General features: G+C 45.1%; 49 protein-coding genes and 1 other RNA gene (2 of these 50 cut by a window edge). 30 read left to right on the top strand and 20 right to left on the bottom strand.

Translation table 11 applies throughout. The features are described 5' to 3' along the window. Together AC0L6N_RS01505 and AC0L6N_RS01500 are read right to left on the bottom strand one after the other, a co-directional pair. Window positions 1–1,129, bottom strand: the 5' portion of a protein-coding gene (locus tag AC0L6N_RS01505; protein WP_473478210.1) for a DHA2 family efflux MFS transporter permease subunit. The gene continues 425 nt to the left of window position 1, outside the view; only the first 1,129 of its 1,554 coding nucleotides appear in the window; its start codon is at window positions 1,127–1,129; the stop codon falls past the left edge of the window. Between the two features lie 104 nt (window positions 1,130–1,233). Beyond that, a complete protein-coding gene (locus AC0L6N_RS01500; RefSeq protein ID WP_473478208.1) occupies window positions 1,234–2,325 on the bottom strand; it encodes an HlyD family secretion protein in 1,092 nt (363 codons plus the stop codon). Between the two features lie 133 nt (window positions 2,326–2,458). On the opposite strand from AC0L6N_RS01500, the gene AC0L6N_RS01495 reads away from it, so the two are divergent. Next, window positions 2,459–3,109 carry a TetR/AcrR family transcriptional regulator gene (locus AC0L6N_RS01495; protein ID WP_473478205.1) on the top strand — a complete coding sequence of 217 codons (651 nt, stop codon included), beginning with the start codon at window positions 2,459–2,461 and terminating at the stop codon, window positions 3,107–3,109. An 8-nt stretch (window positions 3,110–3,117) separates the two neighbouring features. Here the strand turns inward: AC0L6N_RS01495 and AC0L6N_RS01490 are convergent, their stop codons facing one another. Beyond that, on the bottom strand, window positions 3,118–3,249 hold the full coding sequence (locus AC0L6N_RS01490) for a hypothetical protein (protein WP_473478202.1): 132 nt from the start codon (window positions 3,247–3,249) through the stop codon (window positions 3,118–3,120). A 255-nt stretch (window positions 3,250–3,504) separates the two neighbouring features. On the opposite strand from AC0L6N_RS01490, the gene AC0L6N_RS01485 reads away from it, so the two are divergent. Continuing rightward, complete coding sequence (locus tag AC0L6N_RS01485; protein ID WP_011573631.1) at window positions 3,505–3,936, top strand: OsmC family protein; 432 nt, start codon at window positions 3,505–3,507, stop codon at window positions 3,934–3,936. Between the two features lie 319 nt (window positions 3,937–4,255). Here the strand turns inward: AC0L6N_RS01485 and AC0L6N_RS01480 are convergent, their stop codons facing one another. Beyond that, the gene (locus AC0L6N_RS01480) at window positions 4,256–4,744 is read right to left on the bottom strand and encodes a thioredoxin family protein (RefSeq protein ID WP_473478198.1); all 489 of its coding nucleotides are present in this window, start codon (window positions 4,742–4,744) and stop codon (window positions 4,256–4,258) included. 212 nt (window positions 4,745–4,956) lie between these two features. Here AC0L6N_RS01480 and AC0L6N_RS01475 point away from each other — a divergent pair, with 212 nt between their 5' ends. The 3 genes from AC0L6N_RS01475 to AC0L6N_RS01465 all read left to right on the top strand — a co-directional run bounded on the left by AC0L6N_RS01475 (window position 4,957) and on the right by AC0L6N_RS01465 (window position 11,083). Then, window positions 4,957–6,441 (top strand): hypothetical protein, encoded by a 1,485-nt coding sequence (locus AC0L6N_RS01475; RefSeq protein WP_473478195.1) that lies wholly within the window; start codon window positions 4,957–4,959, stop codon window positions 6,439–6,441. Between the two features lie 346 nt (window positions 6,442–6,787). Continuing rightward, entirely contained in the window at window positions 6,788–7,903 is a 1,116-nt protein-coding gene (locus AC0L6N_RS01470; protein ID WP_473478192.1) for an efflux RND transporter periplasmic adaptor subunit, read from the top strand. A 12-nt stretch (window positions 7,904–7,915) separates the two neighbouring features. Further along, window positions 7,916–11,083 (top strand): efflux RND transporter permease subunit, encoded by a 3,168-nt coding sequence (locus tag AC0L6N_RS01465; protein ID WP_473478189.1) that lies wholly within the window; start codon window positions 7,916–7,918, stop codon window positions 11,081–11,083. A gap of 147 nt (window positions 11,084–11,230) precedes the next feature. Here the strand turns inward: AC0L6N_RS01465 and AC0L6N_RS01460 are convergent, their stop codons facing one another. Next, complete coding sequence (locus AC0L6N_RS01460; RefSeq protein ID WP_473478186.1) at window positions 11,231–12,262, bottom strand: MBL fold metallo-hydrolase; 1,032 nt, start codon at window positions 12,260–12,262, stop codon at window positions 11,231–11,233. Between the two features lie 206 nt (window positions 12,263–12,468). Here AC0L6N_RS01460 and AC0L6N_RS01455 point away from each other — a divergent pair, with 206 nt between their 5' ends. Continuing rightward, window positions 12,469–13,065, top strand: a complete 597-nt coding sequence (locus AC0L6N_RS01455) for a TetR/AcrR family transcriptional regulator (RefSeq protein WP_473478183.1) — start codon at window positions 12,469–12,471, stop codon at window positions 13,063–13,065. On the opposite strand, the gene AC0L6N_RS01450 is transcribed toward AC0L6N_RS01455, so the two are convergent. From AC0L6N_RS01450 to AC0L6N_RS01435, 4 genes are all read right to left on the bottom strand, one after another. Then, window positions 13,016–14,167 (bottom strand): sensor histidine kinase, encoded by a 1,152-nt coding sequence (locus AC0L6N_RS01450; protein ID WP_473478180.1) that lies wholly within the window; start codon window positions 14,165–14,167, stop codon window positions 13,016–13,018. The genes AC0L6N_RS01455 and AC0L6N_RS01450 overlap by 50 nt on opposite strands. Window positions 14,168–14,448: 281 nt before the next feature. Then, an RNA gene (rnpB, locus tag AC0L6N_RS01445) (RNase P RNA component class A) lies at window positions 14,449–14,834 on the bottom strand. Window positions 14,835–14,994: 160 nt separating this feature from the next. Further along, window positions 14,995–16,689 (bottom strand): NAD-dependent malic enzyme, encoded by a 1,695-nt coding sequence (locus tag AC0L6N_RS01440; RefSeq protein ID WP_473478178.1) that lies wholly within the window; start codon window positions 16,687–16,689, stop codon window positions 14,995–14,997. A 189-nt stretch (window positions 16,690–16,878) separates the two neighbouring features. Next, a complete protein-coding gene (locus tag AC0L6N_RS01435) occupies window positions 16,879–19,563 on the bottom strand; it encodes a penicillin-binding protein 1A (RefSeq protein WP_473478175.1) in 2,685 nt (894 codons plus the stop codon). Between the two features lie 137 nt (window positions 19,564–19,700). On the opposite strand from AC0L6N_RS01435, the gene pilM reads away from it, so the two are divergent. From pilM to AC0L6N_RS01390, 9 genes are all read left to right on the top strand, one after another. Next, entirely contained in the window at window positions 19,701–20,831 is a 1,131-nt protein-coding gene (gene pilM / locus AC0L6N_RS01430) for a type IV pilus biogenesis protein PilM (protein WP_473478173.1), read from the top strand. Next, complete coding sequence (locus AC0L6N_RS01425) at window positions 20,819–21,400, top strand: PilN domain-containing protein (RefSeq protein WP_473478171.1); 582 nt, start codon at window positions 20,819–20,821, stop codon at window positions 21,398–21,400. Before pilM ends, AC0L6N_RS01425 begins: the two co-directional genes overlap by 13 nt. Further along, window positions 21,401–22,012: a type IV pilus inner membrane component PilO gene (locus AC0L6N_RS01420; protein ID WP_473478169.1), complete on the top strand. Its 612-nt coding sequence runs from the start codon at window positions 21,401–21,403 to the stop codon at window positions 22,010–22,012. Further along, complete coding sequence (locus tag AC0L6N_RS01415; protein WP_473478166.1) at window positions 22,009–22,542, top strand: pilus assembly protein PilP; 534 nt, start codon at window positions 22,009–22,011, stop codon at window positions 22,540–22,542. The genes AC0L6N_RS01420 and AC0L6N_RS01415 overlap by 4 nt, the downstream gene beginning before the upstream one ends. Further along, a complete protein-coding gene (locus tag AC0L6N_RS01410) occupies window positions 22,535–24,277 on the top strand; it encodes a type IV pilus secretin PilQ (RefSeq protein WP_473478163.1) in 1,743 nt (580 codons plus the stop codon). Before AC0L6N_RS01415 ends, AC0L6N_RS01410 begins: the two co-directional genes overlap by 8 nt. Before the next feature lie 234 nt (window positions 24,278–24,511). After that, complete coding sequence (aroK, locus tag AC0L6N_RS01405) at window positions 24,512–25,027, top strand: shikimate kinase AroK (RefSeq protein ID WP_006990745.1); 516 nt, start codon at window positions 24,512–24,514, stop codon at window positions 25,025–25,027. A 32-nt stretch (window positions 25,028–25,059) separates the two neighbouring features. Further along, on the top strand, window positions 25,060–26,127 hold the full coding sequence (aroB, locus tag AC0L6N_RS01400) for a 3-dehydroquinate synthase (RefSeq protein ID WP_011573556.1): 1,068 nt from the start codon (window positions 25,060–25,062) through the stop codon (window positions 26,125–26,127). Between the two features lie 123 nt (window positions 26,128–26,250). Beyond that, window positions 26,251–27,789, top strand: coding sequence for an SPOR domain-containing protein (locus tag AC0L6N_RS01395; protein ID WP_473478161.1), 1,539 nt, complete (start codon window positions 26,251–26,253; stop codon window positions 27,787–27,789). Between the two features lie 92 nt (window positions 27,790–27,881). Beyond that, window positions 27,882–28,715 carry a Dam family site-specific DNA-(adenine-N6)-methyltransferase gene (locus tag AC0L6N_RS01390; RefSeq protein ID WP_011573554.1) on the top strand — a complete coding sequence of 278 codons (834 nt, stop codon included), beginning with the start codon at window positions 27,882–27,884 and terminating at the stop codon, window positions 28,713–28,715. Between the two features lie 45 nt (window positions 28,716–28,760). Here the strand turns inward: AC0L6N_RS01390 and AC0L6N_RS01385 are convergent, their stop codons facing one another. From AC0L6N_RS01385 to AC0L6N_RS01375, 3 genes are all read right to left on the bottom strand, one after another. Further along, window positions 28,761–28,958 carry a DUF2970 domain-containing protein gene (locus AC0L6N_RS01385; RefSeq protein ID WP_011573553.1) on the bottom strand — a complete coding sequence of 66 codons (198 nt, stop codon included), beginning with the start codon at window positions 28,956–28,958 and terminating at the stop codon, window positions 28,761–28,763. 5 nt (window positions 28,959–28,963) lie between these two features. Continuing rightward, complete coding sequence (locus AC0L6N_RS01380; protein ID WP_006990750.1) at window positions 28,964–29,269, bottom strand: hypothetical protein; 306 nt, start codon at window positions 29,267–29,269, stop codon at window positions 28,964–28,966. 237 nt (window positions 29,270–29,506) lie between these two features. Further along, entirely contained in the window at window positions 29,507–30,232 is a 726-nt protein-coding gene (locus tag AC0L6N_RS01375; RefSeq protein ID WP_011573552.1) for a TorF family putative porin, read from the bottom strand. A gap of 315 nt (window positions 30,233–30,547) precedes the next feature. Here AC0L6N_RS01375 and rpe point away from each other — a divergent pair, with 315 nt between their 5' ends. Beyond that, complete coding sequence (gene rpe / locus AC0L6N_RS01370; RefSeq protein ID WP_006990752.1) at window positions 30,548–31,225, top strand: ribulose-phosphate 3-epimerase; 678 nt, start codon at window positions 30,548–30,550, stop codon at window positions 31,223–31,225. Window positions 31,226–31,258: 33 nt separating this feature from the next. Then, window positions 31,259–32,272, top strand: coding sequence for a tryptophan--tRNA ligase (trpS, locus tag AC0L6N_RS01365; protein ID WP_011573550.1), 1,014 nt, complete (start codon window positions 31,259–31,261; stop codon window positions 32,270–32,272). A 355-nt stretch (window positions 32,273–32,627) separates the two neighbouring features. Here trpS and AC0L6N_RS01360 read toward each other — a convergent pair whose 3' ends face one another. The 4 genes from AC0L6N_RS01360 to AC0L6N_RS01345 form a co-directional block, all read right to left on the bottom strand. After that, entirely contained in the window at window positions 32,628–33,641 is a 1,014-nt protein-coding gene (locus AC0L6N_RS01360) for an AraC family transcriptional regulator (protein ID WP_473478157.1), read from the bottom strand. 174 nt (window positions 33,642–33,815) lie between these two features. After that, a complete protein-coding gene (locus tag AC0L6N_RS01355) occupies window positions 33,816–35,576 on the bottom strand; it encodes an acyl-CoA dehydrogenase (RefSeq protein ID WP_473478154.1) in 1,761 nt (586 codons plus the stop codon). A 20-nt stretch (window positions 35,577–35,596) separates the two neighbouring features. Next, the gene (locus AC0L6N_RS01350; RefSeq protein WP_473478151.1) at window positions 35,597–36,526 is read right to left on the bottom strand and encodes an electron transfer flavoprotein subunit alpha/FixB family protein; all 930 of its coding nucleotides are present in this window, start codon (window positions 36,524–36,526) and stop codon (window positions 35,597–35,599) included. Between the two features lie 25 nt (window positions 36,527–36,551). Then, window positions 36,552–37,301 (bottom strand): electron transfer flavoprotein subunit beta/FixA family protein, encoded by a 750-nt coding sequence (locus AC0L6N_RS01345; protein WP_473478148.1) that lies wholly within the window; start codon window positions 37,299–37,301, stop codon window positions 36,552–36,554. A gap of 447 nt (window positions 37,302–37,748) precedes the next feature. Here AC0L6N_RS01345 and AC0L6N_RS01340 point away from each other — a divergent pair, with 447 nt between their 5' ends. The 7 genes from AC0L6N_RS01340 to galK all read left to right on the top strand — a co-directional run bounded on the left by AC0L6N_RS01340 (window position 37,749) and on the right by galK (window position 46,084). Then, window positions 37,749–38,423, top strand: coding sequence for an anthranilate synthase component II (locus tag AC0L6N_RS01340; RefSeq protein ID WP_473478146.1), 675 nt, complete (start codon window positions 37,749–37,751; stop codon window positions 38,421–38,423). 79 nt (window positions 38,424–38,502) lie between these two features. Continuing rightward, entirely contained in the window at window positions 38,503–39,657 is a 1,155-nt protein-coding gene (locus tag AC0L6N_RS01335) for an HDOD domain-containing protein (protein WP_473478143.1), read from the top strand. 268 nt (window positions 39,658–39,925) lie between these two features. Next, window positions 39,926–41,131 (top strand): aspartate aminotransferase family protein, encoded by a 1,206-nt coding sequence (locus AC0L6N_RS01330; RefSeq protein ID WP_473478140.1) that lies wholly within the window; start codon window positions 39,926–39,928, stop codon window positions 41,129–41,131. 21 nt (window positions 41,132–41,152) lie between these two features. Next, window positions 41,153–42,187 carry an arginine N-succinyltransferase gene (gene astA, locus AC0L6N_RS01325; protein WP_473478137.1) on the top strand — a complete coding sequence of 345 codons (1,035 nt, stop codon included), beginning with the start codon at window positions 41,153–41,155 and terminating at the stop codon, window positions 42,185–42,187. A 3-nt stretch (window positions 42,188–42,190) separates the two neighbouring features. Continuing rightward, window positions 42,191–43,663: a succinylglutamate-semialdehyde dehydrogenase gene (astD, locus tag AC0L6N_RS01320; RefSeq protein WP_473478134.1), complete on the top strand. Its 1,473-nt coding sequence runs from the start codon at window positions 42,191–42,193 to the stop codon at window positions 43,661–43,663. 197 nt (window positions 43,664–43,860) lie between these two features. Further along, window positions 43,861–44,910: a UDP-glucose--hexose-1-phosphate uridylyltransferase gene (locus AC0L6N_RS01315; RefSeq protein WP_473478131.1), complete on the top strand. Its 1,050-nt coding sequence runs from the start codon at window positions 43,861–43,863 to the stop codon at window positions 44,908–44,910. Window positions 44,911–44,914: 4 nt separating this feature from the next. Further along, window positions 44,915–46,084, top strand: a complete 1,170-nt coding sequence (galK, locus tag AC0L6N_RS01310) for a galactokinase (protein WP_473478128.1) — start codon at window positions 44,915–44,917, stop codon at window positions 46,082–46,084. Between the two features lie 134 nt (window positions 46,085–46,218). On the opposite strand, the gene AC0L6N_RS01305 is transcribed toward galK, so the two are convergent. Both AC0L6N_RS01305 and mgtE read right to left on the bottom strand, forming a co-directional pair. Further along, window positions 46,219–47,085 carry a DMT family transporter gene (locus AC0L6N_RS01305; RefSeq protein ID WP_473478125.1) on the bottom strand — a complete coding sequence of 289 codons (867 nt, stop codon included), beginning with the start codon at window positions 47,083–47,085 and terminating at the stop codon, window positions 46,219–46,221. Between the two features lie 3 nt (window positions 47,086–47,088). Continuing rightward, window positions 47,089–48,447, bottom strand: coding sequence for a magnesium transporter (gene mgtE / locus AC0L6N_RS01300; protein WP_473478122.1), 1,359 nt, complete (start codon window positions 48,445–48,447; stop codon window positions 47,089–47,091). A gap of 198 nt (window positions 48,448–48,645) precedes the next feature. On the opposite strand from mgtE, the gene AC0L6N_RS01295 reads away from it, so the two are divergent. The 5 genes from AC0L6N_RS01295 (at window position 48,646) to AC0L6N_RS01275 (ending at window position 52,455) form a co-directional block, all read left to right on the top strand. Beyond that, window positions 48,646–49,314, top strand: coding sequence for a response regulator (locus AC0L6N_RS01295; RefSeq protein WP_011573536.1), 669 nt, complete (start codon window positions 48,646–48,648; stop codon window positions 49,312–49,314). A gap of 98 nt (window positions 49,315–49,412) precedes the next feature. Further along, the gene (locus AC0L6N_RS01290) at window positions 49,413–50,654 is read left to right on the top strand and encodes an ATP-binding protein (protein ID WP_473478119.1); all 1,242 of its coding nucleotides are present in this window, start codon (window positions 49,413–49,415) and stop codon (window positions 50,652–50,654) included. Continuing rightward, window positions 50,641–50,994 (top strand): cupredoxin domain-containing protein, encoded by a 354-nt coding sequence (locus AC0L6N_RS01285; RefSeq protein ID WP_473478118.1) that lies wholly within the window; start codon window positions 50,641–50,643, stop codon window positions 50,992–50,994. Before AC0L6N_RS01290 ends, AC0L6N_RS01285 begins: the two co-directional genes overlap by 14 nt. Further along, window positions 50,984–51,742 (top strand): high-affinity iron transporter, encoded by a 759-nt coding sequence (locus AC0L6N_RS01280; RefSeq protein WP_473478115.1) that lies wholly within the window; start codon window positions 50,984–50,986, stop codon window positions 51,740–51,742. The genes AC0L6N_RS01285 and AC0L6N_RS01280 overlap by 11 nt, the downstream gene beginning before the upstream one ends. After that, a complete protein-coding gene (locus AC0L6N_RS01275; protein ID WP_011573532.1) occupies window positions 51,739–52,455 on the top strand; it encodes a hypothetical protein in 717 nt (238 codons plus the stop codon). The genes AC0L6N_RS01280 and AC0L6N_RS01275 overlap by 4 nt, the downstream gene beginning before the upstream one ends. 48 nt (window positions 52,456–52,503) lie before the next feature. On the opposite strand, the gene AC0L6N_RS01270 is transcribed toward AC0L6N_RS01275, so the two are convergent. Both AC0L6N_RS01270 and AC0L6N_RS01265 read right to left on the bottom strand, forming a co-directional pair. Further along, entirely contained in the window at window positions 52,504–53,163 is a 660-nt protein-coding gene (locus tag AC0L6N_RS01270; protein ID WP_473478112.1) for a hypothetical protein, read from the bottom strand. 476 nt (window positions 53,164–53,639) lie between these two features. Further along, window positions 53,640–56,276 (bottom strand): S8 family serine peptidase, encoded by a 2,637-nt coding sequence (locus AC0L6N_RS01265; RefSeq protein ID WP_473478110.1) that lies wholly within the window; start codon window positions 56,274–56,276, stop codon window positions 53,640–53,642. A 399-nt stretch (window positions 56,277–56,675) separates the two neighbouring features. Here AC0L6N_RS01265 and AC0L6N_RS01260 point away from each other — a divergent pair, with 399 nt between their 5' ends. Next, window positions 56,676–57,671 carry the 5' portion of an ammonium transporter gene (locus AC0L6N_RS01260; protein WP_473478109.1) on the top strand. Its footprint extends 213 nt past the window's final position, so only the first 996 of its 1,209 coding nucleotides appear in the window; the start codon lies at window positions 56,676–56,678; the stop codon falls past the right edge of the window.

Genomic DNA, 57,671 nt, shown 5'->3' with positions numbered 1-57,671 from the left:
AGCCCACCCCGCGCACCATTTGCGGCCACATAAACTGGTTAAAATCTGCTTGATCCGTAAGGTTGGCATTCATCACAGAGCCCGTTCCCACCATTACTAAGCCAACCGCTAACATATAACGCGCATCAACTTTGTCAGATAGCCGACCAATTATGGGGGCACTAAAGAACATTGATGCCCCTGTCACAAACATCAACTGGCCAATTTGAAAACTATTAAACCCCCGTACCGTGCCTAAAAACAACGGCATTAGATACACCATGCCGTACAGAGCAATTCCGATAATAAAGCCTAATGAAGCACCTAATGCGAAGTTACGGTCGCCAAACACGCGCAAATCAACGATGGGCAGCGTCACGCGAAAAGCCCGCCAGAAAAACCCTACCGCGCCCATTGCGCATACCGCACTGAGCATTAAGATCAGCGTGCTATCGAACCACTCATCCCCAGGGCCTTCTTCGAGTATGTATTCAAGCGGGCCTAAGAATAACGCCAAATAAAGAAGGCCTAAAAAATCGATTTTTTTGAATAATGAAAAATCTGGTTTATCGATACGTAAGTAAAACCACACACCCGCGCTGGCCAATATTCCCGGCACAACATTCATTAAAAATAACCAATGCCAGCTTGCGTGCTGAGTGATGTAACCGCCTAAAGTAGGGCCAATTGAAGGAGCGGTTGTCGCTATCATGCCGATCACCGCTTGCACTGCTCCCATGACCCTAAGCGGGAATAACTTGAAGCTAATGGCATAGGCTATGGGGATCATCGCCCCGCCCACAAAGCCTTGAATGGCGCGCATAATAATTAATTGGTCAATAGTTTGTGCAAGGGCGCAGCCGACACTGGCGATAGTAAATGCCACACAGGAAATCACGAAGGTAAGATGCGTTGATAACCAACGGGTTAACATGCCTGACAGCGGGATCATAATTATTTCGGCGATGAGATAGGCCGTTTGCACCCAAGAAATCTCATCAGGTGTAGCAGACACCCCTGCTTGAATTTCATTCAAAGAGCTGGCGACAATCTGAATATCTAAAATCGCCATAAACATACCGAGCATAACAGCAACAAAGCCAATCTTCTGACGCAGCGATGGCATCTCGGTTACTTTTTCATCACTCATTTACGCCACTCGACTTGTCATATTTCGTACCGATTTGATGTACGCGGCAAGCGAGTATTTTTGGCAGTACCGGTAAAAGATGATTCATATGCTTGCCAGTTTAGTTAATGCCTATCGCGTTGCGTGGTCAGCACTTCTTCGTTGGGCAAATAGGCACTTTGTTGATTGAAACCTTGTGTATCAACATGCGGTATCACAGATAAACCAGGACGCAATAAATGCAAATACTCGCTTGGACCTGTGACGTGAATTCGAACAGGCACACGTTGTACGATTTTATTGAAATTTCCGGTGGCATTATCTTTAGGCAGTAAACTAAATTCAGAGCCGGTGGCTGGTGAAATAGACGCTACCACCCCGGTAAACTCCACATCATCTTGAGCATCTACTGTGAGCTTTACAGGCTGGCCGATTGTCATGTGGCCTATCTGCGTTTCTTTGTAATTGGCCACAACATACACTTGAGGAAGCGGTACCAAATACAACAGTGTCATGGTCGGTTGAACCAAGCCCCCAGTGCGAGCTCCTAAATTACCGACTATGCCATCGCTTGGTGCCAGAATATCTGTTTTAGCCAGCTGGCTTTGCGCATAAGCAATCTGTGATTCAGCGGAACTGATGTTGGCTGCAGCACTTTGCTTCTGTGCATCGAGCACAGCAAACATCTGTTGTGCAGCAGCGTAAGCCGCTTCAGCTTGGGCTTGCTTAGCTTTGGCAACCGCCACGTCAGCTTCGGTATTTTGCAGTTGCTGCTTGGAGTCGAAAGACTGTTTATCTAAAACTTGGAAGCGAGCTAAATTGAGCTCGCCGCGCTTTACTTCTGCTTTGGCCGCATCAATATTGGCTTTTGCTTCATCTATTTTTTTATCTTGCAGACTAATTTGCTGCTGAGCATTAACAAGGGCGGCTTCGGCAACGCTAAGCTCAGCGTTAGCCTGTGCTAATTTTGCTTGGTAATCACTGGCGTTAATTTTGACCAGAAGTTGCCCTTGGCGCACATGTTGATTTTCTTGCACGGCTAAGGTTTCGATACGCCCGGATATTTCAGCTCGAATGGAGATATTGTCTGATTTGATATACGCGTTATCGGTTTCTTCAATAAATCGCCCATGTTCGTACCACTCGTAGCCTTTAGTTGCTATCCACCCCACGACCAACACTAAAACGACGAGGAAAAAACCTTTTCTTAACCACATTGGGAGTCCAAATTTGTGTACGTTACATTAAGTGTAATGTATATTACACTACACTTCTAATCGTTCAATTGATAACAGGCAAATAACATAAATTTTTGTTATGGTTATTTCGTCTCATTAATGCAGTTAAGCCATGCCCCCAAAGACACCACTAGCTAGCAACACCACTGAGTATGCACCGCGAGAACGTGGCCTTATTCGCCGTGATAAAATTATTCAAGCCGCGACGCGTGTTTTCGTTCAATCTGGTTTTGAATCAGCGAATCTGCAAGATATCGTTGCTTTAGCTGGCGGCTCACTAGCCACCCTTTACCGATTATTTGGCAACAAAGAGGGGTTATTTTATGCCGTTATCGAGCGTAAGAGTGACCAGCTACTGGGCGAAATTGACTATGGTGATTTACAACACAAAACCCCAAAAGATGCATTGCAGGTGATAGGCATGCGTTTTTTCAGTATGGTGATTTCGCCGGAGGTGGGCGCGATACACCGCCTGCTGATAGGCGAAGCGGTACGCAATCCCAAACTGCGTGAAATATTCTTAACGCTTGCTACTGAGCGCGCAATACGTAACTTAGCGGATTACCTGCAAACCCAAGTTGATAAACAAACATTGGATATTCCAGATTGCTTTATTGCTGCCAGTCACTTTATGGGCGCATTAAAAGGCAACTATCACATTCGATGCATGTTGGGGGAAGTGGTCAACTTACCCCTTGAGGAGCAAGAAAAATTTGTAACCGCAGCAGTTGATATGTTCCTCGGTGGTTATGCTCGTCGCTAAAGAGTGCGTTAAACGTCAAGGGCAATTTCAGGCGTTGAAAGTCTTTCTAATAACCGCCCAGATAAGCCATCGTTAATATTGCGTGCTTTTTGCACGACTATAACGCTGCGGTTAATACGCAGTTTCGAAAGCCAATTCATGCAAGCTCGATTCAGTAAATCTTGCATACCCCCTTGTAAACCTCACCCCGTAGCGCCCCCATAGATTTGTTTTTCACTCAATACATTGCTCTATAACCCGCGCTGCGCGTGCAGTTAATGTTTTCTGAGAACTCGGCAGAGCATTTGCATCGTTGATAGCAAATCCGTTAGCGGCTTGAAGATCGCATTTAGGCTACTTGAGACCGTTAAGTTACCACCACATCTTAGTAATAAAATCAGTGCAGGAGACATTATATGAGTATTGTTAAATCTGGCAGCGCAACCTATAAGCCATTAGGTAAGAAAGGCAAAGGCAGTATTTCTACAGAAACTGGCGCATTATCAAATCACCCATATGGCTTCAATACACGTTTTGAAGACGGCAAAGGCAGTAACCCGGAAGAACTCATCGGTGCTGCACATGCAAGCTGCTTCACTATGGCTCTTTCGTTGGCCCTAGCAGATGCAGGTTACGAAGACGGTGAATTAAAAACCACAGCGAAAATCAGTTTAGATAAGACAGATAATGGGTACAAAATCAGCCAGTCAGCATTGAGCTTAAGCGCAACAGTAGCAGGGATATCCGAAGACGAGTTCTCAGAAATAGCACAAGAAGCAAAAGCCAATTGCCCCGTATCAAAATTGCTAGATACCAAGATAACCTTAGCAATCGATCTCTCCACCTAGCCGTTTTATATAACGCCAGTGGTAAATAAAACCTTAACGGCATGAGCCGCTAATACCGATGGCTCATCAAGTGTAAGGCCGCGGGGGATAACAACCCTGCGGCTTCCGTTTTCTCCCACCCTATTCTATTAACCATATACGATTAGCTATATTCGATTAACCGTATTTGATTAAGAATGGGTTTGACGAAACCGGGCAAACAGATGAGCTAAGAGCTGAGTTGAAAATCAGCAACTTCGCATCGCCATTTTCACACAGCATCGCAGCACAATTGATAACGCTTAGTGCCCTCTTTGATAGACCAATTAATCATGTTTTCCTACTGCGTTGCAGCTGCCAGCGCTTTAAGATCTTGAGTTAAGCCGGTTTTGGGTCTTTCGATGACCCGCCCTAACTCTTTTCCATTGTTCAGTAGAATAAATGTGGGCGTGTATCTAAGCCCGTACCGCTCTGCCAAGCCCTCAGGGTCTGATTTTCTCCGGTCAACGGCGACTAACGTAAGCTTAGGCACCTCCAACCCGCTTAGGTCAAAGGTCTTTAACAAACGCGGCACTTCACGTTGACTGTCGTGACACCAGGTACCAAATAAAACCACTAGGGTATCTTTTTGCAGTTCTGCTACCGCAGCCAGTTCCTCTTTGCTTGGTTGATACGCTTTGTATTCGGTTTGAAAGGCCGGATATTGGGCCAATAATTGTTCTGCGCTGATTTCCCCCACTAAGTCAGGCTCACTGCCCACTGAATGACTACAGCCGGTTAACACAAAACCCAATAATATAAATAAAGTCACTTTTTTAATACGATTCAAACTGGCTGGCTCCTTCGGTTAATTCACTGGTATTCAATATCACATGTCATCAAATTTCAAGTTAACACATTACTGAGATTATGATTTGGTGTAATATTACTACCGAACCGTCTTGAGTAGTTAAATCAAAATAAAAACAGTAACTTGCTACCCTTTTTTTCGACTAAACTGATAACAGCTATGCGGCACATTTAATACATAGGACAAGGATTATGGCGACACCAAGCGATAGCGCTCTTACTCAATCGGTAAATGCGTTGGTGGCAAAAATTAATGATGCAACCCAAGCAAAAGAATCTTTGTTCGAACAGGCTGAAATCTATTTCCAATCGGCCCAGAGTCAAGCGCGAACAATCATGCAGCTCACTCAAGATATCGAAGAGAAGCAAAAAACAATTGACTCAGCTCAAAATGAAATACAGAAGAACCAATTTCGTGAGCTTCACACTCAAGCCCAAAAAGCACTCAAGGATGAAAGAAGCAAACAGTCCCGTTTGAGATATGCTCGTCTTCAGACTCTCAATCAAATATGTACTGAAATAATTCAACTATGTGAAGGCACGAGTTGGCAAGAAACTCAGCAAAAAAGTGCCAAAGTCCTAGCTACCTTACTCCTGATATGCCCGCCAGAAGGTAACGCTGTGGCGCAAACGCATCAGCGTTGCAAACCTTTTTATAAGGCCGTGCTGAGCTTACGCTTATTGGATCAAATGCTTAAGAATGAACAGGTTGAAAACGCGTATGTTGTCAGTCGCTTCAATGAATCATCGCGATTCTCCACACCAGCAAAAGCACCTCAAAATTTAAATTTGTTCCAAAAAGATGTCGCCATTCCGTTAATTAGCGCGTCCATATTGCAAGACATTGGTATGCAGCATCCTGAAATTCAGCGTTTATTAAAAGGCTCAGACGGTTCGCAAGACCCGTATCGCGTATTAGAAAAAGAAGTACGTGTGCCTCTTTTAATCATGAACCATGAACAAACCATTGATTATGCAAATAATGGATTGGGCGAGGGACAATTTAGCGAAGAAAATGATGACTCTGTAGAGTTCAAAGAACGCCAAGAGCGGTTTGAGAAAAGTGAAGCTAATCGAGCTCGATTACTACTAAGCATGCTAAATGGAGCGATTAAACCTAAAGAAGCCCTCGGCAGCGCGCTCAAAGCCGCGCAGATTTATACGTCCATTGTACTCTCCACCAAGCCCAACTTTAATTTTGCTGACTTACCTAAAGCCACTAAGGTCGTTTTACATTCCGCTCAAAAAGGCGCATTGACCTTAACGGGAGCGCAAAGCTTGCAACAGGTTGTGGGTCATTTCCCCATGGGGTTTGGCGTCGTTTTTTGTCACGAGAAGATAGATGATACGGCTGAGAAACACTATGCTTACGCTTTGGTCAATATGCTTAACCCGCCAAGAGCGAATGCCCCTCATTGTCGTATAATTAATTCATTAAACGCTGAGTACCCAGCTGGCAAACAAACTGTTATTCCCCAGCAGCAAAATTTGTATTTTGAGTACGCTTATCACCAATTCAACGCGTTACCGGAAGAACACCTGAATGGCCTTGCTCAAAATATTGCTGAAAAACTCGATCAACCTAAATGTAAAGACACACTTCCTAATCATTGGTCTGCGTACGCTTATTTTCACTTTAAAAAGCAGCAGAACTTTTGGCTACAACATAAGAAATAGTGTTTACTTTATTGATATAACTAAAAAGATGAGTTTATAGCACTCAATTCTACCCTGTTGCTCTTGATTGCTTACTGAATGTCCCCATTTCGGCACCTGCTTTACAGGATGCTAAGTCAATTAGCCTTTAGGCAAAAGTATTGAGATTTTATTAGTCTTTATCCTGTCCTTATTCGTACAAGCTAAGTGAAAACATTGGATTTAGGCGTTTCACCGATAAATTGCATCGAAATACGTATTTTGCGTGGAATCTAACAATAACCTATCTCAATTCAACCATACTATGAAAACCGAAACCGCTATACATCAGGCGTGTGTTGCTCACGCTAAACGAGGATTTAACTTAATGCGCTTACTCAAGCCCTTTCTACTGACCACTATTCTTTTGACTATAGTGACCGCGTGCTCAAAGCAATCTGAGCAAAAACCATCCGCAGCGCAAGCTCTGCCGGTTGAAACGAGTGCACCGATTAAAGCAGTCATCACACAGTGGGATGAATACACGGGTCGCTTCGAAGCGACTCAGCAAGTGGATATTCGCGCACGGGTTAGCGGCTATTTGGACAAAGTAAACTTTAAAGATGGTCAAATGGTCAAGAAAGGGGACGTGCTTTTCGTTATCGACCAACGCCCATTTAAAATCGCCTTACAAAGTGCAGAATCGCAGTTTGCGTTAGCAAAAAAAGAATTGGCTAGAGGCAAAGATTTGCGTAAGAAGAACTCGTTGTCTCAAGAAGAAGTAGACCGTCGTCAAAACGAATACGATATCGCGCTAGCCAATGTTGAAACGGCTAAGCTCGATTTGGAGTTCACAGAAGTTAAATCACCGATTGATGGTGTGGTCTCACGTGATTTAATTAACGAAGGCAACCTCGTTAATGGCAGCGCAACGAGTGCATCTTTACTGACAAATGTTGTATCTATTGACCCTATCCATTTTTATTTCGATGCGGGCGAGCGTGACCTACTAAAATACATTCGCCTTAGCCAATCCAACAAACGTGAAAGCTCACGTAGTGCGTCCAATCCTGTCAAAGTCCGCTTACAAGATGAAGAAGATTTTGTTCACTCTGGTGTTATGGACTTTGTCGATAACCAAATCGACCAAAACACCGGCACTATCGTTGGCCGCGCTATATTAGATAACCCGGGTGGATTTATCGTGCCGGGCTTGTTTGGTCGTATTCGTTTATTGTCTGAATTGAATGTTGAAAAAATCCTTATCCCTGATGCTGTTATCGGTACAGACCAATCCCGTAAATTCGTTTTTGTGGTGAACGATGAAGGTAAAGTCGATCGTAAATTCGTTACTTTGGGTAAATTACACACTAAGGAATTACGCGTCATTGAATCTGGTTTAACCCAAGATGACCATATTATTTTGAATAACTTGATGCGCGCCCGTCCCGGTACGCCAGTTCAGGCAGAAAATGTTGACCTTTCTAGCCAATACTCGCTGTAAAGGACGCATAAAATGAACATATCTCATTTCTTCATTGACCGACCGAAGTTTGCTTCGGTCTTGGCAATTATTGTTTTAATCATAGGCAGTCTTGCGTACTTCAGTTTGCCTGTTGAGCAGTACCCACAAATAGCCCCGCCAACTGTTCAGGTGGTGGCGTCCTACCCGGGCGCAAGCGCTGAAATAGCGGCTAAAACCGTCGCAACGCCATTGGAGCAAGAAATAAACGGCGTGGAAAATATGCTGTATATGTCGTCTCAGTCAACGGCTGATGGGCGAGTCACCATCACGGTTACTTTCAAACTGGGAACGGATTTAGATAACGCACAAGTGCAGGTTCAAAACCGCGTGGCCATCGCTGAACCTAGATTACCTGAAACAGTTAGCCGTTTAGGTATTACCACCAAAAAGAACTCACCGGATTTAATGTTAGTGGTCAACATGTACTCGCCCAATGGTACATACGATCAAACCTACATTGCTAACTATGCTGCGCTACAAATTCGTGACCAGCTATCTCGTATCGATGGAGTCGGCGATATCTTAACCTTTGGCGCCAGCCAATACTCTATGCGCGTTTGGCTTGACCCAGACATCATTGCGTCTCTTGATATGACGGCCGCAGAAGTGGTAACCGCATTACGAGGACAAAATATTCAGGTTGCAAGCGGCACCTTAAATCAGTCGCCTGTGGATGCAGGACAAACTGCATTTGAGCTAAACGTTCAAACCCAAGGGCAACTAATTGAGCCTGAAGAATTTGAAAATGTCATTATTAAAAACCAAGACGGAAAGATCGTGCGCTTGCGCGATGTGGGCCGTGTGGAGCTTGGTGCAGAAAGTTATACCACCCGCGGTTATTTAGGAGACAAAAAAGCCGTCGCGATGCCGGTATTCCAACGTCCAGGCTCGAATGCCATTGAGACGGCGGACGCTATTAAGGCTGCCATGGTTGAGGTTGGAAAAAATTTCCCACCAGATTTAACCTATGAAATAGCCTACAACCCGACTAACTTCATCAGCGAGTCAATTACCGCCGTTGAACACACCATATACGAAGCAATAGCCCTGGTTGTTTTAGTCATTATGGTGTTCCTACAGAATTGGCGTGCAGCGCTCATTCCAATCATCGCTATTCCTATATCATTAGTCGGTACGTTCGCAGTGCTAAGTGCATTTGGCTTCTCTTTAAATAACTTGACCTTGTTTGGCCTGGTGTTAGCCATCGGAATTGTTGTTGATGATGCCATCGTAGTGGTTGAGAACATGGAACGTTTAATGGCCGATGGTATGCGTCCTTTAAAAGCTGCTCGTCAGACCATGACAGAAGTCGGCGGAGCGGTACTGGCGATTGGGCTAGTACTGGTCGCGGTATTCTTGCCCACAGCCTTTGTGGACGGTATTTCAGGACAATTTTATAGTCAGTTCGGTATCACCATCGCTGTAGCCACTATCATCTCTGTGTCTGTGTCATTGATCCTCAGTCCTGCTATCTCTGCAGTGCTGTTTAAGCCTCATAAAGACGAATCAGAAAAAAGCGGTGTATTTCATTACCTGTCGGGCAAATTTAACCGTGGTATGGACAGAACCTCAGATAAATACGCACGCATGGTAGCCAAGCTTGTCCGCCATGGTTCAATTATGTCGTTTGTATATGTGTTGCTTATGGGCTTTACGGTTTACATGTTTAGCATCGTGCCCAAAGGCTTTATTCCTGCTCAAGACCAAGGTTATTTGATTGTTGGCGTCCAGTTACCCTCTGGTGCTTCGCTTTCTCGCACGGATGCCGTTGTGCAAGAAGCGGTAGATAAATTACTTAGCATTGAAGGCGTTGAGAATGCCGTTGCTTTTGCTGGGTTCTCCGGTGCGACGTTTACCAATGCCACCAACTCAGCGGCAATTTTTGCCATCATGAAATCCTTTGATGAGCGCGCTGAAATTGGCGCTACATTTGACAGCGTCCTTGGCAACGCAAGGGCACAAATGAGCTCTATCGACTCAGCCAATGTGGTCGTTATTCCGCCACCACCTGTGCGCGGTATTGGTAATGGCGGTGGCTTTAAAATGATGCTTGAGGACAGAAGTGGCCGAGGCCTGCCAGCACTCGAACAAGCGATGTGGCAGCTCGCTGGTGCAGCAAATCAAGAACCTGCTACCACTGCGGTGTTCAGCTTCTTTGAAACCAGCACACCGCAACTGTACGCAGATATTGATCGTGAACGAGTTGAACGATTGGGTGTATCCGTATCAGACGTATTTAGCGCCCTAGAAATCTACTTAGGCAGTGCCTTCGTCAATGATTTTAGCTACCTAGGCAGAACGTTCCGGGTAACGGCTCAAGCTGACGCGCCTTACAGAATGGAAGCCGATGACATAGGGCGAATTCGTGTACGTAATTCATCAGGTGAAATGGTTCCCCTGAGCTCAGTGGCAACGTTTGAATATCGCTCAGGCCCTTCACGAGTGCCAAGATATAATTTATACCCAGCGGCAGATTTAATCGGCAGTACTGCGCCAGGCTTTAGTTCAGGGGAAGCGATCGCCACTATGGAGCGACTCGCGGCAGAGATTTTGCCCGACGGAATAACCTACGAATGGACTGAATTGGCCTATCAAGAACAACAGTCAGGCAGTACCGGTATATTGGCTTTTGGCTTCGCGGTGGTCTTCGTGTTCTTGCTACTGGTTGCGCTTTATGAGAGCTGGACGCTACCTTTATCTGTTATTCTCATCGTACCCATGTGTTTACTTAGCGCCATTATCGGTGTGCACCTTATGGGGCTAGATAACAATATCTTGACGCAAGTTGGCTTAATCGTGCTCGTTGGTCTTGCCAGTAAGAATGCCATTCTTATCGTAGAATTTGCCCGTCACCGTGAGCATGAAGGAGCTGGCTTATATGAGGCCGCTAGCGATGCCGCCAAACTACGATTACGTCCTATTTTAATGACCTCGTTCGCTTTTATTCTTGGCGTATTACCCCTTGCAGCAGCCACTGGAGCAGGAGCAGAGATGCGTCAAGCATTAGGCGTGGCGGTATTTAGTGGCATGTTAGGTGTGACATTCTTTGGCTTGATATTCACACCCGTGTTTTACGTATTAATGCGTAAACTATCAATGCTAGTGAAAGGTCAGAAATTGGATGAAATGGGCCGAGTGCCGGTGATTGAAAGAGAGTAATTAGCGCTAGATAGCATCAGCCCGCCAGAATACTTAAACTTGTTCTGGCGGGCTTTTTTTATGTCCCACGGATAGGCTTGTTATTCCCCTAAAGGCTGATTCCAAGGCCCAGAGCGATTTCGTCGACTCAAGGCAACCATCACCAATTTAAGGTGCCTCCTTCCACCACAGGGTTTGAATAGGCGCTTGGTCAAGCGTAAAGACTTGGCCAAACTCAGGGGTACTCAGTGCGACTTTATTCAACGCAGCAGCTTGCTTAACCCTGTTTAGCGGCTCATACCAAGGATGAAACGCCAAATCAAAAGTGCCGTTATGGATAGGCACCATTACCCTACCAGCTAAGTCCATATGTGCCTGTACAGACTCTTCCGGTGTCATATGAATATCCGCCCAATCCTTGTCATATGCGCCGGTTTCAATCATGGTTACATCGAACGGTCCGTATTTATCACCTATGTCTTTAAAGCCCGAAAAATAGCCTGAGTCCCCACTGAAGTAAAAGCTTCTTCCATCGCTTTTAACCACCCAAGAACCCCACAGTGTTTTATTTCCATCACCAATCCCGCGACCGGAAAAATGTTGTGTAGGAGTAAATGCGATTAAGACATGCTCTGTCTGCCACTCTTGCCACCAATCAAACTGTTTTATTTTGTCATTGCTTACGCCCCACTTTTGCAAGTCTCCTTGAACGCCTAACGGCACCAAAAACAAGGTCGTTTTGATATTGAGTAACTTGATCGAAGCCTGGTCTAAATGATCATAATGATTGTGTGATATGAATACTTTATCGATTGGTGGTAATTCCTCGATACTGATGGGCGTCGGCTCAAAGCGTTTTGGCCCGATAAATGAAAAAGGCGATGCTCGTTCAGAAAATACTGGGTCAATAAGCCAATACTGTCCAAACACTTTCAACAAAATAGACGAGTGACCCAACTTAACTAAGTAAACATTATCATCACTTAGTGCATCTAATTGCTGACGCGTAACAGCTTGTACCGGCACATGTTCATTGGGCACTGCATCGACCTTTTTCTCGGTAAAGTAGCGAGCAAAGATCCCTAGTGTTTTACCCAAGCTTGGCGGCTCACTGTGCACAGCATTTTTAAATTTTCCACCATCGTAATGAGGGCTACTTGGCTCTTCATCACCAATCGTGGCAACTAATTCTTTGTTCAACGCGCATGCTCCTATGAAGCTACATATCAGTATCGAGATTGTGCTGAAAATAAAGGTTTTCATTCACCTTCCAAAAAGTAAACTGCGAAGTGTAATTTATCATAAGAAGCAAAAAAGTAAACTATCAAGTCTACTTTAGTTGCGATACCATGCCCTCGAAACGGATTTTAAACCTTTAGCAAAGAAACATAAAAAGAGGAGTTCGGGTGAAATTATCAGACAAGAAACGTTTAAACATTTTAGATGCAGCTGAACAATTGTTCTTTGAAAATGGTGTAGAACACACCACTATGGACCAAATCGCCAAAGCTGCTCAGGCTTCTAAGCGTACCGTATACAACCACTTTGTGACCAAAGATGCGCTATTTGAGGCGATTATTAGCCGAATGGTTGAGCACCTTAATCAAGATGAGGAGTTGAGCTTTAGCAACAAAGTAGCGATTGATATTCAACTGACCAAAATCGCACAACAAGAAGTGTCACTGCTTAACTCCGAACACTTTTTACGTATAGCCAAAATAGCCTTTATGCAAATGTTACAACAGCCGACGTTAGCCGAGCATATCGCCAGTAATCAATTTGGTTGTATGCGTTACCTTGAGTCTTTCTTGCGCCAAGGGGTAGCTAACAATAAACTGCAAATAGAAGATATAGAATTTGCGGCTAAACAATTCGTTTATCAGCTAAAGTCATTTGTGTTTTATCCGGTTTTGTTTGGCTTTGAAACACCTAATTCCCTGCCGCTAAAAAAGATTATTGAACAAACTGTTGCGACGTTTTTATCTCGCTATCAGGTAAAGTAAGAGCAGGTATGTTATCCAGTGGTAGCGTCACACGAAAAATGGACCCCTCACCATTATCAGGAACCGCATAAACCAGTTTAGCGCCAATTAAATCTGCACTTTTTTTAACCATGTATAGACCAAGCCCTGTACCCACTGAAGCCGCAGGATGGAAGCGTTCAAACATTTGAAATAGTTTTTTTCGATACACCTCATCAATACCCAAACCGTTATCTTGTACCTCCAATACGAACTCTTGGTTCAGCTTGTAGGTTAAGACGCGAATAAAAGAATTGGCCTTACCCGTGTCTTGGTACTTAATCGCATTGGAAATGAAGTTGTCAATTATTTGGGTAAATTTATAGGGCTGAGTGTTGATTGTTCCTATGTACTCAAAACGTGTCTCAATGTCTAAGCGTTCGAAGTTCTCCATATTACTCAGAGCGGCCAGTGTTTCACACACGATCACTGACACATCAATAGGTTGGGAGCTCTCCTCTTGCAGCTTAACTTTGCTCACATCCAAAACACCGCTGACCAAATCACTTAATTTAGAGAGCCCGTCGTGAGAGGTTTGAACTGTCTTCAAGGCACTCTGTAAATCACCGTTACTAATCTGTTGTATGATCATCTTCATAAGATAGCCCATAGAGCTCAATGGCGACCGTAAATCATGAGTAAGTCGATAGGCAAACTCCTCCATTTCTTGCTTGTCTTGCAACAAATCTACAGAGGCTTTTTTCTGCAACGTAATGTCTTGAATTTGTGAAATGAAGTACAGAGGTTGTTGTGCTTTGTCTCTTACTAAAGAAACCGTCAACTTAGCCCAAATCAATCGACCACTTTTATGGAAGTAACGTTTTTCCATGTTGTACGTTTGTATGTCACCGGCAAGTATTTGCTTAAGAAAAGTAAGGTCAGTTTGTAGATCCTCAGGATGAGTAATAGATTGGAAATCTATTTTAAGCAGTTCTTTCTCGCTGTAACCAAGGATATCGCATATGGCTTTGTTGACTTTTAGCCAGGTACCGTCTGGTGATATTAACGCCATACCTATGGCTGAATGCTCCATTGCAAGACGAAACATATCCTTATGCTCCAAATTAACTAATGGAGCGGCCAATCTTCTTCCTTTGAACATATCGATTATTTTTTTTACCATAAAAACCTACAATAAATGACGTCTATGCAGTGGGCTCTTAATAAGAAAAGTAAACTTTTGTATCGCGATTAGCTAGCGCAATGCGCTACGATGCGGAAAACCTAGACTAAAGTCTACAACCTGACAGCACTTTGAATATAAGAGACAGAAATAGCGAAATAAAAAGTTATATTATTCAACGCAGGCTATTAAAAAATGAAAGTAGACACCGCCTGATGATCAGGCGGAGTAATATTGAAATTAGGTGGAGTTGGTCGATAAGCCGGGTTCTGTCGTGGGCAACCATTCATCTAGGCCAGCAATCACTCGCTGGCTCAAGCAACACACCCGATCTCAACGTGGGCCACGCCATAAGAGATCCTATTTGGTCTTGCTCCGGGTGGAGTTTACCTTGCCACACACTGTTACCAGTGGTGCGGTGCGCTCTTACCGCACCCTTTCACCCTTACCGGCGCTTGCGCGCTTAGGCGGTTTCCTCTCTGCTGCACTTGTCGTCGGCTTGCGCCGCCCAGGCGTTACCTGGCACCCTGCCCTGTGGAGCCCGGACTTTCCTCCCCTTATTAACACATTACTCTAGGGACTAGCCCTAATGAAATATCTAACAAGCGGCGATTGCCTGACCAACTCCGGAGGCGGATTCTACGCAGGTTACGCCTGACTTACAATCTAGTTTGCTACGGATTATTCAATGGCGTTCATGGCTCGATTGAGCACAAACAAAAACGCCGCACCTTATACGACCAATGCGGCGCAATATGTGCGGCGTTTCACCCAATACATAAATCGCGTTAGATACTGACGCGTTTATACGGGCGGTATTCTGCCTGCCAAAAATTCCCTTCAATGCGCTCACTGAGTATTTCATCACTCACTTCTAGGGCTAACCCTTGTTTCTGAGCGACTTTGCCTACATCAAAGGCTATCTTCTTGCTTAGCTGCGCAATGCCTGTCAGTGGTGGCAACAATTCTTGCCCTGTACCATTCGCCAGAGGTGACGCATTGGCGAGCGCAGCACTGGTGGCCATTAGCATCTCGTCACTGATTAAACTAGCCTTGGCTGCCAGTACGCCTAATCCGATTCCTGGGAATATATAACTGTTGTTACATTGTGCGATAGGGTAGGTTTTCCCCTTATATTCCACAGGCTTAAATGGGCTACCGGTAGCGATAATCACTTCGCCGTCAGTCCACTCAATAACGTTTTCAGGACGGGCTTCTACCTGACGAGAAGGGTTACTTAACGGAAAGATGATCGGCAAATCGCAGTTGCGTTTCATTTCCCGAATAACTTGCTCGGTAAATAAACCCGCTTGCCCCGATACCCCTATTAAAATACTGGGTTTGACTTGGCTCACGGTTTCAAACAATGACGGATATTGCGCCGCTTTTTGCCATGTTGCTTGACTAGCCAACGGCTGCGCAAGTCGGAATTGGAAGTCCCGTAAGCCTTCCATATCGTCTGTGACCAAACCAAACCGGTCAATCATGAAGACTTGGCGACGGGCCTGCGCATCAGTGATACCCTCACTCGTCATTTGCTTGATGATTTGCTCAGCGATACCGCAACCCGCAGATCCTGCACCAACGAACACCACGCGTTGGTCGCTAAGCTTTTCATTTTTGGTTTTACATGCCGCTAAAATAGTCCCCACCGTGACAGCTGCGGTGCCCTGAATATCGTCATTGAAACAACAGACTTTATCGCGGTAGCGCTCAAGTAATGGCATCGCATTAGGCTGGGCGAAATCTTCGAACTGAAGCATCACTTCAGGCCAGCGCTTTAAGACCGCCTTGATAAACATATCAACAAATTCATCGTACTCCGCTTGGCCAATACGCTTATGACGCGCGCCCATATACATAGGGTCGTTTAATAATTTTTCGTTATTAGTTCCCACATCCAGCATAACAGGAAGCGTATAAGCGGGACTGATACCACCACAGGCGGTATACAAAGACAGTTTTCCAATAGGAATGCCCATTCCACCGATACCTTGATCGCCCAGACCAAGAATACGCTCACCGTCCGTCACGACTATGACTTTTACCTTACGCTTGGTGGCGTTGCGAATAATGTCATCCATTTGATGACGCTCTGAATAGGAAATAAACAATCCTCGAGAGCTACGATAGATATCTGAAAACTGCTCGCACGCGTCCCCTACCGTCGGGGTGTAAATGATCGGCATCATTTCATCAATATGCTGCTGGATAAGACGATAATACAAGGTCTCGTTATTATCTTGGATCGCACGCAAATAAATATGCTTATTGATGGGTTCGTTGAAACTTGAATACTGCATATACGCACGTTCGACTTGCTCCTCGATACTTTCATAACGTGGGGGGATCAAGCCTGTAAGGTTAAACGCTACGCGTTCTTGGGCAGTAAACGCACTGCCTTTATTGAGCAAGGGGGTTTCAAGCAAAGAAGGTCCTGAATGAGGAATGTATAACGCACTTTTAGGCGCTGAGCTACTCATAAAAAGTGTCCTGTTTGGCGCGAAGACAAAGCCTTCGCAGAAAATTTAAACGCGAAATATTAAAAAAATGCTGATAAGTGCAAGCGGTAATATCAATACACACCGACTCACTTAGCAGCATTTCTGACGAAAACACTTAGCAACCACTTTGCGAAGCTAGCTGCGTTTTCTGATGGAGACTATGATGCCTTAAAAAATGTCTTCAAGTGGTTTGCTTTGTTCACTGCTTTCTTCAGCTGGGTCGACAAATTCGCTGTCGCTCACATAGCTTGTAGGAGCCGTACCTTGCATAAAATACTCAAACATTGACGTATGATCAGTGCGCTGAGTTAATTTACCACTAGCAAGGTCAATTCGTGTGGTCACCAAATCCGTCGGCATAGGACGTTTCTTTTCAGGCACCCCATCTAACGCTTGTTGCATGAAGCGGATCCAAGCGGGCTCAGCCGCTTTAGCGCCATCTTCGCCACCTATCATGGCGTTGCCAATGAAATTAAATTTTTGTGGGTTCTTGTTAACCAAGTTTTGGTTGCGTGAGGCGCGTCCTAAACTGCGACTCATATCATCAAAGCCCACCCAAACTGTCGCGACTAAATCATTGGTAAAGCCACTAAACCAAGTATCTTTTGAATCATTAGTGGTACCGGTTTTTCCTGCTATATCCGCTCTTTGAAGCAAATTACTTGCCCGCCAGCCCGTACCTTGCCAATAGGTCTTCTTATTCCAATTACCATTGGTTTTTACGGCTGTGCGCATCATTTCTGCCACTAAGAATGCGTTGTCTTCGTCCAGCACCCTTGGGGCCGAGCGGATCGGTGCAGGTGCATCGGCGGAGTCACTACTTTGTGCTGGCATCGCCTCGCTTTGCCCAAATTGCTCTGAGCCTAATTCAGCTGCAAGCATAGCTTCAATGTCCATCATCTGTTCAGGCTCAGGTTCGGCTGCATCTTCATCAGCATCACCACAGGGGTCACAAGCTTGCACTGGATTGGATTTCCAAAGCACTTTTCCGTAATCATCTTCAATGCGCTCAACAAAATGCGGCTGAATTAAAAAGCCACCATTGGCAATTACGGACAGCGCTGTCGCCACTTCCAATGGCGTATGTGAGCCCGAACCTAAAGACACGGTTTCATCTTTAGGTATTTCTGATAAATCGAAACCAAACCGCGACAAGTGCTGGCGTACTTTTTCAAGCCCCACAGCACGCACTAAGCGCACTGACACCACATTTTTTGATTTTCCTAAGGCAACCCGCAATCGAATTGGCCCATCATATTCTGGTGGCGAGTTCTCTGGACGCCAAGCATTGCCCGTTCCGCGCTCCCATTGGTTAATCGGGGCATCATTAATAATGCTAGCTAAGGTAAAGCCATTGGCTAACGCCGAAGAATAAATGAAAGGTTTGATGTTCGAGCCCACTTGCCGCTTAGCTTGTGTCGCTCGATTAAACTGACTTTGGTAAAAACTGTAGCCGCCGATCACCGCCTGCGCAGCGCCGTTGTGAGGGTTTAATGCAATAAAGGCGCTACTGGCATCTGGATACTGGGTAAGTTGCCAATGTTTATCGTCTTCTCGCTGGCGAATAAGAATCAGCGAACCTTCCGAGACTATATCACTGGCTTTTTCAGGCTCATTGCCCTGCCTAGTGTCTGTTATGTATTTGCGCGCCCAATCTAGTCCATCCCAATCAATAACACTGTAGCGACCTGCGCGAGTGAAAATGGTTATGTCTTTGTCATTCACTTTGGCTACGATTGCTGGCTGCATAGACTCAAATGTTTGATACTCCTCTAGGAAGCTCAGCATTTTCTCTTCATCCCATGGTTCACTAGAAATAGCGGGGGCGGTCTGTGACCCAGCAGTGTCCTCAGGCTTGACAGGTAACTCAGCGGGAACCCAAAGTTGTTGTTCAACTCCGCGATAACCATGGCGCTCATCATAGTCATGTAAGTTTCGCTGAACGGCTTTTTGCGCCGCTAACTGAGTGGCAGAAGGTACGGTGGCGTAAACCTGATAACCGCCGGTTTCCGCTTCTTCTTTGCCATACAGCTCGACCATTTCATTCCAAATTAAATCCGCCAAATAAGGTGCTGAGAATTCGATTTCGGCACCATGTTTTTTTGCCGTAATCGGTGCATTTACCGCTTCATCGAATTGAGCCTGAGTAATGTATTTCTCATCCAACATACGCAGCAGAACCACGCGACGGCGAATTTTGGAGCGATCTGGACGACTGATAGGGTTAAGGACTGATGGTGCTTGCGGTAACCCAGCAATGGTTGCCATTTGTGCAAGCGTTAGCTGGTTTACTGTTTTGCCGTAGTAAACTTGGGCGGCTGCACCAAAACCAAAAGCACGATGACCTAGTTCAACTTTGTTTAGATACAGTTCTAAAATTTCTTGTTTGGTGAGCAATTGCTCCATATGCCAAGCGATAAAGATTTCTTTAATTTTGCGTATATATGTTTTATCTCTCGTTAAAAAGAAACCTCGCGCCAACTGCATGGTTAACGTACTACCGCCCTGTCCTTTCTCTCCAGTCAAAATAAGGTTGACCACAGCTCGCGCCATACCGATAGGGTCAACCCCTGGATGTTGATAAAAACGGCTGTCCTCTGTGGCCAAAACAGCATTAATTAAATCCTGTGGCACGTCTTCAATGGTAAGCGGAATACGGCGTTTCACCCCGAACTGTGAAATCAACTTCCCATCTTGGGTGTAAACGCGCATCGGCGTTTGCAAGCGCACATCTTTGAGCATATCCACACTGGGTAGGTCTGGCTTCATGTAAAAATAAAGGGCAAAAGTCGTGACGACACCGACGACAAAAGCAAGGATAAGGATCAAAAATGCGGATTTTAAAAACTTCACGAAAACAATATTACCAAGACAAGTTGCAATAAATGACTCATATTTTATACCTAAGTACCGTTATAAGAACCATAAATAATTAAAAATTAAGCAATAATACTAACATCCCGCTTTGTATATTTGCATCGGAACCTTACGTGTTTAACAAATTATTGGCTAAAAAAGCGCAGCACCTTATTGGACTCGACATCGGCACCCGCTATGTTAAGGCCGTACTGCTTGAGCAAACCAAGCAAAGCACCACTGTGCTAGCCATCGCTTGCGAGCCAATCAATGGCAATGCTTTTGCAGAAAGGGAAGTTAAAGATTACGAAGCACTAAGCCAAGCATTGAAAAAAGTAAAACTCAGCCTAAAAACGAAAGTGAAACAGGTGGTCATAGCCGTATCTGGACCAGCCGTGATTAATAAACTTGCTTACATGGACGACGATTTAACGGATGTTGAACTTGAAAGCCAAATTGAGCTAGAAGCCGACAGCTTGATCCCGTACCCTCTTGAAGAGATTTACTTAGATTTTGAAAGGCTCGCTCCCAGCGTTAATTACTCGAGGAAAGTGGAAGTGCTACTCAGCGCCGTTCATAAAGACATGCTTGATTCTCGGCTTACACTATTAAACGAAGTGGGCTTTGAACCCAAAATTTCAGATGTTGAAGTATACGCTCTCGCCAACGCATTGATGCACTTTTCCCATCAACCATCGCCCGTTAAAACACCGCCCCCTAACGATAGCGATATCATATCTAGTGATGAGCAAAGCAAAGTAAAAAATGAAGTTCGATGCTGTATTAACATTGGAGCATCGCAAATGCAGTTTTGCGCGGTTACAGATGACAACATTCTGTACACCAAGGAGCACAACTTTGGTTTTGATGCGCTTACCCAAGACAGCTGCTCGAACTTTAATTTAACTCGGGTTGAGTACGATCAAAAGCTGGTGTCTCATTCTTTACCGGTAAATTGGCAGCAAGAATGTTACGTACTTTTCCATGCCAACTTACAGCAGCATATCACCCGGGCAATTCAAATGTATGTGAGCGCATCCCACCAGCCTTCTCCTAAGCACCTTTTCATTTGTGGGGCAATTGGCCCATTTCCCGCTTTAGCTGATGAGCTTGCCCAAGACTTAGGTATTAGTGTGAATGTTTTTAATCCCTTAGCTGATATGCAAAGCGATGAAAAGAGTGCCAAGCTTATTGCTGCTCACGGAGCTAACTTTGCCATTGCCACCGGATTGGCATTCAGGAGTTTTTCACCTTGCCACATATAAACTTGCTGCCTTGGCGGGAAGCCCAGCGTCAACAACACAAGAAAAACTACCTAACCATGTTAGTGGCTATCGGCGTGTCTATGGTGTTGTTGATGTTTGCAGCCAGTAAAACCATGGATAACCTTATTGCCACTCAAGAAAATCGGAATCAGTTTTTAACCGCAGAGCTAGTCAAAATCGATGCGAAAATTGGTGAAATTAAACGCATAAGACAAAGCAAAGACGCTATCGAGCAGCGTATGACGCTTATCGAACAACTAGAAGTAAGTCGCAATGCAGCGCCTATTGTGCTCGATGAGTTGGCTCGTGTGGTGCCCCCGGGGGTATCTTTTGCGCGCTTTTCTCGCACTATCAACCGCGTAGAAATCAACGGCGTCAGTGATTCAAACAATCGTCTGGCGAATTTCATGCGTAATGTGTCTGACTCAACAGTGTTCAATGACGGTGAGTTGTCTTCCATTGTGGCTGATACCACAGCAGCTGATGCCGTAAGCGAATTTAAACTCAAGTTTAACATTAGCCCCAATATCGCCCCTGATTTTAATCAACCACAAGGGGAGGCAAAATAAATGCAATTTGATGTTAAGAAGCTCAAAGAACTCAACGAATTAGATTTTGATCAAATAGCCGCTTGGCCATTTGAGGTGAAAACCGTTGTTGCGTTGTTTGTTGCTATCATTGCGTTGATCGGGGGTTACTACACCTTGGTAAAAGACAAACTTCCTCTGCTTGAAAAAGTCCAATTACAAGAGGTCGATTTAAAAGCAAGTTATCAAGGCAAATACAACATAGCAGTAAACTTACCCGCTTATCAGGAGCAGCTTAAGCGCCTAGAAAAAGACTTTTCTTCAATGCTTAAGTCATTACCCACCAGTAACGAAACGCCAGGATTACTTGACGACATCACCTTTGTGGGCACTTCTGCTGGCCTTACTTTCAAACTGCTCAATTGGCAAAAAGAAGTCCCGAAGGAGTTTTACACCGAACTGCCCATCCAGATCGAAGTGACAGGTAACTATCATGCATTTGGCAAGTTTGTTTCTGATATTGCAGCTCTTCCACGGATCGTGACCGTGCATGATTTTGAAGTGAGTCAGGAGGTATCCAATTTAAAGCTAACGTTAGCGGCCAAAACCTATCGGGCTGAATTGACTGAATCACGAGCGGATGCACACAAATGAGAGCGTTGATAGCGATTACAATGCTCTTCTTACTGGCAGCCTGTTCAGAACAAAAACAAGATTTAAACGCCTATATCGCGGATGTTAAAAGCAACACACCGGTGAATATTGAGCCCTACCCTGAATTTACCACATCACCAGCCTTTGCCTATTCGGCAAATGAAATGCGTAGTCCATTCCAGCGATTGAAAAATGTACCGCAAGCTGAAACGGCAGCAGCAACAACCAGTTGCCCTCAACCGAGTACGTTACACGTTAAACAACCCCTAGAGCATTACGGAATAGATGCTATGGCCTTTATTGGCACCATTAATAAAAACAATAAGGTCTGGGCTTTAATTCAAACCAACGAAGGCCGATTATACCGTGTGACCAAAGGTGATTATCTTGGACTTTTTTATGGCAAGGTCTCAGCAATTAAAGACGGAAAAATCACCTACACTGAAATGTTGCCTGATGGAACAGGTTGCTGGCAGCAAAAACAAGCAACCTTGTCGATGAAAGACAATGCAGGAGAGAACAATGGCTAGTCGCCACTTTTTACATTCCAAAAAATTGCTGTGCGTATTCGCCATTGCACTTTGCGCTTTATGGCATTTGCCTAGTCTTGCACAATCTGATGCGGTGCTCGTTGACCCTGTTGCTGCACTTAACGAACTGACCACTAATCAGCTAAATGACATACAATTTACCCGCTCAACTGAAGGGTACGGCGTGGTGACCTTGAGCTTTAACAATCAGCGAATTGCTCCTCAATTAATCGCATCGAAGCGAAAATTGACCCTCACCCTACCTGACACAACACTAGCGCCTGATCAGTTCTTTACCTTAAATGTGGCGGAATTTTCCACACCGATTATAGAAATAGACACCCTCGCAAGAAAAGGGGCCAGCGTTTTAGAATTCAACTTACTCGAAGATGTGGTGTTCACCCACAGCAAAAATCAAAATCAATTAGTGCTGACCATAAAGCCCAAAGCAACTGAGCAACAACAAAGTACCTCTGTGTATAACGGCGAGCCCATTTCACTGGATTTCCAAGATGTGCCAGTGCGTAATGTGTTGCAAATCATCGCTCAAGTTAATGGCTTTAATCTGGTCACTACGGATACGGTACGCGGCAATGTAACCGTCAGTCTAAATGGCGTACCTTGGGATCAAGCACTCGATATGATTCTGAAAATTCGCGGCTTAGATAAGCGCTTAGAAGGCAACATATTACTTATCGCCCCATCAGAAGAGCTCGCATCCAGAGAAACCCAGCAATTGCAAAACCGCCAACAGGTAGCTCAGCTCGCTCCCCTTATTTCGGCTAATTTACAAATTAACTATGCAAAAGCCAAAGAAGTAGCCGGTATTTTAAAGAATACCGATAGCAGCATTTTAAGCCCAAGGGGCAGTGTTGCCGTTGATGAGCGTACTAACACCGTATTACTCAGAGACACGCAAACTTCAATTGATGAAGCTAGAAAGCTCATTCGCGCACTAGACATTCCCGTTAAACAAGTTTTAATCGAATCACGCATGGTTACAGTGCGCGATAACGCTGGTGAACAACTTGGCGTGCGCTGGGGTTTTAGTAATAACTCTGGTGACACGGCTACATCTGGCTCTATCGAAGGCGCCGACACACTTAGCAGCGGCGTAGTGCCGTCTATTGATAATCGGCTAAATGTTAATCTTCCCGTTACCAATCCAGCGGGTAGTATTGGCATTCAAGTCGCCCGCTTAGTGGATGGCACCATATTGGATTTAGAATTATCCGCCCTTGAATCTGAAAACAAGGGTGAAGTTATTGCCAGTCCGCGTATTACGGTGGCTAATCAACGTGAAGCCTACATTGAGCAAGGGACCGAAATACCTTACGTACAATCCACGTCTAGCGGTGCTACGTCCGTCGAGTTCAAAAAAGCGGTACTGAGTTTAAAAGTCACTCCACATATCACCCCGGATCATAGAATTATTTTGGATCTTGTCGTTACCCAAGATACTCGAGGAGACACAGTCAATACCTCAACGGGTTTAGCCGTCGCGATTGATACCCAAGAAATCAGCACCCAAGTACTGGTCAATAACGGGGAAACTATCGTACTTGGGGGCATTTTTCAGCAGACGACAACTGATGATGTAAGCCAAGTTCCGCTACTTGGGGACATCCCAATCCTTGGACATCTGTTTAAAAACACCCAAACCGTCAATGAAAAGCGTGAATTGCTGATTTTTGTCACGCCTAAAATATTGCTTGATGACCTAGCTCTAGAATGAGCTATTCTGCGAGTTACATGACTTGCAAGCCAACAAAGCCAACGCACATGTACACGTAAAACACACTTACTAGCGATTTAAATTTCACCTAGACTTAACAAAGCTTGCAAATTTCAGGGTAAAGCTGAGATAATCCCGCCCTCGAAATTTCAACGAGGTCAGGTTAATCCATTTAAGGGTAGCCGCGATATAGATTTCTACCCCCGAAATAACAGAATTGTGAACTAAGCAAAAATGGCTGAAAAACGTAATATTTTTTTAATAGGTCCGATGGGTGCTGGTAAAAGCACGATTGGAAGACACCTCGCAGACGAACTTCATTTAGAATTTTATGATTCAGATCAAGAGATAGAAAAGCGCACTGGTGCTGATATCGCTTGGATCTTTGATTTAGAGGGTGAAGAAGGCTTTCGCGCTCGTGAAGAAACCGTCATCAATGATTTAACCGACAAACAAGGTATTGTTTTGGCAACTGGCGGTGGCTCTGTCGTCAGTAAAGCTGTGCGTAATCGCCTATCAGCGAGAGGCATTGTGGTTTACTTACAAACCACAATTGACAAGCAAGTCGCTCGTACGCAACGTGATAAACGTCGTCCATTACTGCAAAAGGACGATCCAGAAACCGTATTGCGTAGACTCGCCGAAGAACGCAACCCAATGTATGAAGATGCTGCTGATTACATTGTTGATACTGATGAGCAAAGCGCCCGCGCGGTAGCCAATCAGATCATTGAGAAAATCAATCAGTAATAGCTAGACATTACCTCCAAAGGGCTGCGCTTATGACAACATTAACAGTGAAGTTGGGTGAGCGTAGCTACCCCATTTTTATCCAGCCGAGTTTGCTCACCCAAGGCAACCAACTGGCAGATTACATCAAGACAGACAAAGCGGTATTGGTGACTAACGACCTAGTTGACCCGCTATACAGTCAAACCGTTATTGACAGCTTACCCAGTATCAAGATTGAAAAAATTGTCATTGCCGATGGTGAACAACACAAGAATCTGGCCAGCTTTGAGCATGTGATCACTCAGCTGCTTAGCATGTCTGCAGCGCGTGACACTACGCTGATCGCTCTTGGTGGCGGCGTTATTGGTGATTTAACTGGATTTGTCGCAGCAAGTTTTCAGCGTGGTATGCCCTTTATTCAAATACCTACCACCTTGTTATCACAAGTTGATTCATCGGTAGGTGGTAAAACTGCGGTTAATCATCCTTTAGGTAAAAATATGATTGGCGCATTTTATCAACCCAAAGCCGTTTTTATCGATACCAAGACCCTGCAAACCTTACCAGCAAAAGAGTTCTCTGCCGGCATGGCGGAAGTGATTAAGTACGGTATTATCTACGACAAAGCATTTTTTGCATGGCTTGAGCAAAACATTGCTCAACTTATCGCGCAAGACGTTGACGCCCTGCAATATTCCATTGCGCGCTGTTGTGAAATCAAAGCTGAAATTGTCGCTATTGATGAGCGAGAGTCAGGACTTCGCGCCTTACTCAATTTAGGTCATACTTTCGGTCACGCCATTGAAGCAGAGCAAGGTTACGGCAATTGGTTACACGGCGAAGCCGTCGCAGCAGGCATGGTACTCGCAGCGAAAGCAGGCCAAATGAAAGGCTGGATGAGCAAAGAAGAAGTGCAGCGTGTTATTGCTTTAATAGAGGCATTTTCATTACCTATCGCGCCACCAGCAAATATGGGTTATCAGACTTTCATGCAGCACATGGCACACGATAAAAAAGTGCAAGCGGGCAAACTCAACTTCATCGTACCTAAAGCAATTGGCGATGCGGTGGTTACCTCTGAGCTAGATGAAACATTGTTGCGCTCATTGTTAGATTAGCAAGGTACTAAACGAGTCTCATTTAAGCGCTCGACCGATTAAACGAATGACTTTTTAGACCCGTACCTTCGAACAAACAATTTATTGAACTAACATTTTAATAAACCATTTGAGTAAACACTTTTGCAAAGCGAATTGCACAAACGCCTTAGCCATTTAATCCAGTATTCTTCGGGGCTCATTTTTGTGAAGTCTGAGCCCGATTTTAGTGTATCTACCTGTGTTGATGCGCTATTGGCTGAACAAGATGACAGTGACGAAGTGGCTGTCATTGCAGCTAAGCCAAGTATGATGCTGAATGATTTTCGCCAACAACTGACACAACAACTTTCCAGTAAATTAGCACCCAATTCTGGCAACACTCCCCTCGCCAAGATACTCACGCCTGGTATTGGCATTGGTCATGCTCAGTCGGCCCCGACACAAGGACTACTGATATGCATATCCAAAGGTGAAAACCTCTCTGCCAGTATGCTAGAAGAGTTGCAGCAGCTTGTTATAACCCTACACGCAGGCAGTGACAGGCAAGTCAATGTGCTGGTATTTGCCCAGCGCCAATGGATAAATCAGACTTACCAAGCCTTGGGCGATAAAAATAATGTCATAGTCGTGGATGCCGGTGCCAGTACCGGCGCAACGGCGGATCACGAGGCGAACATATCGAGTAGTGAATTAGAGCAGTTAATCGCGAATAAACGACAAGCGTTTGCTCAGCGCATAGAGCAGCGAAACCAAGCAAGCCCTGTAGAATCCCCTAGTATCATGCAGCGCCCGTGGTTTATTCCTGTTATTGCACTGCTCTTTGTTGCGATATTTGCCAGTATTTTGCTATCTCAGTATCCAGAGCTGTTAAGTGACGCTGATAATCAGGATGGAGATACAATATCTCCACTGAGCACAATAAAGCCTGGCGTAGAGCAAAATAAAACCGCATCAACCTCAGTAATTGAGATATCGCCTCAAGACACCTCGACGGGTCAAAAAAATAAAGAATCGGACTCATCTGCCGCAAGAGAAGCACAAACAACTCATCTGAATACTTCTGTGCAAAGCGCTGCGCCTGAAGAAAGAACGGTCGCCAAACCTGAGGTTACGCCGAAAGTTAAAACAGACGCGCTCATATCAAACTGGCAAAGTGAAAGTAAACGCATTGATGCCAACAAGAATAAATCGACTGAAATGCCAACAGACGATGCTAGCAGCTCACGTAAAGAGACCAAACGTGCAGCCGAGTCAGAATCAACGAATGGCATGGTACAAACTGGCACATTGCAAAAACCCTTTGCTGCGGATATTACGCCTCAAGCTGGTAGCGCTAAAGCTCAACCCCCAAGCGAATTATCAACGACAGCTGACTATGCATTTGATGAAGCCACTATATTGGCTCTGCCGAAAGACGGGTACGTGCTGCAGGTGATCGGCTTTAGCGTACACAGCGCCATTGAGACTTATTTGACCAACAATAAAATTGAACAATACGTATGGGTGTACCAAACCAAACGCTACAACAATGATTGGTATGTGCTTTTGTATAATAAACATTACCCGTCTCTGGCCGCAGCATTAGTTGGTGTTTCGTCGCTGCCCAAAGGATTGCATGAGGCAACGCCATTCCCTAAAGCGTTACAAAAAGTGCATCAAGAAATTGAATCTGCCAATTAAAGCCACATGCCAATTGTTGTTTTGCCATTGGCTCGTTACAATCTCCACCTTGCATTATCTTCATCAAAATCAAGGCCTGACAAGACACATTAATGACGAATAAGAAAAACAGAGCCTTCTTGAAATGGGCAGGCGGGAAATACAGGCTAGTCGAACAGATAAACCATCACCTTCCAGAAGCAAAAAAATTAGTCGAGCCATTTGTCGGTGCGGGTTCGGTGTTTTTAAACACTGACTTTTCCAGCTACCTATTGAGCGATATCAACCCCGATTTGATAAACCTTTACAAAATATTGCAACAACAGCCAGAACGTTACATAGAAGATGCACAAGGGCTATTCACGGCGCAAAACAACGATTCCGACGCTTACTATGCTATGCGCGCTTTGTTCAATGCCAGCGAAGATATTTACGAACGCGCGGTACTGTTTTTGTACCTGAATCGCTTTGGTTACAACGGCCTGTGCCGCTATAACTTATCTGGCAAATTTAATGTCCCCTTTGGTAAGTACAAGGCGCCATACTTTCCTAAAGAGGAGCTGTATTTCTTTGCCGAAAAATCCAAGAAGGCACAGTTTGTATGCGAATCTTATGAGAAGACATTTAGCCGAGCTCGTGCAGGAAGTGTGGTTTACTGCGATCCGCCCTATGCCCCCATCAGCAAAACCGCTAACTTTGCCAGTTATGCCAAAGGTGGCTTTTCCATGGCTGAACAGAGTAATTTGGCGTTAATTTCTGCTAAAACCGCTTTTGAGCGTGATATTCCGGTGCTTATCAGTAATCACGATACTGACGATACACGTCGCCTTTACGCGCTTGCACAGCTTTCAGAGCTGCAGGTGAGTCGGTTTATTAGTCAAAAAGGCAATGGCAGAAAAAAAGTCAGTGAGTTATTGGCGTTATATATTAAGCCAACCTCACGTTAAGGCTTAGATGTTAATTAGCACAGAGAGCTAGCAGTAGAATTGGTGTTAGCTGGGTACAACAACTGAAACGACCAGTACCAACGATATGACTAAGGCAACAACAAAAATCACCCCAACGACCACGTAAGGCACAAACGATTTTTGCTGAAAATCTCGTTCTCGGTTTGCGCTGCTTTGCACACCAAACACGCTGGCAGCAACACTTTTAAACACATCCCACAAACCGTTATTTGCATTGTCCATATTAATTACGCTCTTGGCTTTATCTCATCCGTTTCTTCAGCATAGCGCGAAAGTAGCTCAAGTAAATCAATAAAATGCATTTGATACGAAGTAGAGTTGCCACTTACCCAGCTAGACCAGCTGATCACATCAGCCTGCTCCTTAGCGCATCGATTAATCGGGTGACTCATAGGAAGCCCATGATCAAATGCCACTGATTGCGGACAACTGCAGAACAATGTCTCGTTATTTATCGACGTTCTACCAACAGCCAACATCGCTACTAAAGCGAAAGCTCCGAAGCCGATTAGTCGTTTAAAATGAGTACTCATAATCTCTCCTTGTCGAAATATTTTGTTGCATTATACATTATACTTTCGTCTCAAGATTAAAGTTCACCTCAAATGTCAGGCTATTCATCGCTAAAAAGATACAATTTTATCCAGAGTGTTCCGGTAAGTTTATAAAACTTGTAAACACAAAAAAATCCGCTGGCCATATAGCCAGCGGATTTTTTTAGATATTCTCTTCCTATTAACCAGAAGTAATTGGAAGAATCAATTCAGAAATTAAAGCTCGAAATCCATTCCGTAAGCAACGGTGAATTTAATGGAATCGTTATCAAACGGATCTTCGCCTGGCACTTCAACTTCGTCTAAATCGGTACCCGTAACGGCGAAACTGAAACCATCTTTCGCTAATGAAATCCCCCAGTCTGCATAACCATCTGGTACACCGTTGAAATCTTCTGCGAAGTCACCTTGATGGTAACCTACGTGAAATCCTAACTCAGCGCCGTTTAGTACTGGCATGCCGTAGTCTACAGATATATATGACGCTTCAGCAAAGCCGTAATCGCGACCTTCACCTTCGTCAGCTTCTGTGTGGGCCAACAATGAAAGCGTTGCACTAAGACCGCCATAGCCTACTGAACCATATACTTCAGCAAAATCGAATTCTGCTTCACTGTCATAATTGTAATATAGGTAACCCACATCATAAGTGATATCGCCTGACTCACCTGAGAAGCCGAAGTACATATCATGCTCATAAGAGTAAACATCATCTGCACCATAGTTGACGTTAGACACCCAAGTACCTACATAAAAACCATTTTCATTTGCGTAGTCAATACCACCTTGTACTGCAGCATCGTTGGTGGTTTGGGTCAAACCACGCCAAATATAGTTACTTGTGACACTCGCATTAGCAGTCACTTCTGCTAAAGCGGTTTGACTAACGGCAGAACTGGCCAGAACAGCTGCGGCTAATGCGGTAAGTTTTAATACTTTCATGTGTGTGTGCTCCATATGATTTTAGTTAATTCAATTTTGTTGAGATAACTTCGATTTTTCGTTAATTCTTGTTACAACTACGCAAGAGCAATGCCTAAATATTAAACACGAAAAAAATCACCCGAAAACAAACTAAGGATCTGATTTTTAAGGAAATTCAATGGAAATATAAAATTAAGGAAAAAGTGGGCATGAGATAAGACTGTGCAGAGATGCACCACATAAAAGCGAAAGCCCCTTTTTGGGGCGAAGTTGATACTTTTGTCAAAGCGTGTTTTTCGGTACAGTTACATTTTTGCGCAAATCGAGGCTTATATGCGTCCTTTCTTAATTGCTCCTTCTATTCTTTCAGCTGATTTTGCCCGCTTGGGCGCAGAAGTAGACGCTGTTTTAGCCGCGGGGGCTGATGTCATCCATTTTGACGTAATGGATAATCATTACGTACCGAACCTAACGATCGGCCCGATGATATGTAAAGCATTACGCGACTATGGTGTCACCGCCGATATTGATGTGCATTTAATGGTTGAGCCGGTAGATGAGATGATTGTCAGTTTCGCCAAAGCTGGCGCAAGCATGATCAGCTTCCACCCCGAAGCATCAAGACACGTTGACCGCAGTATTCAACTGATAACCGATTCAGGCTGTAAGCCGGGCTTGGTATTAAATCCTGCGACGTCATTAGACTGCTTAGACTACACGCTACACAAACTGCATCACATTTTGTTGATGTCGGTAAATCCAGGGTTTGGCGGGCAAGCATTTATCCCCGAAACCCTTGATAAGCTGCAAATCGTGAAGAAAATGGTGCAGGCCTGTGGCCGTGATATCCGAATAGAAATTGACGGTGGCGTAAAAGTCGATAATATTCGCGCCATCGCCGAAGCAGGTGCAGATATGTTTGTTGCGGGCTCTGCTATCTTTAATCAGCCAGACTATCGTCAAGTTATCGATGCTATGCGCGCTGAATTAGCCAACGTTTCTCCAACATAATTCCCATTAGTCACTAACAGTAGAAAATATTTTATGAGCAAACCAATTGTATTAAGCGGCTGCCAGCCTTCAGGACAACTTACCCTAGGAAATTATGTTGGCGCTCTTCGTCAATGGGTTGATATGCAAGATGATAACGAATGTCTGTATATGTTAGTCGACATGCATGCCATCACAGTGCGACAAGATCCCGCTGCACTGCACAATGCCTGTCTCGATGGGCTGGCCTTGTATGTGGCTTGTGGCATCGACCCGAGCAAGAGCACCATATTCATGCAATCACATGTACCACAGCATGCGCAACTAGCTTGGATAATGAACTGCTACACCCAAATGGGTGAATTAAACCGCATGACGCAGTTTAAAGATAAATCCGCTAAGAATATTACTAACATTAATTCAGGTCTTTACACTTACCCAGCCTTAATGGCGGCGGATATCTTGCTATATCAAGCGAAACAAGTCCCAGTAGGGGAAGATCAGAAGCAGCATTTAGAACTAACCCGTGACGTTGCCACACGCTTTAACAATGCCTATGGTGATGTATTTACTATTCCTGATCCGTATATCCCTGAAGTAGGCGCGCGTATCATGAGCCTACAAGATCCGCTGAAAAAGATGTCTAAATCCGATGATAATCAAAATAACTTCGTTGGCTTATTGGAAGATCCGAAAAAGATAAGTAAAAAGATTAAACGCGCAGTCACTGACTCGGATGAGCAAGCGCGCATTTACTTTAATACCAGCGAAAAACCTGGTGTGTCGAATTTACTCAGCTTGCTATCTTGTGCAACCGGCAAACCGATTGCTGATTTAGTGCCTGAATATGAAGATAAGATGTACGGCCATTTAAAAACAGATGTAGCCGATTCCATCGTTGCCATGCTAGAGCCAATCCAAGCTAAATTTACTGAGTTACGTCAGGATCAAACCGAGCTGAACCGTATCATGGCGGCAGGCGCTGAAAAAGCGCAAGTACGAGCCCAGCAAACCATAGACAAGGTTTATGAAGCAATCGGATTCGTAGCAAGCCCACTTAAACGCTAGTAAAGGACTGATAGCAAGTTAACAGTTGCGCTATTAGTAACTTACTGTGTATTTCCAATCCATCAAAAAAGCAGCACAGAGCTGCTTTTTTTAGTTTTAAATAACCGACGCTTAACGTACCCAAGGTATATCAAGCATCGGTTAGCACGCCAAGCGCGCCGAACTGAGAGGTTGGGATAACAGCCCTGCACACTATCTGTCATTCAAATTTACTGGGATTCAATGAAATTCAATGAAATCCAATAAACTAACTTGAACCAAGCCAGTATGTTACAAGCCTGAACGAAAACGTAGGGCAGTTTAAGTCATATATTAGGCGAAAGAGGACATTCGTTAGTTTCAGTAAAGGGGGATTTCAATGTACTTTTGATTTTCGATAAGCACTGGGGGCGACACCCGTCCAGCTTTTGAACGCTCGCGCAAAGGTTGCCGCCTCGGTAAAGCCAAGTAAGCGCCCGACTTGCGATATAGGCATATCAGGCTGGCTAAGATAATGGATCGCTTCGTCTCGCCGCACACTGTCTTTGAGTTCTTGAAAACTTGTGCCTTCTTCTAATAGCTTACGGCGTAAGGTGCGAATGGTTGTGTGCAATTGCTCAGCAATATCTGCCATGCTGATAATTGACATATCCTCAGCCGCTTCTAGATAATTTAATACTTTGCGGGTATAAACCGGAAAGTAAGACTGACGTTTAAACCAATCCAGCGGGCAGCGCTGAAGGTAATCATTCAAGCTTTGCTGACTTTGCACCACTGGCGCGCTAAGGATGTCATGCTCAAACTCAAAGTAATTACTCTCTTGCAGGTAAACCACCTCACAAGGGAACATCAAGCGATATTCTTCGTGATGTGCTGGCTTTGCATGCATAAAGCCAATTTTACGCAGGGGGATGCGCTGGCCAATCAGCCAGCTCGGAAATCGATGCCACAACAATAAGAGAAAATCGGTAAGCACATGCTCAGGGTCGAGCTCAGGTTTGTCTAAGGCGAGATAAAAACGAGCGTACTTTTCACGCTCTTCAAATTTTAGTTTAGTTGCGCCAGCGACTAAATTATAAAAACGAGTGCCCCGTCGATACACCTGCCGCAAACTTGCACTATGGCTCACTTGCTTTGCCATTAAATTGAACACCCCATGGCGAGAAGGCTGGCTACCAAAACACAAATATTCATCATCTGCACTTCGCCAAACAGATTGCATCAAACGGCTCAACTGCTCTGGGGTGATGCGCACCTCATTATTGCTCAACAAGGCTCTACTCAAGCCTGACTCGGACAATAACTGCGCTTCATTCAGGCCCACATCAATGGCTCTTTTGACAATAGCTTGAGCGAAATGAACTGAAATAGAATGATGTTTGTGACGCATGAAAGTAACGGGCTCTCGATATATGGCAGGGCATTTAGATTTCAAAGTATATCGTTTCTCATACTAAGCGGATATTTATATGTTGAATAGGCTCAATTATTTCCGTTCGAGCATAAAAAAGCCCCCTAAGTCCTCTATGGGGGCTGATGAAAACACAATCAAAGAATTAAAAGCTTAAAATGCGTCCTCGGGCAACGCCATGATGCTTTCGCTGCCCGCCTGAATCGATGCGAAACACGCTTGGGTGCGCACCACCATGTGCTCACAAAAGAACTGTGCAGAAATCAGCTTAGCGTTTAAGAACTCGCTGTTCCCCTCGCCTGCATCTAATTTCGCATTGGCTTGCATCGCACTTTTCGCCATTAACCAGCCGCCACACAAATAACCAAACAGCATCATAAAGTTGACACTGGCGCTGCCTGGTGCATTTTTGTCTTGTGCTGCAATATCAAGCAACCACTGGCGAGCTGCTACACCGCACTCAAGCGCCGTTTTACATTGCTGAGCTGCCAATGTGAATTGCCCGCCCACGGCATCAAACTTAGCTAAATCTGTGGCTATTTCATCTAAAAGCGCGCCTAAAGCCTCACCTTTATTAACCAAGGTTTTACGCCCGACTAAATCCAGTGCTTGTACGCCTGTAGTGCCTTCATAGATAGTTAAAATTCTGGCATCTCGATAGAACTGCGCTGAGCCTGTTTCTTCGATAAAGCCCATACCACCATGAATTTGCGTACCTAGGTAGGTCAATTCTTGAGACAACTCAGTACACCAGCCTTTGACTATTGGCGTAAACAACTCACTGCGAGCCCCATTGCCACGATCAATTTCTGCTGCGGCCACCAAGCACAATGCGCGCATCGCCTCTGTAGATGACTTCATTTGCATCAACATACGACGCACATCAGGAAACTTCATAATGGTGAAGCGGCTGCCGTCTTTATTCGTGCCTTGTAAACGCTCTTTGGCGTACCCCAAAGCATGCTGATATGACGCTTCTGATATGGCTAAACCTTGTAAACCAACACCCTGACGGGCGTGATTCATCATGGTGAACATATAAGACAGACCTTTATGAGCTTCGCCCACTAAGTAGCCCTTCGCGCCACCATTGTCACCAAAGCTCATGACACACGTTGGGCTGCCATGAATACCCATTTTGTGCTCTAACGAAACACAATAAGCATCGTTGCGCTCAGCTGGAGCACCATTTTCATCCAAATTAAATTTGGGCACGATGAACAGTGAAATACCTTTTACACCTGCTGGTGCATCAGGCAGTCTTGCTAACACTAAATGCACGATATTATCGGTCATTTGATGATCGCCCCAAGTGATATAAATTTTTTGGCCAGTGATCAAGTAATGATCATCATTTGGCACCGCCTTGGTTTTCACCGCAGCCAAATCAGTACCAGCATCAGGCTCAGTAAGGTTCATGGTACCTGGCCATTCACCGCTTAACATTTTAGGCAAATAAGACTGCTGTAAATGCTCACTGCCGTGATGAGAAATCGACTCAATCGCGCCTTGGCTTAACAATGGACATAGAGCGAACGCCATATTGGACGTATGCCATACCTCATTAACCGCACTACCAAGTACATTCGGAAGGTTCTGACCGCCGAATTCCTCAGCACCGGTTAACGATGCCCAACCACCCTCCACGTATTCTTGATAGGCTTGTGCAAACCCGGCTGTTTCTTGCACTCCTGGTCCGCCGTCCTTATCAATCATACTCGGATGTTGTAAATCACCGACCTTGTTCAATGGTGCTAATACGCCGCTACCTAGTTTGCCGGCTTCAGCCAATATAACGCTTGCCAACTCGCCATTGATGTCCTCTTGACCCATATCAGCGCATAGCCCATCGAAGTCAACCAGTTCATTCAGTACAAACTCAGCATCTGCTAAAGGGTGTGTGTATTCACTCATAATTTAACTCGCTTCCGTTTTTATACGTGGTTGGTTAATTCAGGAATAACATCGAACAAATCGGCTACCAAGCCATAATCTGCTACTTGGAAAATAGGCGCATCTTCATCTTTGTTGATGGCCACAATCACTTTAGAGTCTTTCATACCGGCTAAGTGCTGTATGGCACCTGAAATCCCCACAGCAATATACAAGTCAGGCGCGACCACTTTACCCGTTTGGCCAACTTGCATGTCATTCGGTACAAATCCAGCATCAACCGCAGCACGAGATGCTCCAACCGCCGCACCGAGTTTGTCGGCCAGGCTGTATAGGATCTCGAAATTGTCGCCGTTACCCATACCACGACCACCTGATACAACAATGGAGGCAGCGGTTAGCTCTGGGCGGTCAGACTTCGCTAGCTCTTCACTTACAAAGCGTGACTGACCGGGGTCAAATTGCTCGCTGATAACATCAACAGTGGCAGAACCCCCCTGTGCACTTACAGCGTCAAAGCCAGTGCCTCGTATGGTAAGTAGCTTGATACTGTCATTTGAGGTGACCGTTGCAATAGCGTTACCTGCATAGATAGGACGCAAAAATGTCTGCGCAGAGACTACGCCTGTTACATCAGAAATCTGATTCACATCAAGCAAGGCTGCTACACGTGGCAAGTAGTTTTTACCGCTGGTAGTGGCAGGAGCAAGTACGTGGCTGTAGCCGCTAGCAAGGCTTGTTACTAATTTCGCGATATTTTCAGCCAACTGATGCTCATAGGCAGCATCATCAGCGTGAAGCACTTTACCAACACCTGAAACTGCCGTTGCTGCATCCACTACGCTTTGGCAGTTATGACCAGCAACCAGCAGTACTATGTCACCACCAATTTGCTGCGCGGCAGCTAAGGTATTTAAGGTAACAGGCTTAAGTTCTTGGTTATCATGTTCTGCAATGACCAAAGTTGTCATATTTATTTCTCCTATTACGTACTACTTAAAGTACCTTAGCTTCGTTTTTCAATTTTTCGACCAATTCAGCCACCGATTCAACCTTGATCCCAGCTTGACGCTGAGCTGGCGCACTGACGCTTTCTAGGGTGATGTTATTTCTCACTTCAACACCTAAGTCGCTTGGGGTTTTCACCTCCAAAGGCTTACGTTTGGCTTTCATTATATTTGGCAATGAAGCGTAACGAGGTTCATTTAGACGTAGATCTGTGGTGATAATAGCAGGCATATCTAGCTCTAAAGTTTGTAAACCGCCGTCAATCTCACGTGTGACTTGAACTTTATCACCGTCAACTTTAACTTCTGAGGCGAAAGTCGCTTGTGGTTGGTCAAGTAGCGCAGCTAACATTTGCCCGGTTTGATTATTATCAGAATCAATAGACTGCTTACCTAGGATCACTAGGCCTGGCTGCTCTTCATCAACCACTGCTTTTAATAATTTGGCGATGCTTAGCGCATCGGCTGATGTATCTAGTTCAATCTGAATACCGCGATCAGCGCCTAGAGCAAGGGCAGTACGAATTTGCTCTTGGCAGGCTTTGGCTCCTATCGACACCACAACGACTTCGCTGGCAACACCGGCTTCTTTAAGACGAACAGCCTCTTCAACCGCAATTTCGCAAAACGGGTTCATGGCCATTTTGACGTTGGTTAAATCTACATCTGTGTTATCTGATTTAACACGCACCTTGACGTTGTAATCAATGACTCGCTTTACCGCTACTAATATTTTCATATTCGTCTCACTTTGTTTGTGACTAGTTCAGAAATGTCCGCCGAGGTAATCCCAGCACTATTTAGAATAATCTTGCGTTTTCTTATGGTTCAATTTTGGTATGAACAGGCGGATTTCACAAGATCTAAAAAAGTCTAACAATTAGCATAAAGGGACAAATAAATAGACTTACTAGCTTGGTTCATCCGTTAATCCCAACTGACAATTATCATGTTATTCAATAGTTGTAGCTAATAATTTTATGCCGGTGGCATAGACGCTCGAATAACAACATTAACTTTAAAGGTCTTTAATTAAAGGGGGGAGCGTACAAAATAAACTACAGGCGCGTAGTGGGTAAGAAATGATTAAGCGCCAGCAAAACGCGATAAAATGTTTTACAATCCGCGAAATTTTAAACGTGTACCCGTCATCACAGGGCTTGCACCACATGAGCGTTGAATTCTTTTGTTGTTGATCATTGATAACTATGACTCTTTTACCCACAACCTTGCGCGGTACTTTGTTACGCTAGGACAAGACGTTAAAGTCGTGCGTAACAACGAGCTCACCTGTGAAGACATAACCGCACTAGCACCTGACTATCTCGTGTTATCACCTGGCCCTTGTACCCCAAATGAATCAGGTATCACGCTTGATGCCATCAAGCAATTTTCTGGCGTGATCCCTATGTTGGGTGTGTGCTTGGGTCATCAAGCTATCGCTCAGGTATTTGGCGCAAAAATTGTGCGCGCGAACAATATAAAGCACGGCAAAATCTCTTATATTACTCATAACGGTAGCGCCTTGTTTAACGACGTTGACACTCCATTTATTGCCACGCGTTACCACTCATTGCTTGTCGACAACGAGTCTTTACCAGAAGAGATTATAGTGACTGCATGGTGCGAGGAAACAGCGCATGAAGAAAAAGGGCACTGCGGAAAAAGGCTCGGCGGAAAAGGGCGCCGCGGAAAAAAGCTAGAAGAATCTACAGGTCAGCACGAAATCATGGCTATCGAACATCGCACACTGGCTATTTATGGTGTGCAATTTCACCCAGAGTCATTGTTAAGCACCAGTGGTTTGCAAATTTTGGCTAACTTTCTAACCGAATCCGCAGATAAACTAACTAAAGCCTAGAAAACTGGCGTAAAAGTGAGGCACAATCCACACTTAACACAATATCCATACACTTAAACTAAGGTCCGTTGAACAGTAAATGACTGCATCATCTACATCAGCTCCCATCGTTGAAACTCGTTTCAAGCAACTGTTTATCGATCTTAAAGTCGCAAAGCAGCAACGCGCCGATGAGAACGCGAAGCCCTCGTCAAAAAAGATAGTTCCTACCCGGGAATTGCTCGCGGTTGAAAAGCAGGCAAGAGATGACAAAAAAGCTAATGAGGAAATTGCTGAGGATTATTTAGGGCGAGTATCGGCAAAATTACATAAAGATATTGAACTTCGTTTATCAGAAGCTTTGGCTGATCAAGAGACCCTTATTGCCAAAGTATTGAACATCGATGCAGTGATTCCGCAAATTTTAGACTTATTGTCCGTGAAGGCATGCACGGTGTCGCGCCTTGAAGTATTAGCCGCGCAAATACCTTGGTTGTATAAAGACTTACTCAAGATGATTAGCTCACCTAAATATCGACGTACTGATAGTAAGGGGAAAATTCTCACAGCGGACACACTTCGGGTCGCATTAAGCTTTTTCGGTCTGGAAAACTTGAAAATGATCGTGCCGCTCTTAACCTTACGCCGTTGCCTTCCGCAAATTACTGACCCCTACCCTCAGATCAAACGCAGAATTTGGGAGCAATGCATCGCTACCGCAATGTCTAGTAAGCGCCTTGCTCGTTTTCATAAAGTCAGTGAAAACCAAGCATTCACCGCAGGAATGCTACAAAGTCTAGGAACGATCGCGGTCGTTAAGCTGTATTTTCGCATTTTTGACCAAGTACAGCTTGAAGCATTAAAAGAAACACAGAACACACTTAAACACCAACGCCATGGTGCACTTACGAAAGTTGAGCCTTCTGCGGATATACTGTTATCTATGCTGGACAAATATGTCCCCCAGACCACGGCGAGCATTATGCAAGGCCTACACTTTCAGCGTTTATTTTTGCATGGTGCTTTTGAACAACTTGCCAGTACACAAAACGATGAAGAGCCGTTGCCTTTAACCACTGTGTTATTGCAAGGCAATGCGTACGCGAAGTATCGAATATTAAAGTTTCACGAATTAGTGACTATCGAAGAAGCAAAAGATTACCTACGACAATACAAGTTCCCAGTGGGCTCATTAGAGGTATTAAAAACCACTGATATGCGTTCAATTGGCTTAGAAGCGGAAGTTGCTGAATAAATCGTTGAAAAAAAGTGTAAATATTCATTCAAGCCGTTTTATCCACTCCAACAACTAACATCGCGAGCTAACTGGCGCGAAGTGAAGACACTTCTTGGTTTTTTACCTAATCCCTAGATTAAATACTTATTCACTATTCCTGCAAGTTCACTCAATCCCTTTAAAAATAAGGGTTTAGCTAGGTTGCCTATGCAGACAAGCTGTGTTTAATCTGAAATAATGGTTGTCTATTTTATGCCCTAGGCTATTAAATTTGGAGACAACCTACATGCAAGTGACCCGCGAATTATTTAACGAAGTAATGGTACCTAACTATAACCCAGCCGACATTATTCCGGTGCGCGGTTTGGGCGCGCGCGTATGGGATCAAGAAGGTAACGAATATATCGATTTCGCTGGTGGCATCGCAGTAAACGTTTTAGGCCATTGTCATCCAGAATTAGTCAACGTACTAAAAGAGCAAGGTGAAAAGCTTTGGCACTTAAGCAACGTGTTGACCAATGAGCCTGTTTTACGCCTAGCGAAAAAGCTAACTGACGCAACGTTCGCTGAAAAAGTCTACTTCGCTAATTCAGGCGCCGAAGCCAATGAAGCGGCTCTGAAACTTGCACGCCGCTTTGCGCTGGATAACTTTGGTCCTGAAAAAGACCAAATCATCTCTTTCAAACAAGGTTTTCATGGTCGTACATTCTTCACTGTGACCGTCGGCGGCCAAGCGGCCTATTCTGATGGTTTCGGGCCTAAGCCTGGTGCAATTGATCACGTTGATTATAACGATTTAAGCGCTCTTGAAGCCGTTATGTCTGAGCGCACCTGCGCCGTAATGATGGAGCCCTTACAAGGCGAAGGCGGTATCATCAGCCCAACAGAGGCTTTCGTGCAAGGGGTTCGTGATTTATGTGACAAGCACAACGCACTTCTTATCTTTGATGAAGTGCAATCAGGTGTCGGTCGTACCGGCGAGCTATACGCTTATATGGGCTTAGGCGTCACGCCAGATATACTCACCTCAGCAAAAGCACTAGGCGGTGGTTTTCCGATCGGGGCCATGCTTACCACTACCGCTATTGCCGCCCATTTAAAAGTGGGTACTCACGGTAGCACGTATGGCGGTAACCCTCTTGCCTGCGCCGTAGCTGAAAAAGTACTGGATATTGTCAATACCCCTGAAGTATTAAACGGTGTGAAGCAAAAAGAACAACAGTTCCGCGAAGGCCTAAAGGCTATTAACGATAAGTATCATGTTTTCGATGAAGTGCGTGGACAAGGCCTATTGCTAGGCTGTGCCCTAAACGAGAAATACCAAGGTCGCGCACGAGACTTCCTTGTTGCCAGTGCAAAAGAGAAGCTAATGTGTTTAGTCGCCGGCGCTAACGTGGTGCGTTTCGCGCCGTCATTGATCCTGACCGATGCCGATATTCAGGAAGGTTTAGCCCGTTTCGAGCGCGCAGTTGCCGCTGTCGTAAACGCCTAAACCACCACAGAGAATGCGAACATGATCATCATTCGCCCGATACAGCACAGCGATTACGCTGTGCTACACGACATTGCTGTTGAATCAGGCATAGGCTTTACCTCTTTGCCTGTGAATGAAACTTTGTTAAAAAGCAAAATTACGGATTCTGAAGCGGCTTTTCAAGCGCACATCAGCCAGCCAGGTAATGAGAGTTACTTGTTCGTAATGGAAGACACCAGCACATCTCAGGTAGTCGGTACAAGCGGGATCGCCTCTAGTGTCGGCCTTGACGATGCGTTTTATCACTACCACCTAAGTAAAGTGGTACATGCATCCCGTGAGCTAGACATCTACAACACAGCTGAAATATTGACCCTGTGCAACGATTACACTGGTGTGTCGGAAATATGCACCTTGTTTTTACGTGAATCAGCGCGCAAAGGTAACTGCGGCCGGTTCCTGTCTAAAGTGCGCTTTTTGTTTATGATGGAACATAAAGAGCGCTTCGCCGAAACCGTTATCGCGGAAATGCGCGGGATCAGTGATGAAGATGGCAAGTCACCGTTTTGGCAGTGGTTAGAAGAACACTTTTTCTCAATGGATTTCCCTACCGCGGATTACCTTACTGGCATAGGTCAGAAACAGTTTATTGCAGAATTAATGCCTAAGTATCCTATTTACGTGAGCTTGCTCAGTAAAGAAGCTCAAGCGGTTATCGGCAAAGTGCATGACAAAACAAAACCCGCACTTAGGCTACTAGAAAGCGAAGGCTTTAGCTGTCGAGGTTACGTTGATATTTTTGACGCTGGCCCCACAGTAGAAGCAAACCTAACCCATATTCGTACTGCCCAGGCAAGTCGCAAAATGGCGGTTAGAATTGATGAGACAGCGTCAGTAACAGAGACCGAATATTTTGTGATCAACACGAAAATCGCAGAATTTCGCGCCATTGCCACGTCTCTCAATATTGATGAAGCAAACGAGCAGGCCATAATCTCTCAGGCCGCAGCAGATCATCTTGGTATTCAAGATGGCGAGTTTATCCGCTTCGCTCCGACAACATTTAAGGTGTAATGTATGACACAACAAACCCATTTTATTGCAGGCCAATGGCATGCAGGACAAGGCCATGATATCGAATCAATCGATCCGGCCAAAAAGCGTCAAATTTGGCTGGCTAAATCGGCCTCATCAGAGCAAGTGAATCAAGCGGTTAGCAGCGCTCGAGAAGCAACCGTAGCTTGGGCTGCATGCACGTTTGAACAGCGACTCGCTTATGTAAAACGGTTTGGTGAACTATTGGCTGAAAACAAAGATATGCTGGCCTTAACAATCGCCCAAGAAACTGGCAAGCCACTGTGGGAAACCGCCACGGAAGTCGGCGCCATGATGGGTAAAATTGGCATTTCAGAACGCGCCTACCAAGAACGTACTGGTCTAGTTGAAAACCCAATGCCTGTAGGTAAAGCGTTCATTCGCCACAAGCCCCACGGCGTCGTAGCTGTCTTTGGCCCTTACAACTTCCCTGGTCACTTACCTAACGGTCATATTGTACCTGCTTTGTTAGCGGGAAACTGTATCGTATTCAAGCCTAGCGACTTAACCCCATTAGTGGCTGAAAGAACCGTTCAGTTATGGGAAAAAGCAGGTTTACCTAAAGGCGTGCTTAACTTAGTGCAGGGTGAAGTAGAAACAGGTAAAGCCCTTGCGGCGCACCCTGACCTTGACGGCCTATTTTTCACCGGCAGCTCTCGTACTGGTAAAATATTGCATGAGCAATACGCTGGACACCCTGGCAAAATTTTAGCGTTAGAAATGGGCGGTAATAACCCCCTAATCGTCAAAGACGTAAGCGATATTGACGCCACCGTGCACGACATTATTCAGTCTGCGTTTGTCACCTCTGGGCAACGCTGCACCTGTGCTCGTAAACTGTTTTTAGAAAACAATGCTCAAGGTGATGCCATTCTTGCCCGCCTAATCGAGGTGACTAAAAACATCAAAATCGGTGATTACGACGCTGACGAACAACCTTTTATGGGCGCAATGATTTCTAAAAATGCCGCCCACGCTATGGTGATGGCGCAACAACAGTTACTTGATTTAGGCGCAACCTCGCTGGTAGAACTGACTCACTTAGATCCTGAATCTGGCTTTGTAAGCCCAGGTATTATTGACGTGACGGCTATGGTTGAACAGATGCCTGATGACGAACACTTTGGCCCGTTGTTAAAAGTGGTTCGCTTCGATGATTTTGACCGAGCCATTTCACTGGGTAACAATACCAAGTTTGGCTTATCTGCTGGTTTGTTGTCTGACAGCGAAGATTTGTATCAGCACTTTTACCAACGTATTCGCGCGGGTATCGTCAATTGGAACCGTCCTATTACTGGTGCTAGCGGTGCTGCACCATTTGGCGGAGTCGGTGAAAGTGGTAACCATAGAGCCAGCGCCTATTACGCCGCTGACTACTGTGCATACCCTGTTGCATCTGTTGAATTAGAAAAAGTCACCTTACCCGGTAGCCTAAATCCTGGTCTGAACTTTTAGTCAAGCAACACTACATTTGACAATGCTGCGGGATGATTACCCCACATAATGATTTTATTAAGCCTGCTATGCAGGCTTTTTTGTATCTCTTGAGTACAAATTTTGGATTTAGGGGATGACAGAACACGGATTAGACCTTAAAATCAATTAATAATATAATAGTACTAATTAACCAAATATTAACATGGTGTGTCTAAATGTCTAAATTCGATCCTGTAGATCACTCTCATCGCCGTCGTAATCCATTGACCAATGACTGGGTACTTGTGTCCCCTCATAGGGCTAAACGCCCTTGGCAAGGTCAAGTGGAAAAACCGCAACAAAATGATAGTGCGGCACACGATCCAAATTGTTATCTATGCGCCGGTAATACGCGCATCAATGGCGAAGTGAATCCTGAATATAAAGACACCTTCGTTTTCACTAATGACTTTGCGGCATTGATGAAAGACACGCCCGCGTCAGAGCAAGAAAATGACGATTTATTTACGGTAGAAGCCGCTCGCGGCACCAGTCGTGTTATTTGTTTTTCACCGGCGCACAATAAGTCGCTACCCGAACTTCCGTTACCTGCCCTTGAGAAAGTCGTTCAGACGTGGCGTGACCAGGTGGCTGAGTTATCCAAGGATTACGCATGGGTTCAAGTGTTTGAGAACAAAGGCGCGGCCATGGGTTGTTCTAACCCTCATCCCCATGGTCAAGTATGGGCGAATGACTTTATACCGAATGAGGTACGTAAAGCTGATGTTAACCAACGTGCCTATTTCGACAAGCACAACAGCTCGCTATTGCTCGACTATGCGCAAAAAGAATCAGCCAGTGGCGAGCGTACAGTGGTTGAAACCGATCATTGGATTGCTGTAGTACCTTATTGGGCTGCTTGGCCTTTCGAAACACTTCTAATGCCTAAATTCAGTTGTGCCCGTTTCGACGAAATGAACGACGCACAACAGGCAGACTTAGCCGTAGCCCTTAAAAAACTCACCAGCCGCTACGACAATTTATTTCAGTGCTCTTTCCCTTACTCAATGGGTTGGCACGGCGCGCCACATAACACTGATGTCACTGAGCATTGGCAGTTGCATGCACATTTTTACCCGCCGCTATTACGCTCAGCAACAGTACGTAAGTTTATGGTGGGCTATGAAATGATGGCAGAGCCACAACGCGACCTTACCCCAGAGCAAGCGGCACAAAAGCTACAAGCCTTGAGTGATGTTCATTACAACGAATCAAACGGAGCCTAATGGGATGAAAATTATTTCTCAACAAGCCATCGACGACCTCAACGCCATATATCTTGAGGTGTTTCAAACACCGCCCGCTCGTCACTTTCAAGCCCCAGGGCGTGTGAATTTGATTGGTGAGCACACGGACTACAACGACGGTTTTGTATTACCTTGTGCTATCAACTACCAAACGCTAGTGGCTGTAACGCCTAGAGAAGATGACCTAGTGCGTGTTGTCGCTGCAGATTATGACAACGAACGCGATGAATTTTCACTCAGCTCTAACATAGAGCCCCACCCTACTCAGCTATGGAGCAATTACATCCGTGGCGTGATCAAACACCTGCAGATGCGCGGCTTACAATGTAAAGGCGTTGATATGGTAGTGACGGGCAATGTGCCACAAGGTGCGGGCCTTAGCTCTTCTGCGTCCCTTGAAGTGGCCATCGGTGAAACATTTCGCCAGTTATTTGATTTACCCCTGACCTCGGCTGATGTTGCCCTTAATGGTCAAGAAGCTGAAAACCAATTTGTCGGTTGTAATTGCGGCATTATGGATCAAATGGTCAGTGCATGCGGTGCCCAAAACAACGCGCTATTGCTAGATTGCCGCTCGCTGGAAACACAACTTATCTCCATGCCGAAAGAGCTTGATGTGGTTATTATCAACTCGAATGTAAAACGCGGCTTAGTTGACAGCGAATACAATACCCGCCGCGAACAGTGCGAAGAAGCCGCCAGGATTTTGGGTATCAAAGCACTTCGTGACATCAGCCTAGTGGACTTGCAAGCGCAAAAAGACAAGCTACCAGAGGTAGTGTATCGCCGGGCTCACCATGTGGTATCTGACAGCGAACGTACACTACAAGCAGCAGATGCTTTGCGTGCTGGTGATGCAAAAACCTTGTCTCGTTTGATGGCTGAATCACACGCATCTATGCGTGATGATTTTGAAATCACGGTTAAGCCTATTGATTTTATCGTAGCAACTCTCGCAGAGTACCTAGGCGAACATGGTGGTGTTCGTATGACCGGTGGCGGTTTCGGTGGCTGTATCGTCGCTCTTATGCCAAGAGAAATGGTCGCTGGTGCCCAGCAGTTAATTGCTGAGCGTTATGAAGCTGAAACGGGTTATAAAGAAACGTTTTACGTATGCTGCGCCAGTGACGGTGCCGGTGAAGTACGCTTTTAACGCACTTACACTTAAAACGAAAAAGGTAGCGGTTATCTTGTATCACTCGCTACCTTTTTTTGTGCCTTTCGTTAATGTCTGAGCTCTGTGCCTCGGTTACCACACAGCCAACATATATGATAAATGGATGGGCACTATACGCGTTTCTTTTTACCCAGTATCACCAGTAACATGCCGCCTAAAATAGCCATCGATGACAACAATAAATGTGAGGTAATGGGCTCTGCGACTAACAACACTCCACCAAAAGCCGCAATAATGGGTACTGACAGCTGACACACCGCCGCCACACTGCTATCTAATTTGGGCAATACTTGATACCAAATCGCATAACCAATGCCTGAGGCAAGTGCTCCCGATGCCAACGCATAACTCACCCCTTCAAACGTTAAACGTGCTGTTGGCATAAAGATCGCCATTAATATCAGTCCAAATGGCAAACAGCGCATAAAGTTTGCCCCGGTAGACTCTAATGCATGGGTCGATTTCGCCCCCGCTAAGCTATACAGACCCCATGCTATACCAGCCAATGCCATGACAAGTGCCCCTACCAAGCTCGGTGACGATAACGCTGGCATAACGAAATACACAAACCCTAGCAATGAAATGACTACGCCTGCGCTGGCGATAGCATTCATGCGGTTGCCCGATAATCTGGACACAAACAACATGGTAAATTGCACCGCAGCAAATAATATCAAGGCGCCAGTCGCGGTTGGTAGCGTCACGTAAGCATAAGAAAACCCAGCAGCGTAAGCGAAAAGATATCCTGCTTGTCGCCAACTACCATAGGCATTTAACGCCGTTAAGCTGCGGAAACTACTAGGTGATTTCAACAACATGATCAAGCCAAGTACTAAGGCCGCAGATGCAATGCGCAACCCTGTGAAACTCATGGGATCCATGTTTTGCTCGTCTAACGCAAGTCGGCAGAACACAGAATTGGCCGCGAAGGCGATAAGCGTGATAAACGTTAAGGAAACAAGGGATAACACAGACATAAATTATAAAAGTAACCAAGTCGCTGTGCCTAAAAAGGCAAAAATTCCTACCACATCGGTAATGGTCGTTAAGATCACACTACCTGCAAGCGCAGGGTCGATATTCATTTTCTTCATCATTACCGGCAACATGGCACCCGCTAACCCCGCCGCGATCATATTCACCATCATAGCGAATGCGATGACTCCACCTAGCATCACATCTTGCTTCCATAACGCAATAACGGAAGCAATAAGCATCGCCCAAATCACGCCATTGAAAAATCCAATTGCCAGCTCTTTGCCAATCAACCAGCGGGCGTTACTGTCACTCACGTGACCCAAAGCCATGCCCCGTATAACCAAGGTTAATGTTTGGTTACCCGCTGCCCCGCCCATACTGGGCACTATGGTATTTAAAATGGCTAATACCGCCAATTGGCTTAGCGTGGCTTCAAATAAATCGCTCACTGCGGCCGCCATCAATGCCGTGACTAAATTCACACCCAACCATACAGACCGTTTCTTGGTACTTTTTATGACGGGTGCAAAGGTATCTTCTTCATCATCAAGACCTGCCATGCTCATCATGGAGTGTTCAGCGCCTTCACGAATGATGTCTACTACGTCATCTATCGTAATACGCCCCACTAGGCGGTTTTCTTTATCAATAACCGGTGCTGACAGCCAATCGTAACGCTCGAACAGGCTGGCCACCTCATTTTCGTGCATATCCACAGGCACAGCCACCGAGTCTTGGGTCATTAACTTTTCAACTTTGACCGCAGGACGTGCAGTCAGTAGTTCGGTCACTGGCACACTGCCAATAAGCTGGTCGTTGCGGTCAACTACATAGAAGGTATCTGTGCCTTTGGGGATATTTCCTTTGAGACGTAAATATCGCAAAATCACATCAACGGTGACTTCAGGGCGCAACGTGATCGTGTCGGTGTTCATAATGAAACCGGCTGTGTCTTCACCGTAGGAAAGTGCCTGTTCGGCCCGTTGTCTGTCTTGCTCGTCCATGGAGCTAAGTGCATCTTGCGACACTGCTTCAGGCAGGCCAGATAGGGTTTCCACCAAATCATCTGTGTCCATCTCTTCTAGCGCATCAGCCAGAATTTCAGGCACCATTTGGCGAATAATACCGTTTCGTACGTCCTCGGAGAGATCCTCTAGTACGTCACTGTATTGATCGGGTTCGATTAACTGCCAGATTTCTGAGCGTGTGCGACTACGGCTAGACTCGAGCAGCAGCGCCACATCACAGGGCGGCATAGTGCTCAGTACTTCGCGCACTTGCACTATCATGCCATCGTTTAAGGCCTCGTTAATCTCTTCGATTTGATTGCTAAGTTTTTTTGCTTCTTGAGAATCAGGCATAAAATTATTTACCTAGAAAACGTGGGCTTAACATCTTGATTTGTGGCCTATATTCTAAAGGATGCTCGTTGTGATAGCAGTATTAAAATTGTCCTTTTTTGTGATTTAATAGCGCTTAACTCAAAACAGCGCTTTGACGCTTAATGTTGGCTTAAGCTAACGGCGTTATGCTGAGACTTTGATTAAAGGGTGATGACAATGCGAATTTTACTGGTGGAAGATGATCGCTCTTTGAGCGATGCCCTAAGTCAATCTCTTCGCAGCGAAGGCTACGCTGTCAATGGTGCCTGCACAGCAGCTCAAGCGTTATCAGCGTTGGCTACAGGGGAGTTCACCATAATGATCCTAGACTTAGGCTTACCAGACATGGATGGCCTTGAAGTGCTACGCCAAGCCCATCGCAACAAACACAGCGTACCTACGCTCATTCTCACAGCCAGAGACAGCATGACAGATAAAATCACAGGCCTAGATTCTGGTGCCGATGATTACCTTGCTAAACCGTTTGATATGCAGGAGCTACTAGCACGTTTGCGAGTCATGGAACGACGATTAGGGACCGCTACAAGTTCGCTCATTAACATAGGCAATGTCGTGCTTGATTTGGCGACGCATCAAGTCACCGCTGACAACAATGAGAAAGAGCTCTCACGCCGAGAATTCATGCTACTTAAGGCTTTAATGGAAAATGCCGGACGTATTCAATCTAAGAGCCAGCTTGAAACAAAACTGTATGAGTGGGGTGATGAGCTATCGAGCAATGCAATAGAAGTTCACATACACAATTTGCGTAAAAAGCTGCCTAAGGATTTCATTAAAACCATTCGCGGCGTAGGTTACAGCGTGACAAACCGCGTGAGCGCCTAATCTTCATGCGCTCCATTCGCCGCCAACTCACGCTCTTACTCATCGCCTTATTGATATTAATTAGCTTCAGCGCCGCATTGCAAGGATATCGTTCGAGCATGCATAAATCCTCTGAGCTATTTGATGCCGAGTTAATGGCGTTAGCCAAGAGCTTTACGCGTGTATTCGCAATACAGCGCAATGAAACATTTGATGCAGGTGAGCAAATTGCCGTGCAATTGTGGCAAGAAAAGCACCTGATTAAACGGTCAACAAATACCCCACAACATAACATTGGCAGGTTTAAGTCAGGCTTTAGCGATAAGAATTTTTCAGGCAAGCGCTGGCGTGTCTATTCACACACATTCGATGATAAGCACACCTGGGTCATGGTAGCTCAGCCGTTGCAGAACCGCTTTGAACTGGCTGACAAAATGATCATTTCCGCGATGGCGCCTATTATCATGGCGATCCCGTTGCTGGCGATCATTATCTATTTCGCTGTAAATAGAGGGCTTAGGCCATTGCGCAGCCTATCAGATGCACTACAGCGCCGCTCTCCTCGAAATTTTTCACCTTTGGTTTTGCAAGAGCCAGCAATTGAATTGGTACCCATGGTCAATACACTCAATTCATTGTTAAGCCGACTGCAAGCAGCCTTTGAGCGAGAGCAGCAGTTTGCGTCTAATGCCGCTCACGAGCTGCGTACACCTTTAAGTGTGCTGAAAATTAATTTACATAATTTGCGCAAAGAAGCCACCAGCGACAGCTATGTTCAACGTATAGACAAACTCCACCAAGATACGGATCGCATGATCCATGCGATCAACCAAATACTCTTACTAAGTCGAACCAACCCTGAGTATTTTGAAGCGAACAGTACACAGGTAGATGCTTATCATATTGCACAAAGTGTTATTTCAGAAATGTACACCAGCATTGACAACAAACATCAAACCATTGAGTTGATTGGTAGTACCCAAATTATATTAAGTAGCGAGTTTGCCCTGCTGACACTGATGCAAAACCTGATTGGTAATGCCCATAAGTATGCCCCCGTTAAAGGGGTAATTCAGGTCATCGTGCAACAAGATGAACATGATGTTCTGATACAAGTTGACGATTCCGGCAGTGGGCTTAACGATGATGAATATACAAAAGTGCTGGAGCGCTTTTATCGTTCTAGCAAACATATGACGCAAAAAGCGCCGGGTATTGGGTTAGGCTTAGCGATAGTAAAACAGATCGTTGATTTGCATCATGGCTTTGTGCATTTGCAGCGTTCAGAGTTAGGTGGCTTGTCGGTGCAAGTTCATCTGCCTAAAACGCGAAGAGAAGAGGTAAGCAGTGCAAAAGTATAAATATTGCTTAACCATCATACTGTTCATCCATTCAGCTTTTGTTTTTGCCCTGCCTGAGATGACCATCACCATTCGGGATCATTTATTTTATCCATCCGAGGTGCTTGTCCCTTCCGGTCAAAAGGTAAAGTTAGTGTTTATTAATCACGATCCCACTCCAGAAGAAATAGACAGCTTCGAGCTGAACCGTGAAAAAGTCGTTTTTGGTAATGCCAAGGCCAATGTTTACATAGGTCCTTTAGAAGAAGGGGAATACCAATTTTTCGGGGAATTCCATCCTGCAAGCGCGGTGGGCAAGGTCATAGTGATATCGCCAGAGGCGTATGCAAATGCTCATTAATACTGTCATCCTTTTTCTACGAGATGCCTTGCCCATTTTTGTTTTATTAAGCTTGTTGCGGGTTTATGTGGGAACACCTTGGAAACAATTATCTCTCGGTTTCGCAACAGGTATTTTATTGGCTGCTGTAGTGGTGTTGAATCAACAAATCATCAGTCAATGGTCTTTTGGAGCGGGCTATGAATTGCTAAAGAGTTTGACGCTTATCTGTGCCTATTTAATGTCAGCCTGGTTAATCATTAATAATCGCAACAGCGTATTTTGGCTCGCAGGTGCCGTAGTAGCGGTATTTGTTGTGCCAAGAAGTGCTGAGTTTTCTATCTATGTGGTGGGGTTTTGGCTTCAAAAAGACGCATTAGTACCTATCGTACTTGGCACAACACTAGGCCTAGGGATTTGCATCAGTGTGGCTATCTTATTAGACGTCATCTTAGGCAGTGTAAAAAGACGGTACTTAGTGCAATTCACATTTTCGTTATTTATTGCCGGACAAGTGGCCAACGTGGTGTTGCTATTACAGCAAATTGATTGGTTGACTGACCCAGGCCCACTATGGAATATGAGCGCATTTATTTCTGATGAAAGCGAATATGGGCATTTATTGAAAGTGCTAATCGGTTACGAGGCGGCACCGAGCAGCTACTACTTATCCACCTTGTGTTTTGCGCTATTGCTTCCCTTTGCGATCCGGGCGATTCGACTCACTTTTAAGCGCCATAAGGTTTCAAATTTGGAGAACCAAACATGATCTCCCGTCTGTCTTTACTCATTTTCGTTGTCACTACGCTGATTTCAAGCATAGCCGCAGCTCAAGAGCGCCAATCAAACAACGTAGTAGATAAGATTTATCACCCTTATGTGCTGCCCTTAGAGCAAGAATTTGAGTGGCGAATCATGTCTCGGCAAAACGATGAGGGCAACGCGTTGGTGCAGCGTGTGTCATTCGGTCATTCGATTGACAACCGCCTTACGCTGCAAGCCTACCTTGTAGGTGATCGTGACGAAACAGACGATTTCGGATTGGTCGCATACGAATTAGAAGCCAGATGGATGCTGACCGAACAAGGTAAGTACTTCGCTGACTGGGGGGCTTTATTCGAGATAGAAAAAGCACATCAAGAAGACAGCTGGGAATTTACTACAGGTATATTGGTAGAAAAGGAGTTCGGCCGCTCAAGCGTTACCAGTAACTACCTGATGGTGTATAAGTTTGGCAATATAGTAGACAACTCGTTTCATTCAGAGTTTAGGCTGCAGTATCGCTATCGATTTATCCCTGAAATTCAGCCTGCGATTGAGTTATACACTGCCGAGGATTTTGTTGGACTTGGCCCCTCATTTATGGGGATCCATCGTTTCGAAGCGCAAAAGCAGATTAAATGGGAATTAGGTTTTATCGCAGGTTTGAATGGCGATAGCAAAGACCACACCTTGCGCGCTTCACTAGAATTTGAATTTTAGTATTTCTTATATAAGCAGCAGCCTCAGACATTTTTGGGCTGCAGCCGCTTACAGATGAAACGTATGCAGCGAAGATAAAACGTGCCACTGAGCTTTGCCAGCATCGACTTTCACTTCTATGTGCAAGCCGTTGTTTTCGTCATTAAAGTGCGCGTACGCGTTCGCCGCTTTTGAACGATTGCGTTGATAAGCATACGAAAATTTAACCAACTCTAATGAATGCACTAATGCCAAATAGTTTGGCATTAGCCAGCTAAATGCATCAAGTAGCCATGCATCTTGGTTAAGCTTGTTCTGCAAATCGTTTGGGTATTGCCCGTCAAGTTGACATTTATTACCCACAAACTTAAGAGTAAACTGAAGCTGATGCTCGGTATTGGTATTTGTTATCACTGAACCTTTCTTCGTTATCACTGAACCTTTATTCGTTTTCACTGAGTCTTCATTCGTTATCACTGGAGCGTGCGTCATTCCTGTATCTTGCAACATCTCACAGTGAGTTTCGATTCGCTCTAGTAGGCGCTCAGTCTCTTCACGCATATAGTAATCAAGACCCGTGATGGCTTGGTATCGCACGGGAACATCTGTTATGCATAATTGAGGTAGCAATTGCTGCAATATAGGAGCTGAGCCGATTTTTGGCTTAGGGGTGTGCGCAACGCGTTGTTGGCTATTTTGGGCAAGTTGTATATGGGTAGAACCTATCATGAAAGAACCTAGTGCTAGCCTAGCGGCGCAGTTAACAATGAATCAGATACCGCAACTCAGCAGAGATTATGCCAACGCTATAATTTCCTTTATATTCATACAGTTAAATTTTCATTGACGGGAAAATAGTCTCGTTTAATTGCATGTGTCATTTTTCTGACTGAGGCAGTGAGTAAGCCAAAAAGTCTGAAGGGATGAAGGGATGAAGGGATGAAGGGATGAAAATGAAGTAATGAAGGTGGGAACGATAACAAGAAGGCAATGTGTAAATCTATGGAAGTGCGACGATGCAAGGTGTAAAGATTCGAACGCGTGAACAAGTCAAACCTGAGCTGTTACACCTGAGCTGTTACACCTGTGCAAAGAAAAAGCCGAACTCGTTTTCACTCAGTTCGGCTTTATACGCTTTACTAATGTAGCTTGTTTAAAATAGCTTGTTAATATAGTCCGTTAATGCAGCCCATAAGCGCGCTAATTTACGGGCGCTCAATGACCAGTCTGAAATACACCAAATTATCTAGGTCATTATCTGCTGACCAAATCCACTTGGCACCAGCGGAGCCATTCAACCGGCTTACTCGTGAGCGCCAAGGGTTCGCCCCATACGAGCCATACGCTCTGGCATTGCCCCAACTGCTGTCATCAAAAGCCTGAGTATTCCAATCATCAAACGTTTGAGTAGAGATTTTCCAATCACTGTCACTAACGATAACCCCTTGCTCAGTCTCTATTTTGGCAATAAGCGCTGCAATGCCGTCAACATCTTGCGCTTTAACAGCCAGTACATTGCGACCAGAAACGAGTTCTACGGTATAACTTTTAGCGTACATCCAGTTGGTAGACGAGCCTAAGAACACACCGTTAAAATAGGTATCCTCGAAATTATCGACCGAAATAGTAATCGTCGCCATTTCAGAGGTCATAGGCGCTCCAGCAATAGACAAACTTAGTTCTAGCTGAGCTTGTTCTCCGATAGTATCAGTTGCCTCAACCGTGAATACAAACTCGCCTGGCGCATCAGGTGTACCTGCTAACTCACCACTTTGCGCGTCTAGCGACAACCCGCTGGGTAAGTCCCCACTAACCACAGACCATAAGAATGATTCGCTGCCACCGCTGGCGCTTAATGTCACGGAATAGGTTTCCCCCACCTGACCTTCAACTAACGCTTGGGTGTTGATAACGACTGGCTCAGGCGCGGGTTCTTCGCTTGCTGCGATGTGATAGCGAAAGTACACAGTGTTGTCGTCATAACGCGCATCTGACCAGAGCCACTGTGCTTGGCTGCTGCTTGGCCACCATTTTACTTTTTTATACCATGGCCATACACCGTAATAGCCATAGGTACTGGCCGCTTGCCACTGACTGTCATCGAAATCAGTTTGCTGCCATCCTTCAACAAATTCGGTAGACACTTTCCAATTTTCATCGCTGTAAAATGGTTGTCCATCAAGATCTAACTGGGCTATTAATGCGGCCAAGCCATCAACGTCCATTGCTTTGACCGCTAAAACGTTATCCACCTGAGTCACATTGACGTTATATAATTTACTGGCTTTCCAATCGCTGGACCCACCTAACAACACACCATTAAAATATAGCTCTTCTGAGTTATCCACACTGATTCGAATGCTGAGCTGCTGGTCTATTTCAGGCTTTGGCATTAAGTTTTCGGCCGCCGCCCCAATAGCGATACGCCCAAACGTCAGTGAACCGGAGTCGACTGCTTTTGCTGTGTTCAATAAAGCACTTAAAATTTGCGTTTTATCTGGTGTATTTTCTAAAGAGGCCAGCGCTGCAAAGGCACCCGCGACATGGGGAGCTGCCATCGAGGTCCCTTGAGCAGAAGAATATTTGCCCCCTGGAACAGATGATTGAATACTGGTACCTGGTGCAAGTAGAGTAAGAAAGTCAGCTTTATTGGTAAACCAAGCCATACCATCACCGTCAGTGGTGGCACCGACGCTAACGGCATTACTCACACAACCTGGCGCACTGATTTTATTGCTGTAGCCGTTATTACCTGAGGCGATTACAACAGCGATCCCTGCATCGTTCAACTTACTGACCGCGCTAGCATAACTGCGATTGGCTGAGTCACATGCACTTTGCGATAAATATCCACCAGCGCCAAGGCTAATGTTCACGGCAGGGATCGAATAAGTATTGCGCAGGGCGTAAACGCGCTCTAGTCCTTGAATAACGTCGGAGTCATAAGCGCCTAAACAAGGCGGGCTACCGCTACAATAATCGTTGTCTAAGATTTTCGAGAACACCTGAATAGCAATAATGTCAGCGTCTTTTGCCACCCCATGCAGGTTTTCGCTGCTGCCTGCAACAATACCAGCCACGTGAGTCCCGTGATAACAACCATTGAAATCACAAGCCTGTGCTGCGCCTTGGGCAATTTCGTCATTATTACCGCTTGGGCAAATTGAATCAGAAAAGCCCGAACTGCGATGAGTAGAAAAGCATGCTTCTGACACGACTTTAGCGCTTAAAAAAGGGTGATCAGATTCAACACCTGAATCTAGCACAGCCACCGTCTTCCCCGCTCCAGTTGCCCCTATTTCATAAGCGTTTTCAGTGCCGATTATAGCGGTGCTTTGTGCCAACGAAGGCTGACGAATTTGATCTATTTGAATACTTTTAACTTGGGATGATTTCTCTAATGCGCTCAGGGCTTTGGTATCTATGTCATACACAACCAAAGGCATGTGAGTAAAACTATGTTTGAGTACCGCCCCTGACTGACTAAGCGTCGCTTGCAAGCTCGCTTGTGCGCTGGCAATCGCTTGCAAGGTAAATTGCTCACTCGCCTGCTCTTGCGCCTCAGCGGACTTTTCTGTGGTGGACTGTTCTGTGATAGGCTGTTGTGAATCTGATTGTAGCGCCAATGCTGTGTTGTTGGTCTCTAGATTAAGTTCGACTATTACCCGAATCGTGTCCTCTTTTTGTAGCTGGGTAACAAGCAATTCATGTTGCTTAGCGTTTAGAACATTAGGCTGGGCCTCAACTTCTGTCAGCTCGATTGCCGCGCTGTTTGCAGCAAAAAACACACACAAACAACCCACAAAGTAGCCTGTGAATCGGTCTAAAAGATCATTTTTCATGATTTCTCTCGCAAAGCAGTAAACACTTATCTTACTCTATAAATGTTGTTAAGTTCCGGAAGTAAGGTATCGAAATTCAGGCTATCGAATACCCTCCTTTCAAGGCGGTTCGAAACATAATTTCGTATGTAACCAAGTAATACATAGTCGCTTTGAATAACAACTAGCCTTTAGTTTTAAACACAATGTTAAATTTTCATGAGCTATGTACTTTAATTCTATATAGCGAATGCAAACTTTAGGTTACGCAAGGTATGATTCTGCCACAGCAAGGCCTAAATGGATATAAAGGCTAAGCTTGGCAACCACAAACACATAAAAAATAGCCGTTGCAAACACTAGGTAGAGCTCGCAATTTACCTCGCTGTAACATTTATTCGACACACAGAGATATATCACATGCAAGATGTCACAAGCGCCACTGAGTTATTGGTGCAAAGTTCTAATACTTACTTTTTACTCATAGGCGCCATCATGGTTTTTGCCATGCACGCGGGCTTTGCTTTTTTAGAAGTGGGTACCGTACGTCATAAAAATCAGGTCAATGCATTAGTTAAGATCATCACGGATTTTGGTGTGTCTTGTGTTGCTTATTTTTTCATTGGTTATTGGGTCGCTTACGACACCACTTTTTACAGCAGCGCGAGCGAGCTAACCACCAACAACGGTTACGACCTCGTTAAGTTTTTCTTCTTGATGACGTTTGCCGCTGCCATTCCGGCCATTATTTCAGGCGGTATTGCTGAGCGTGCCAAGTTTAACCCATTCTTACTGGCATCTGCGGTCATCGTTGCCTTAGTGTATCCCTTCTTTGAAGGCATAGTGTGGAACGGCAATTACGGCGTGCAAGATTGGATAGAGCAAACAACCGGCGCCCAATTCCATGACTTTGCAGGCTCAGTGGTTGTGCATGGGATCGGCGGTTGGTTAGCCTTGGTGGCGGTATTCTTCTTAGGTTTGCGTAATGGACGTGTTAAAGACAAAAAGCTTATCGCTTTTGCCCCGTCTAACATTCCTTTTCTAGCCCTCGGAACATGGATTTTATGTATTGGTTGGTTTGGCTTTAACGTTATGTCAGCACAAACCCTTGATGGCATCAGCGGCTTAGTGGCCATGAACTCTCTTATGGCCATGGCCGGTGGTATTATTGCCGCTTGGTTATTTGGCAAAAATGATCCTGGTTTTGTTCACAATGGCCCCCTTGCTGGCCTAGTGGCTATCTGCGCGGGCTCGGATATTGTGCATCCGATTGGTGCACTAGCCATTGGTGTAGTAGCAGGATGGCTATTTGTCACCTTGTTTACCTTTATTCAAAAAAGTAAGAAATTAGATGATGTGCTGGGTGTTTGGCCATTACACGGTCTGTGTGGTGCATGGGGCGGTATCGCAGCTGGG

The organism is Paraglaciecola sp. G1-13, from assembly GCF_055809255.1.
Note: the sequence above shows the minus strand (reverse complement) of the source record. Positions and strands in the feature narration are given on the sequence as shown.

Coding starts and splice junctions, on each gene's coding strand:
- AC0L6N_RS01335 (WP_473478143.1), top strand. CDS start 38,503: ATGACTGCATCATCTACATCAGCTCCCATCGTTGAAACTCGTTTCAAG.
- AC0L6N_RS01465 (WP_473478189.1), top strand. CDS start 7,916: ATGAACATATCTCATTTCTTCATTGACCGACCGAAGTTTGCTTCGGTC.
- aroB (WP_011573556.1), top strand. CDS start 25,060: ATGACAACATTAACAGTGAAGTTGGGTGAGCGTAGCTACCCCATTTTT.
- AC0L6N_RS01475 (WP_473478195.1), top strand. CDS start 4,957: ATGGCGACACCAAGCGATAGCGCTCTTACTCAATCGGTAAATGCGTTG.
- astA (WP_473478137.1), top strand. CDS start 41,153: ATGATCATCATTCGCCCGATACAGCACAGCGATTACGCTGTGCTACAC.
- AC0L6N_RS01290 (WP_473478119.1), top strand. CDS start 49,413: ATGCATAAATCCTCTGAGCTATTTGATGCCGAGTTAATGGCGTTAGCC.
- AC0L6N_RS01375 (WP_011573552.1), bottom strand. CDS start 30,232: ATGAAAGTATTAAAACTTACCGCATTAGCCGCAGCTGTTCTGGCCAGT.
- AC0L6N_RS01330 (WP_473478140.1), top strand. CDS start 39,926: ATGCAAGTGACCCGCGAATTATTTAACGAAGTAATGGTACCTAACTAT.
- AC0L6N_RS01345 (WP_473478148.1), bottom strand. CDS start 37,301: ATGAAAATATTAGTAGCGGTAAAGCGAGTCATTGATTACAACGTCAAG.
- AC0L6N_RS01275 (WP_011573532.1), top strand. CDS start 51,739: ATGATCTCCCGTCTGTCTTTACTCATTTTCGTTGTCACTACGCTGATT.
- AC0L6N_RS01350 (WP_473478151.1), bottom strand. CDS start 36,526: ATGACAACTTTGGTCATTGCAGAACATGATAACCAAGAACTTAAGCCT.
- astD (WP_473478134.1), top strand. CDS start 42,191: ATGACACAACAAACCCATTTTATTGCAGGCCAATGGCATGCAGGACAA.
- AC0L6N_RS01415 (WP_473478166.1), top strand. CDS start 22,009: ATGAGAGCGTTGATAGCGATTACAATGCTCTTCTTACTGGCAGCCTGT.
- mgtE (WP_473478122.1), bottom strand. CDS start 48,447: ATGCCTGATTCTCAAGAAGCAAAAAAACTTAGCAATCAAATCGAAGAG.
- AC0L6N_RS01360 (WP_473478157.1), bottom strand. CDS start 33,641: ATGCGTCACAAACATCATTCTATTTCAGTTCATTTCGCTCAAGCTATT.
- AC0L6N_RS01295 (WP_011573536.1), top strand. CDS start 48,646: ATGCGAATTTTACTGGTGGAAGATGATCGCTCTTTGAGCGATGCCCTA.
- AC0L6N_RS01410 (WP_473478163.1), top strand. CDS start 22,535: ATGGCTAGTCGCCACTTTTTACATTCCAAAAAATTGCTGTGCGTATTC.
- AC0L6N_RS01380 (WP_006990750.1), bottom strand. CDS start 29,269: ATGAGTACTCATTTTAAACGACTAATCGGCTTCGGAGCTTTCGCTTTA.
- AC0L6N_RS01355 (WP_473478154.1), bottom strand. CDS start 35,576: ATGAGTGAATACACACACCCTTTAGCAGATGCTGAGTTTGTACTGAAT.
- AC0L6N_RS01485 (WP_011573631.1), top strand. CDS start 3,505: ATGAGTATTGTTAAATCTGGCAGCGCAACCTATAAGCCATTAGGTAAG.
- AC0L6N_RS01420 (WP_473478169.1), top strand. CDS start 21,401: ATGCAATTTGATGTTAAGAAGCTCAAAGAACTCAACGAATTAGATTTT.
- aroK (WP_006990745.1), top strand. CDS start 24,512: ATGGCTGAAAAACGTAATATTTTTTTAATAGGTCCGATGGGTGCTGGT.
- AC0L6N_RS01390 (WP_011573554.1), top strand. CDS start 27,882: ATGACGAATAAGAAAAACAGAGCCTTCTTGAAATGGGCAGGCGGGAAA.
- AC0L6N_RS01305 (WP_473478125.1), bottom strand. CDS start 47,085: ATGTCTGTGTTATCCCTTGTTTCCTTAACGTTTATCACGCTTATCGCC.
- AC0L6N_RS01500 (WP_473478208.1), bottom strand. CDS start 2,325: ATGTGGTTAAGAAAAGGTTTTTTCCTCGTCGTTTTAGTGTTGGTCGTG.
- AC0L6N_RS01270 (WP_473478112.1), bottom strand. CDS start 53,163: ATGATAGGTTCTACCCATATACAACTTGCCCAAAATAGCCAACAACGC.
- AC0L6N_RS01470 (WP_473478192.1), top strand. CDS start 6,788: ATGCGCTTACTCAAGCCCTTTCTACTGACCACTATTCTTTTGACTATA.
- AC0L6N_RS01490 (WP_473478202.1), bottom strand. CDS start 3,249: ATGAATTGGCTTTCGAAACTGCGTATTAACCGCAGCGTTATAGTCGTG.
- AC0L6N_RS01265 (WP_473478110.1), bottom strand. CDS start 56,276: ATGAAAAATGATCTTTTAGACCGATTCACAGGCTACTTTGTGGGTTGT.
- AC0L6N_RS01440 (WP_473478178.1), bottom strand. CDS start 16,689: ATGAGTAGCTCAGCGCCTAAAAGTGCGTTATACATTCCTCATTCAGGA.
- trpS (WP_011573550.1), top strand. CDS start 31,259: ATGAGCAAACCAATTGTATTAAGCGGCTGCCAGCCTTCAGGACAACTT.
- galK (WP_473478128.1), top strand. CDS start 44,915: ATGAAAATTATTTCTCAACAAGCCATCGACGACCTCAACGCCATATAT.
- rpe (WP_006990752.1), top strand. CDS start 30,548: ATGCGTCCTTTCTTAATTGCTCCTTCTATTCTTTCAGCTGATTTTGCC.
- AC0L6N_RS01495 (WP_473478205.1), top strand. CDS start 2,459: ATGCCCCCAAAGACACCACTAGCTAGCAACACCACTGAGTATGCACCG.
- AC0L6N_RS01385 (WP_011573553.1), bottom strand. CDS start 28,958: ATGGACAATGCAAATAACGGTTTGTGGGATGTGTTTAAAAGTGTTGCT.
- AC0L6N_RS01280 (WP_473478115.1), top strand. CDS start 50,984: ATGCTCATTAATACTGTCATCCTTTTTCTACGAGATGCCTTGCCCATT.
- AC0L6N_RS01315 (WP_473478131.1), top strand. CDS start 43,861: ATGTCTAAATTCGATCCTGTAGATCACTCTCATCGCCGTCGTAATCCA.